Consider the following 56,899-nt stretch of genomic DNA (forward strand, 5'->3'; position numbering starts at 1 on the left):
CCTCGGCCAACGACCGCAGCGCGGGCAGCGCGGCTTCCCGTACCAGCGGATGCACCTGCCGCCCGAGCCGCAGCACCCCGAGCCCCACCCGAGCCCGCCCCCCGAGATCCCGCCGCACCAACGCGTGCTGCTCCAGCGTGGCCAGCAACCGGTACACCACGGTCCGGTTGACGCCCAGCTTGTTGGACAGCTCCGTCACGGTCAGTCCATGATCCGTGTCGGCCAGCAACTTCAGAACCCTGAGTCCCCGATCGAGCGTCTGGGAGGTCTCCGCGGTCACGACGCCCACTCCTTACGGTGATGACGCGCGACCCCCACACGGCGACCGCGTCATCGAGTCCCGTCGCTGACGCGCCGCAGAGGCCGCGATCGGCAGCCGGACCCGGCGTTCCGGGCCCGTTCGCTACACGGCTGCGCTCTGCGGCGCCACTGCCACAGGGCGTGTGCGTAGCGGGACAGTAACGGGGAGGGTTCGCTGAGCGGAAGACTCCGTCCAGAATCCGGTCAATGACCGGTATGGACTACTTGTAAATGTCCGGATACGCGGGCCCCCTTCCACAGGGACCCCACAGTCCCCGCCACCCGCGCCGCGCCCAGGCCCCGTCACTTCATGCGCGTGGCCCACTCCTGGACCTTCGCGATGCGCTGCCGCAGCTGCCCCCCGGTCGCCTCGGCGCTGGGCGGCCCCCCGCACACGCGCCGCAGCTCCGTGTGGATCACGCCATGCGGCTTGCCGCTCTGATGGACGTACGCGCTGACCATCGTATTGAGCTGTTTCCGCAGCTCCATCATCTCTTTGTGGGATACGACGGGCCGCCGCTCGGCGGGCAGTTCGAGGAGGTCGGCCTCGGAGTCGGGCCGCTTCTTGCTGTGCGCGATCTGCTTGGCCTGGCGTTTCTGGAGCAGGAGTTGCACCTGGTCGGGTTCGAGGAGCCCGGGGATGCCGAGATAATCCTGCTCCTCCTCGCTGCCCGGGTGCGCCTGCATGCCGAACTCGGCGCCGTTGTACATGACCCGGTCGAAGACGGCCTCCGACTCCAGCGCCTCGAACTTGAACTCCTCCTGCTCGCCGGTGTCCTCGTCCTGCTGCTTCTCCGCCTCCGCGAGGAGCTTGTCCTCCTCGGCGTACGGGTCCTCCTCGCCGCCCTTCTTGGGCTTGTCGAGGGCGTGGTCGCGCTCGACCTCCATCTCGTTGGCGAAGGTCAGCAGGTCGGGAACCGTCGGCAGGAACACGGACGCGGTCTCGCCGCGCCGCCGGGACCGTACGAAGCGGCCGACGGCCTGCGCGAAGAACAGCGGCGTCGAGATGGTCGTCGCGTACACGCCGACCGCGAGGCGCGGGACGTCGACGCCCTCGGACACCATCCGGACGGCGACCATCCAGCGGTCGGTGCTCGCGGCGAAGTCGTCGATGCGCTTGGACGCGCCGGTGTCGTCGGAGAGGACGACCGTCGCCTTCGTACCGGTCAGCTCGCGGATCAGCTTCGCGTACGCGCGCGCGGAGTCCTGGTCCGTGGCGATGACCAGGGCGCCGGCGTCGGGGATCGCCTTGCGGACCTCCGTCAGCCGCTGGTCCGCCGCGCGCAGCACGCTCGGCATCCACTCGCCGCGCGGGTCGAGCGCCGTACGCCACGCCTGGCTGACCGCGTCCTTCGTCATCGGCTCGCCGAGGCGCGCCGCGATCTCGTCGCCCGCCTTCGTGCGCCAGCGCATGTTGCCGCTGTACGACAGGAAGATCACCGGGCGCACGACGTGGTCGGCGAGCGCCGAGCCGTAGCCGTACGTGTAGTCCGCCGAGGAGCGGCGGATGCCGTCCGTGCCCTCCTCGTACGTCACGAAGGGGATCGGGTTCGTGTCCGAGCGGAACGGCGTACCCGTCAGCGCGAGCCGCCTCGTCGCCGGTTCGAACGCCTCCAGGCACGCCTCGCCCCACGACTTCGAGTCGCCGGCGTGGTGAATCTCGTCCAGGATCACCAGCGTCTTGCGCTGCTCGCTGCGGTTGCGGTGCAGCATCGGGCGTACGCCGACACCCGCGTACGTGACGGCGACCCCGTCGTACTCCTTGCTGAGCGGGCCCGCGCTGTACTCCGGGTCCAGCTTGATCCCGACGCGCGCCGCCGCGTCCGCCCACTGCTTCTTCAGGTGCTCCGTCGGTGCGACGACCGTCACCTGCTGGACGACGTGGTGGTGCAGCAGCCACGACGCCAGCGTCAGCGCGAACGTCGTCTTGCCGGCGCCGGGTGTCGCGACGGCGAGGAAGTCCCTGGGCTGGTCCTGGATGTACTTCTCCATCGCCCCCTGCTGCCAGGCGCGCAGCTTGCTCGCGGTACCCCATGGCGCGCGGCCGGGGAAGGCGGGAGAGAGGTGGTGGGACGAGGCAGAGGCGGCGGTGGTAGTCACGGTCTCCGGTTCGGGGGGTGGGTCTCGGGTCCCGGGCTCTCAGGTACGAGGCTCCCGGGTCCTTGGCTTCTCGGCTACGTATGACAACCGGGCCACCCTACCGGCGCGGGGTGCGCGGAGCCGCCCGGACAAGCCCACCCGCACCCCTGTTGGGACCCACGTCACAACGCCCTCAGCCGTTCCGCGATCACCTCGACATCCGCCTCCTCCCCGGCCGCCACGGCCACGACCAGCGCATACGCCGCGTCCTGATCACACGCGTCCAGCCGGACCCCGTTCACCCCGAGAAACGTCACGGCCGCGAGCCAGGCGGTGCGCTTGTTCCCGTCGACGAGGGGGTGGTTCACGGCGAGGGCGTGCAGCAGCGCGGCGGCCTGCCGGTACGTGTCCGTGTACGCCGGGGTCCCGAACATCCTCGCGCGCGGGCGGTGCACGGCGGAGGCGAGCAGGCCGGGGTCCCTGGCGTCGGGGGCGCTCCCGCCGAAGGCGACGCGGGCGACGTGCTCGACCTCGGCGACGGTGAGAAACCTGGTCACTCCCCCAGCCTCCTCAGCAGGTCCGCGTGCGCCTGCCCGAGCCGCTGGGCGACCTTGAGCACACCGCACTCCTCGTCCACAACATCCTCCACCGTCCGCCCGGTGGCATCGGCAAGGTCTTCGAGGGGTTGGTGGAGGTCGGGGGGCAGGGTGAGCTGGTCCATGGAGGCCGAGGGTAGAGGTACGGGCCGAACGAGGCACCCGACTTGATCCGGCCCCCTTCATGAACGCCGTGTGGCAGTCCCGTTGCGGCGCCCCCGATTCCCTTGATCCCCTCGACCATCTCGCCATACGGTTTTCTCACGAAGTCCGGGGGAAACCCCGAAATCTTGGCCGCGAGTGGTTCAGGGGCTCGCCTGCGCTGTATCCCATAGCGAGCTCCGCTCGCGGAGAGTCACGCGGGTCCAATTCCCGCCACAACCACACACAACAGAACAGCAACACCCCGGCCGTGTGCCCGAGTGGTTTAGGGGCTCGCCTGCAAAGCGAGTTACGTGGGTTCGATTCCCGCCACGGCCTCTGGATGCCTGAACAGGCAAAAAGGGGAGGGCAGCGCCTCGTAAGGGTGCTGCCCTCCCCTTCTTCCGTCTCAGTTGGCCTCTCAGCCGCACGCCTGACCGGCGGGCCGCAGAGCGAGCCATATCTCAGAGGGTGTGCACCACCCCCGCTGCGGCAGTGGTGACCGCGCACCCGTACGCATCAGCCCGCGAAGGAGACGGCCCAAGGATCGCCGAACTTCCCGGCAACGATCCGAAGGTGGAAGGCACCGGGAGTGCGCGCGATCGTCTTCGTCTTTCGGAGCGTCCGTCCGGGGTAGTCGACTCCAGTCAGCTCGCCACCCTCGGCGTACCACTCGTGGGATTCACCATCCCGGTGGATTGATCCCGGTGACGCAACCCAGACTGCGCGCACCTCAGGATCGATTATCGGAATGCCTTGGCCGTAACGGTTGGCAACCCACAGCATCTTGTCTGGCACACGCACTTCATGGTCCGGCTCCGCGTACATGAGTGCTGCGGCGCGATGGCTGGTGAACAGCCAGGCTGTGGCGTGATATCCAATTCGCTTGTCTGCTGCGACACGGGCCTTCATCGTGTCGACCTGAATGGCAGAATCTTGAACTTCTACGGCTATGTAGCGAATTCCGCGAGGATGGGGAACCTTCACGCCGACGTCCACCCGGCGACCGGCCGCCGGGTGCGGAATCTCCATTCGAGCTTCCCAACCCAGCGCCGTGAACTCGTCCATCAGGACACGCTTCGCCAACAGGTGCCGCCAACTCTCTGACTCCGCTCCAGGACAGTCGGAGTTGGGGGCGTGGGCAAAATGAGCTGCAACTTTTCGCCCTCGCTTGAGAATCACTGTCGATTCACACATGGGGCATATATAGGCGTCCTGGTCCAGGTCTCGTGATGCTTCAACACGTGAACCATCGCGCCGCTCCGCTATCAGCAACTTCCCTCCGGGGCACAAGATAGATCGGCTGCTGGCGTCACACATACCCAGGCCAGCGAGCCGCACGTGCCTTCTTCATCCCCTTCGCCACGCCAAGCTAACAAAACGCGTCTTGTTGGGGGTGCTTCGCGCGGGGCGGTCGCCACCGCTCTCTGAACGGCCTCAAGAAGGGCCATCGAAGCGGCCTCACGAGGTACGTTCAGGCAGGACGCGCCGAGCCCGCCCAGCACGCCGGAGAGGAACCGAAAGCCAGATGGAATCCGCCACCGCCGCCCAGGAACGGCTTCGAGCCCGCCAGCAGGAACTACAGGACGAACTGGCACAGGTCCAGCAGCATCTGAAGCAACTGGAGACAACGGTGGTCGCCTCGCAGTGGCGGCATGCCCCCAGTGGCCCGAAGGGACGCGGCACTATCTACCACACGACGGCAAACCGGCGTTGCCGCCTGACAAACGGGCCGGAAGAAATCACCCTGTATGAGGCCTTGCAGACAGGACTGGTCCCGTGCTCCAAGTGCAGGCCGAAGGGGGCCTAGCACCAGACGCGTCCCTCTCCTTCATCGCCGTATACGGCCCGATGTTCGCGCGACGCGGTAAGCGTGGCCGTTCGTACAGGGCTGAACAACGACGGACGCACCCGGATAGCGCTCCGAGCAGCGCCGACAAACTCGCAAAGCGAGTTATACCGGTTCAATTCCGATCACGGCCTCAACTGCCTCACCAGGTAAAGGGAAAGGGTGGTAGCCGAGACGGGTGCCGCCCTCTTGCCCCTCCGTCTCAGGTCAGGGCGTGGGACGGCGTCGTTGCCCTGCAATGACTCGCTCACAGCATCAATCAGGTCGCTGTGCGCCTGTGCCAGCGTGTGCCTCGCCTGCTCCTCGCGGGCTCGCCACTCCGCCCCGGTTCGGTCCGTCGACGTCATGATGCGTCGGCCCACTCCTCCTGTCGTCCCGCAACCAGTGACCGTGTTGAGCGCGCTCCTGAGTCCGTGCCTGTTCGACCGCCGCACGTGCCGTGGTCTCCGCTCCTGTACGCGCCCCACGGACTGCGGACAGTCCGCCCGCAGCCGCGCCCGCCCAGCCCTCGTATCGAGAAACGTGCAACCCGCCGTCCCCGGCCGTCCACCGCCTTCCCGGCCTTCGCTCGCTCCCGCCGCGACACTGCTACGGTCACGCGTATGACGCTCTCGGTACCCACAGGGCAGGCTGTTGATCTACGGGTGCAGCCGGTCGATGAGGTTCTTGATCGTGTCGAGCGGTCCCTGCGAGTGCGCTTGCTCCTGGACACGCTGGTGCGTAAACGTCGTTCGCTCGGGGCGAGGACGGATCACGACACGTGGGTACGGATCGAGCGGCGCTTGCTCAAGAAGATCCCTGATCAAGGGTGGAACGGCACGGAAACCGCCGCACGTCTGAGAGGCGTTGCCCAGCCTGCATGGCACGGATGTGTGGTCTGGCAGGACTCGGACGGGCAGGTGATGTGGCGGGCCGACGAGACCGACCTCCTGCCGGGGGCTCCCGTCGGGAGTGCCATCTTGAGTGAGGCACCGGAACTGCCGGACAGTTGGTGGACGGCGTTGAACACCTCGCTGGACACGCTGGCCTCCCAGAGCACGAGACGTGTCGCCACGCCGGACACCGACACCATCACCCAGGCCCTCGTCACCGAGTCCATCCTCAGTGTCTTCCCCAGCGACTTCGACACGACCGTGGAGCGGTGGGTGCCGGCCCACGCGGACCTGAACTGGGCGAACATGACCGCGCCGACGTTCAGCCTCTTCGACTGGGAGGACTGGGGTAATGCGCCGCTGGGGCTGGACTCGGCCTCGTTGTGGGCGAGTTCCCTCGCCGTCCCGGCTCTGGCCGAGCGGGTGAGGCGCGAGCGCCGGTCGGACTTCGAGAGCCGGGACGGCAAGGTGATGACGCTGTTCGTCTGCTCGAAGATCCTCGGGCCGTACGCGCACCCGGAGGACCCTCGGCTGGCACCCGCCCAGCGGATGGCCGAGCGGGTTATCGAGGAGCTTCAGGCGGGCTGACGGCAGGAGTGGCCGCGAAGGAGACCGCGGTACTCCTGGACCGTCCGCTCGTCGACCTCGACCGCCAAGGCGCCGACGAGTTCCCACAGATGGACGGGTTCATCGGTACCCACGGCGACCGCGCCGACCCTGGGAAGGTGACAGGCAACCCTGAACGCCTCCTGCACGCAGGAAAGTTGGCCTCCGGCACGGAGGAAGACACGTGGGTCGATCTTGTCCCACACCTCAGTAAGAGCGTCTGCGGCAGCCGCCGTCCCAGATCCGACCAGTAGACCGGCACGGACCATGAGGACCGTCGGCTAATGCCCCCGGCACCTGCGGTCATTGTGCCGGGGTCGCTTGGCGTTGACCGGAGTGCGCTGGGAAACAGCGACCCCGCCCATCCGCCTCGGGGGCTGGCAGATGGGCGGGGCGCCCTTCCTCAAAGGCGCGCGCTCAGTGGCCGCCTGAGAGGGCCTTGCACCCCTACCGGTCGCCCCCTCCGCCTCAAGGCGGGAGGAAGTGGACCAGAAGGGGCGTCTACGCTCGGCCGGTGGAGCTAGGCTCCCGTTCATGGCCGAGGCTTTCGTCAGTGGCGACGTGCTGCACCTTGCTTGCGGTATCTGTCCGTCGCGCCGCTTCCCTGTCGGGGGTTTCGACGTTGTCGAGGGGCCCAGCAAGGAGTGCCCGTTCAACCCGGCGGACGGGCATCGGTATGCGGCTGATGGAACGCCCGTGTGCGTTCACCCGGACAAGGTGGGTTTGCCTGCTGGTCGGTACAAGAGCCAGGGCGAACAGGTGATGGTGCGGGTCGTTCTCCCTGCCGATGAAGCGGAGTTGGTTCCGTACCTTCGCGAGCTGCTGTACGGCGCAGCGCCGATGCTGCTTGAGGATCTGATCGAGCAAGCCTCCGCCGGGATTCGTCACAGGTTTCCCGGCGTCGACGTGCTCGCGACGCTGCGCCGTGCTCTCAGCTAGGCGCTACGCGGCGGCGAAGTCGATCGTGTGCTCCTTGCCGGACCGGTGGAATCCCGCAGCCGCGTACATCTGGTCGAGGATGCGCAGTCGACGCGCGGCCTCGTTGTGGTCGAGCCAGTAACGGGGGTTCGGCTCGCCCCACGCGAGGGTGTACGCGGTGTGCGTGTAATCGCCGGACGCGTAGTCGTGGTGCTCCTTGTCCGTCTGGTGGATCACGGAGATGCCGACGCGGTCCGCGATCCTCGCGAGAAGCTGGGGCTGCGCGATCATGGCGTGCATCATCTCGTCGACGGGCACGGCGACGGGGATCTCGGTCATGTCCTCGTCCTGCCCGCCGAGTTCGTACACGGCGGCCTTGAGGGCGAGGGTCCGCAGTCCCTCGGTGAGCAAGGGGCGCTTGTCGGTGTCGAGGTTCCACTCGCTGATGACGGGGAAGCCGGTGAAGCAGGTCCACGCCTCGTCGTACTTCAGGGCGGCGGCGGTGAAGTCGTCGAACTCCGGGTCGGCCTCGATCGCCGACATGATCTCTCGGGCGCGCTTCGCCACCTGCTCGGGGGCGGGGCGGGAAACGGTTGCGCTCACTCTGCACTCTCCTTGTTGGTTGCGTGCACGTGCTGACCTTGCCGACCGCCCCATCTGCTTTCGGACTTCCTGTTCCTGGACAGGCAGGGCGGAATCTTTGACCCGTTACGCTCGAACCTCAGCGGGTCGGCCCGGGGTCTATCTCACCTCGGGACGGCCCGTCTGCCGTGGTTGACCAGGTTGATCAGAACCGGCGACGGGCGTAGGTGGTTCCCCACCTGACCAGACCGAAGGCGACACTTTCGCGTAGGTGCGCGTCGGTCTCTTCCTGGTCGGCGTCCAGCGGAAGGGGCGGGAACACCACGCAGATACGGCAGAACGCGCCGTGTTCGACCAAGGTCAACCAGTTCTGTGACGGTGCGGGGATCGTCATCACGTACTCGTCATGGCCGTAGTCCAGTGCGGCCAGCGTGCGCCGGACCAGGAGACGTCCACCGATCATGGGGGGATCGGCGTCGCAAGGGCCGAGGTGCAGCGCGATAGCGAGACGCCGCATACCGTCCTCGACGGTCTCAGACGTCTCGTTCGCCCGGCGGGGCCCTGGGTGTGTGATGAGCAACTGGGCGAGGTCGTATCCGCCGGCCTGGTGAATGGCGGTGACGGCAGCCACTGTGGCAACGAATCCAGGCCCCGGTGGCACTTCAAGGGGCGTCATGATGCTTTGACCTCCGCCCACACGATTTTCCCGAACTCGCGGCTGGACACGCCCCACTCGGCGATGGCGTCGACGATGAACAGCCCACGGCCCCGCTGGCGGTCCTCGGACTCAGGCTTGAAGCGCGGGGAGCGTCGGCGGGTGTCATGTACCTCAACACGGAGCAGTTCGGCCGAGAAGTCGAAGACGACGCGCAGCGAGTCCCCCGGTTCCGTGCCGTACCGGACCGAGTTGGTGACCAGTTCCGAGACGACGAGGACGAAGTCGCCGGCCGCTTCAGGGGGGACGTGGTCGGGGAGAGCTGACTTGGCAAAGTCCCGGGCAGCGCTGGGGGCCCTTTCGTTGGCCAGCAAGATGCGTTCCCAGACAGGGTCCGTCGATGCAAGGGTCGTCATGTCGCCTTCCCCTTCAGCTACTTGTGGTGCAGTGACTGAACCTCGCACCATGCTTGGTGAGCCAGGAATGACCCGTGATGCGCATACACGTATGCGCGGGCTGCATAGCAGGTCGTTACCGGGTAGAAGTGGAGCGTACGAACGGCGTTGGGGGACTCAATGAGTTGGACATCGGGCGCTCTTCGGGATGCGGCCCGTGTAGGTGACTACGGGCGGGTGATCCAACTCGCAAGACGTGATGCACGGCTGTCTCAGAAGGAGATAGGTGAAGCCTGCGGGGTAAGCCAGTCGGCTATCTCGCGACTTGAACAAAAAGGCGTCGACGGTGTGTACGACGCAAAAATTCTGGCGCGGACCGCATCCCACTTGCAGATTCCTCCGCATTTGGTCGGCCTCGCCGATCATGCGGCGGCGTTAGCTGCGAATGCGGATACAGGTGGACCAGTGGAACGGCGTAACTTCTTCGGCGGAGTTGCCGCGGTCGCTGTTGCTCCCATGGTTGCGGCTTTCCCCGCGACTTCGGCGGAGCCTACTGCGAGCGACGGCGGATCGGCAGCCACGCTGCGCATGGTGACGGGTGGTTATCGACGGCTCGACGGAACAACTCCGTCACGTCAGTTGGTTAAGCCTGTGCTTGAACATCTTCAACTGACGCAGACGCTCGCTCAATCCGTGGAAGAGCACGATCAGCGGAACAGACTTGCCGCCGTCGGCAGCGAAGTGGCGAGTTTGGCCGGTTGGCTCTCCTGGGACATGGGGGATTACGGGTCTGCCCGCACCTGGTACGGCTCGGCGATCAAGTCGGCGCGCAGAGCAGGCAATCCCTTGTTGGCTGCTTATCAGTTGGGAAGCCTTGCCCAGTTCGAGGCTCACGCTGGTAATGCCTCGGAAGGCATGTTGTTGGTGCGGGCGGCTCGTAAAGCGCTGGGGAAACGACCGCCCGTGATCGCTGAAGCCTGGTTGACGTCGATCGAGGCGCTGTGCCATGCGGCGGCAGGTGACGCACCGGGGACTGATGTTTCACTGAAGGAGGCTGCTCGACTCGCCGGTCGGGTAGTTGGCGAATCGACGCCGTGGCCGTGGGTGTTCACCTTCAACGAGTCCAAGGTCGCCGCAACGCGTGTCGCATGTGGGGCGAAGCTCGGCCGTGCCGATTGGATCAGCGGCGCTCAGGACTCTGTGGCAGCGGTTCTGTCCTCCGGGCACGAGAAGCAGCGAGCCTTGCTGATCCTTGACGTGGCATCCGGGCATCTTGCCTCAGGTCGTATTGACGGGGCGTTCGCCCTGGCCACGGGAGCACTGGAAGCCGGGGTCAAGTACCGGTCAGGGCGCATCGTGGAACGGGCGCGAAGTCTGCGGAGGTCCTACTCGCCGCGCTTGCTGCCACGTGTGGTGAGGGAGTTCGATGACCGGTTGTATGAAGTTTTCCTGTAGAGAGGTCTTGACATGCGAGTGGGAATCACAGGGCACCGAGGGCTCGGTAAGCAGACGGAACAGATGGTGAAATCGGCTCTACGTCGAGAACTTGACGCCTTCGAACCGACGGAACTCTGTCTCGTCTCGTGCATTGCGGACGGTCCTGACGCTTGGGCGGCCGAGACGGCGCTCGAATACGGAGGACGTATCGAGGTGGTGATTCCCGCCGTACGGTATCGCCAGGGGCTTCCCGAAGAACATCACGCGACCTACGACCGACTGCTCACTTCGGCAGCGGAAGTACATGAAACAGGCATAGTCGAGTCCACTGAGCAAGCTCACATGGCGGGCAGTGAAATCCTTGTCGGCTTGGTCGATCGGCTCATCGCGGTATGGGACGGCCAGCCTGCCCGAGGGTACGGAGGAAGCGGTGACGTCGTCGCATACGCCCGAAGCATGGGCGTTCCCGTAACGGTGGTGTGGCCGGACGGCGCGTCGCGCGACTGAGCCTGAACCGTGCCGTCCGGAACAACTCCCCTGCGCGGCCCTCCGGTACGGGCGAGCCTCAGGACAGCCCTCCCCCCGCCTCGTCCCCGAACACCTCCGGCCAATACCGCCAGTCGTCGCCCTCGTCCAGGAGGACCGCCGTCGGGTCGACCGCCGCCAGCGTGTGGTTCATCGCTTCCGTGAGCTGGTCGTATGTGTGGGTGAGGTCGTGGAGGGCGTCGAGGGTGCGTTCTCGGTGGATCAGCCAGAAGGTGAAGGCGAGCGTGGAGATGTCCGCGTTGAGGGGGCGGAGGGTCTTGTCCGGGAACGTGTAGGAGAGGACCGCGCCCGTGGTGCCGTCCAGCACGAGGCTCGTGTCTTCCAGGAGGGCGCCCAGGCGGATCAAGGACGAGGCATGGGGCGGGAGTTCGTGGGTGTGGCCCTCGTCCGCGCAGTAGTCGGAGAGCGTGCGCAGCGGCGCGTCCGTGTCGAGGGTGAACCAGACCGCCTCCTCCGGGAGGCCCACGCGCGCGAGAAAGTGGCGGGTCGGGGTGTGCGTGAGCGCGGGCGGGAAGTCCATCTCCTCGAAGCGGACGATCTCGCCCTGGCCGTACTCGTCGTCCAGGAGGCGCGGGGGGAGGTCCAGGGCCAGGCCCGACGTCGTACCGGGGCCGGCGATCAGCGCGAGGGGGCGGATCACCGCGATCGTCTTCCAGTACGGCGCGACCTCGCCGTCCGTCTCGCCCTCGTACAGCGACAGCAGATGCTTCGTCGCCTCCGTCACCGCCTGCGCGCCGAAGCGGCCCGCGTAGGAGGCGAACTGTCCGCGCAGGGCGGCGAGTTCGTCGGCGGCCGTGGCGAAGCGGACCAGCTTCTCCAGGGAGGGGGCGAGGGGGCGCAGGTCCATGAGGTCGGGGCGGTCGTGGAGGAAGTACGTCGTCGAGACGGCGCCGGTCACGCCGTCGAGGACGACGGACTCGGTCTCCTCGCCGCGCGCGCCGAGGAGGCCGCCGATGACGAGCTGGTCACGGACGTCGGCGGCGAGCGCGCCCGCGGGGTCGCCGGTGGAGTCCCCCACCGTCCGCAGCCCGTCCCTCCGCAGCGCCTCGAACGTCACCAACCCACCCACGCCGGGGAGTCCGGGGCCGGTCAGCCAGCGCCGGGTCGGCGCGTGCGTGACGTACGGATCGAGCGCGTCCTCGGTGAAGGTGATCGTCGTCGCCGTGCTGCCCATTGCTCCCCCGTGCCTGAACAAGTCGTCCACCAGGCAGAACGCCCCGCCCGAACCCCGAGCCGCCCCACTGCTCAGAACACTACGCGGCCCCACTGACAACGCCCCGCCACCAGCGAAGACGTCACTCGACCCCGGCCCGTTGCCTCTCGGCAAGAATTTTCTCGACGGTCTCATCGGGCGTCATGCCGGACGTATCCAGCCACAGCCCGATCCGGGGCGTCCGCTCCCGCAGCCACCGGTCCAGCTCCTCGACGGACCAGGCCCCGTACCCGCGCTTGGCCCGCCCGGCCTCCCGCGCGGCGACGGCCCGGACATCCGGCGCGAGCACGACGACGTACAGCGGGCGCGTACGGACCATCCCCGCCCACCCGGCGAGATCCTCCCCGAGCACCACGTCCTGCACGACCGCGGTGAACCCGGCGTCGGCGTACGCGTCGGCGGTCGCGGCGGACAACCGGTAGCGCAGCAGGAGCTGTTCGCGAGCCTCGACGGAGACGGCGGGCGCACCGCCAAAACCGCCGGACGCACCCCCAGCCACACCCCCAGCGCCCCCAGCGCCCCCAGCGCCCCCAGCGCCCCCAGCCACACCCTCAGCCCCCTCCGGCAGGTAATCAACCCGCCCCGACACCACCATCCGCCGGAACACATCCCCGCGCACATGCGCCGCACGCGGCAACCGAGACGCCAGCCCCCGCGCGACAGTCGACTTCCCCGACGCCATCACGCCGGTGATCAGCACGACCCCCCGCAACTACTGCGTCACCACAGCCGCCTGAGGCCGGATCGGCAACCGGTTCACCGGCCGCCCCGTAGCCGCGCGCACGGCCGACGCGATCGCCGCCGGTGACGTCACCACCGGCACCGCGCTGGCCGCCTTCGCCCCGAACGGTGCGACGACGTCCCGTTCCTCGACGAGCTTGACGATGGTGATCTCCGGCGCGTCCAGGGACGTCGGCAGGGAGTACCCCGTCAGGTCGGGGTGGCGGATCAGCCCGCGCGGGGTGCGCAGGTTCTCGGTGAGGGCGATGCCGACGCCCTGGGTGACGCCGGCCTCGATGCGGGCCGTCAGCTGGGCCGGGTTCAGGACCCGGCCGACGTCCTGCGCGACCGCGAGTTCGACGACCCGCACGGACCCCAGCTCGATGTCGACGTCGACCACCGCGCGCACGGCGCAGAACGCGAGCCCCACGAAGGCGTCGCCCTGTCCGGCCTCGTCGAGCGGCTCGGTGGGATGCGGGCGGCACTGCGCGGTGGCCCACAGCTCCTTGCCGTGGAGCTCCTCGGCGACGGTGGTGGACAGCACGCCGTCGTACGAGGTGATCTTGCCGTCGGTGATCTGGAGCAGCTCGTGGGACATCCCGAACTTGTGCGCCAGCGGCTGGAGGAGCTGCGTACGGACCATCTTCGCGGCGCGCTCGACGGCGCCCCCGGAGACCCAGGTGTGGCGCCCCCGGCAGCCGGGCCCGGCGGGAGGCTGGTCGGTGTCGACGGGGGCGACGTGCACCTCGTCGATGCCGAGGGTCTCCTGGACGATCTGGCGCGCGAGCGTGGTGAAGCCCTGCCCGGTCTCGACGGCCGCGCACAGGACCGTCGCGACCCCGCCCTGGACCTTCACGGTGGCCGTGGAGACCTCGTCCGCGCCCTCCGCGCCGAGCATGTGCACCATCCCGAGGCCGTAGCCGACGCCCCGGCGTACGGCGCCGGGCTCGCCCGCGCCCTCAAGCCCGCCCGGGAGGAGCCACTCGTCCTCGGGGGTGTCCTTGGGGAGCGCCGGGAGGGGGTGTTCCTGGACGGCCTGGAGGAGCTCGGCGACGGGCGCGGGACAGGTGACGGTCTGGCCGGTCGGCAGGACGTCACCGGTCGCCATGGCATTGCGCAGGCGCAGTTCGGCGGGGTCGACGCCGAGCTTCTTGGCGAGCTTGTCCATCTGCGCCTCGTAGGCGGCGCAGACCTGCATCGCGCCCTCCCCGCGCACGTGCCCGGAGGGCGGGTTGTTCGTGCGGACGGCCCACCCCTCGATGAACGCGTTCGGGACGACGTACGGCCCGCACGCGAAGGAGACGGCGGCGGCGAGCGCCTCGGACGACGTGTCCGCGTACGCGCCCGCGTCGAGCAGGATCTGTGCCTCGACCTTGACGAGCCGGCCCTCCGCGTCCGCGTGGTGGCGGTAGCGCAGGAGCGTCGGGTGGCGGTGCGCGTGGCCGAGGAACGACTCCTCGCGCGTGGCGGTGAGTTTCACCGGGCAGCCGGTCTTCAGCGCGAGCAGCCCGAGGGGCAGCTGGAAGCCCTGGTCCTCGCGGTCGGCGGTCGCGCCGGGCACGCCGGTGACGACGATCTTGACGCGGTCGGACGGCAGCCCGTAGACGGCGGCGGCGGTGTCGCGGTCGGTGTGCGGGTCGGTGGAGGCGAGGTACAGCTCCACGCCGCCGTCGGGGCGCGGTACGGCGAGTCCCGCCTCCGCGCCGATCGGGGCGGGGTCGGCGCGGCCGATGCGGTACTGGCCCTCGACGACGACCTCGCCGACCGCGTCCGGGTCGCCGTGGCGCAGCGGGATGTGCCGGATCAGGTTGCCGTCGGGGTGCAGCGGCTCGGCCTCGAACGCCTGCTCGGGGTCGGTGACCGGGTCGAGGACCTCGTACTCGACGATGACGGCGGCGGCGGCCATCCGCGCGGTGTCGGGGTGGTCGGCGGCGACGGCCGCGAGGGGCTCGCCGTGGTGGCGCACGACCTCGGAGGCGAACACCGGCCGGTCGACGACCCCCCGGCCGTGCCGGGGGGTGCCGGGGACGTCCTCATGGGTGATGACGGCGCGGACGCCGGGCATCTCGCGCGCGTGGGAGGTGTCGATCGACACCACGCGTGCGCGGGGGTGCGGCGAGCGCAGGACGGCGGCCCACAGGAGGCCCTCCGCCCACAGGTCGGCGGCGTACGGGAAGGTCCCCTCGGTCTTCGCGCGCGCGTCGGCGGGGTGCAGCGAGGACCCCAGCCCGTGCGGGATCGCCTCGGGCACGGGTACGGCCTCCGCCGCGATCGGCGGCGGCACGGAGACGGCGTCCTGCGTCACACCCGGCCTCCGATCCGCCGGGACACGCCCGGCACGCCGTACGGGACCGTTGTCCCGCGCGCGCTCACCTCACCGTACGGAACCGGCTCGTTCACGCCTGGCCTCCGTCCTGGCCGAACACCTGGCCCTGACCTCCCAAGGTCCCCGTGTCGAAGACCGACGGGTGTGCCCCGCCGGACCCCGGGCCCGCCTGATGCGGAATACGTGCCCCGTCGCCGTCCGACTCAGCCTCGGCGATGGCCTCACGTTCCTGGACGACCTCCTGGACGGCGTCCAGGACGCCCCGGTAGCCGGAGCAGCGGCACAGGTTGCCGCACAGGGCCTGGCGCGCCTCCAGTTCGGTGGGCGCCGGGTTGCCCTCCAGCAGGTCGTGCACGGTCATCGCCATGCCGGGGACGCAGAACCCGCACTGCACGGCCCCGCACCGCGCGAGCGCGCGCTGGACGTCGGAGGGCCGGCCGTCCTCGGCGAGCCCCTCGACCGTACGGACCTCGCTGCCGGCGCTCGTCACGGCGGGTACGAGGCAGGAGGCGACGAGCCGGCCGTCCACCTGGACGTTGCAGGCCCCGCACTCCCCTTGCGAGCAGCCGTCCTTGGCGCCCGCGAGGCCGAGGCGCTCGCGCAGCACGTACAGCAGGGACTCGCCGATCCACGCGTCGGTGACGGGCCGGTCGGTGCCGTTGACGGACAACACGTACGACGCGAGCGGGTGTTCCTCGCCGGGCGGCGGGAGAACCTCGACCTCGTCGACCTCCGCGACCTCCGCGGCCTCCTGAGCCTCACCGGGAGCCTCCGAGGCCCCCTGGGGCCCCGGAACACCCTCCTCGCCCTCCGAGGCGCTCTCAGCGGCCTCCACGGGCTCGGACGGGGCTTCGTACGACGGTTCGACGATCCCCTCGACGGACGCGGCCCCCTCGACGGACGCGGCCTCCGGGGTCTCGGCCCCCTTCTCGTCCTCCTGAACCGCCTCGTCCTCCGGCGCCAGCCGCTGCCCCGCCCCCAGCGTCAGCCGGTTGATGGCAGCGGCGGCGGCACCGGACTCGGCGAGGGTGTGCCCACTGTCGGACTCGACAGGGGCATGACCAACGACCTCACCGGATCCGCCGACCTCACCGGACCCGCGCCCCTCGGAGTGCTCCCGCACCTCCGGATACCCGACCCCGGCGAAATCGGTGCCACGCCCGTCCGAGTACCCGGAAAGACCCGGCAGTTCGACCCCGCGTCCGTCGGAATGCCCGGCGCCGCCCTGCCCGTGCTGCTCCCACCCGGCATCGGCCCAGCCCCCGGGCTCCTGCGGCGCGCCGCCCCACTGCTCGACCAGCGCGGACGCCGTGAACTCCCCGGACTCGTCCGGGAGATCGCCCCCGGCGACGGGGATCGACCACTGCCCGGTCACGTCGTGCGCGGGCGCGGCCGGCGGCGGCTCCTCGTAGGTCCACTGCCCGGTGTGCTGCTGGGCGGGGTAGGTGAACCGGTCGTCGCCGGAGCCGGAGACCGTGGGCGCGGGCCACTCCGTGCCGTCGGCCGGGGCCGCCCAGGGCTCGGGCGCTATCGGCGGGGGGACGTACCCGTGACCCGGCGCGGCGAGGGGGCTGTCGCCCGCGAGGAGCGCCTCCACGCCGCCCTCGGGCAGCTTGACGAACGCGGTCGCACCGTCGTCGTAGTCGCCCTGGGGCAGCGGGTCCCAGCGGCTGACGCCCTGCGGCGTGCCGTGGTCCTGGCTGTGCTGCTCGTCGGTCACGACAGCGCCCTCCCCAGTGCTCGTCGGGCCAGCGCGGCGACGGTGCGCCGCAGGTGCAGTACGGCGGGCGGCAGCGGGGTGACGCTGCCGTCGACCTCGGGGACCGGGTCGGGGATGCAGGCGGCGGCGACGTACTCGCCGAAGGCGGCGAGCGCCTCGGGGACGAGCCGCCGGCTGTTGTCCCAGTCGATGAGCCGCGCGACCCACGCCTCCGCGTCCAGCGGGCGCAGCGGCATCGGGGCGATGGCGCCGACCGCGCAGCGCACGCCGCGCCGGGCGGGGTCGAGGACGAGGGCGACGGAGGCGACGGCGCGGCCGGGGCCGGTGCGGCCGGTCGCCTTGAGGAAGACCTGGGGGGCGTGCAGCAGGGGCACGCGCACGAAGCCGATGAGTTCGCCGCCGCGCAGCATCTCCATGCCGGCCAGCAGGTGCGAGACGGGGATCTCGCGGCGCGCGCCGTTCGGCCCCGCGATGACGAGGGTGGCCTCCAGGGCGGCCAGCACCGGGAGCGCGTCACCGGTCGGAGCGGCGGTGGCGATGTTGCCGCCCAGCGTGCCCGCGTTGCGGATCTGCGGGGGGCCCGCCGCGCGCGCGGAGGCGGCGAGGGCGGGGATGAGGGCGGCGAAGTCGGGGCGTCCCATGCGCGCGTGCGTGAGACCGGCGCCGAGGAGGGCGTGGCCGTCCTGGTACTGCCAGCCGCGGATCTCGCTGATGCGGCCGAGGCCGACCAGCGCGGCGGGCCTGAGCTGGCCGGAGTTGACGGCGGCCATCAGGTCGGTGCCGCCCGCGACGGGGACGGCCGTGGGCATCGCCGCGAGCGCGGCGACGGCCTCGTCCAGGGTCGTGGGCAGCGTCACGGACTGCGCCGCCTGCGGTGCGTGCGTGGTCAAAACCGGCTGCCCCTTCCCGCGTCCACCTGGTCCCGCCTGTTGGCCGTACGGTACGTGCTGACAGGGCGGACGTGGCAACTCTGGCACATGTTGGCAACACCCGAGGACAGGGGTCCACTTGGGGACGTTCGCCCACCTCAGAACCGTTTTTCCCGACCGTCACCGCTCTGCTCGAATTGCCCCTCTTCGGTGACCCTGAGGGGGTTTCCCTACATACCTACTCCCCCGACATACCGACAAGGTGCGTATCGGGGTCCGCCGCAGCGCACGGAAGCCTCCGGCACACACTCGCGCGCGTGTGCCGGAGGCTTCCCGTAGTACCTGAGAGCTACTTCTTGCCGCCGTCCCCGCCCTTGTCGTCCCCGGAGCCCATCGACTCGTAGATCTCCTTGCACATGGGACACACCGGGTACTTCTTGGGGTCGCGGCCGGGCACCCACACCTTGCCGCAGAGCGCGACGACGGGCGTCCCGTCGAGGGCGCTCGCCATGATCTTGTCCTTCTGGACGTAATGCGCGAACCGCTCGTGGTCGCCGTCGCCGTGCGACACCTGCGGCGTCGGCTCGACCAGGGTCCCCGTACCGGTTCCGCGCTCGGGTTCGAGAGTGCTCATGGGCCCCAGAGTACTGAAGGTCACACCCGTCAGTTGAGCGAAGGGTCGTCCGGGTACGTGGCCACTATCGCGAGCTCGCTGCGCTGGCGTCTGAGCACCGCGCGCCAGAGCCGCTCGGGCGCCGGCGAGGAGACGTCGCCGGGCTCCGACTCGACGACGTACCAGGCGCCGTCCCCCAGCTCGTCCTCCAGCTGCCCGGGCCCCCAGCCGGCGTACCCGGCGAAGATGCGCAGCGAGCCGAGGGCCTCGGCGAGGAGTTCGGGGGGCGCCTCCAGGTCGACGAGGCCGATCGCCCCGTGCACCCGCCGCCAGCCGAGCGGCGCGCGCTCGCCGGAGGCGCCGCCGGGGATCACCGCGACGCCGAGCGCCGAGTCGAGGGAGACCGGGCCGCCCCGGAAGACGACACCGGGCTCGCCCGCGAGGTCGGCCCAGCCCTCCAGGATGTCGCCCACGCCGACGGGCGTCGGGCGGTTGAGGACGACACCGAGGGAGCCCTCCTCGTCGTGGTCGAGGAGAAGCACCACCGCACGCTCGAAGTTCGGGTCCGCCAGGGCGGGCGTTGCCACGAGCAGCCGCCCTGTGAGCGAGGACACCTCGGTCATGCCAGACATGATCCCGCATCCGCCCGCCGCGTGGGGAGGCAATCCCGCGCACGGGGATCGGCCGAGAGCGTAAGGGCAGGCCCGGGGTGCGAAACGCGCCGTACACGCGCGCGGGACGCCGGAAACCGACCGGTAACCACAAGTACCCGGCACCCCACCGATCGTGTTGTGACACAGCCATGACGGTCCTGAGCGTCTCCGGGGCTTACGGCAGGAGGGTGAACGGCGATTACCCTTTCCTTTCTGGCCCCTGCCCCACCTCACACTCCACGGAACGCGAGATACATGACCGTCAACGGCTCTGACGACGTACTGATAGTCCACGGCGGTACCCCGCTGGAGGGCGAGATCCGGGTCCGCGGTGCGAAGAACCTCGTACCGAAGGCCATGGTGGCCGCCCTGCTGGGGAGTGAGCCGAGTCGGCTGCGCAACGTTCCGGACATCCGTGACGTCCGCGTCGTACGCGGCCTGCTGCAACTGCACGGGGTGACGGTCCGTCCGGGAGAGGAGCCGGGCGAGCTGGTGATGGACCCGACGTACGTGGAGAGCGCGAACGTCGCCGACATCGACGCGCACGCGGGCTCCAGCCGGATCCCGATCCTGTTCTGCGGTCCGCTGCTGCACCGGCTCGGGCACGCGTTCATCCCCGGGCTCGGCGGCTGCGACATCGGCGGGCGGCCGATCGACTTCCACTTCGACGTGCTGCGGCAGTTCGGCGCGACGATCGAGAAGCGCGCGGACGGGCAGTACCTGGAGGCGCCGCAGCGGCTGCGCGGTACGAAGATCCGGCTGCCGTACCCGTCGGTCGGCGCGACCGAGCAGGTGCTGCTGACGGCGGTGCTCGCCGAGGGCGTCACCGAGCTGTCCAACGCGGCGGTCGAGCCCGAGATCGAGGACCTCATCTGCGTCTTGCAGAAGATGGGCGCGATCATCGCGATGGACACGGACCGCACGATCCGCGTCACCGGCGTCGACAAGCTCGGCGGCTACACCCACGCGGCCCTCTCGGACCGCCTGGAGGCCGCCTCCTGGGCTTCCGCGGCCCTCGCGACCAACGGCGACGTCTACGTCCGGGGCGCGCAGCAGCGGTCGATGATGACGTTCCTCAACACCTACCGCAAGGTCGGCGGCGCCTTCCAGATCGACGACGGCGGCATCCGCTTCTGGCACCCCGGCGGGCAGCTCAAGTCCATCGCGCTGGAGACGGACGTGCACCCCGGCTTCCAGACGGACTGGCAGCAGCCCCTGGTGGTCGCCCTCACGCAGGCGACGGGCCTGTCGATCATCCACGAGACGGTCTACGAGTCCCGCCTGGGCTTCACCTCCGCCCTCAACCAGATGGGCGCGCACATCCAGCTCTACCGCGAGTGCCTCGGCGGCTCCGACTGCCGCTTCGGCCAGCGCAACTTCCTCCACTCGGCGGTGGTCTCCGGACCCACCAAACTCCAGGGCGCCGACCTGGTCATCCCTGACCTCCGGGGCGGCTTCTCGTACCTCATCGCGGCATTGGCCGCGGAAGGCACCTCCAGGGTCCACGGCATCGACCTGATCAACCGGGGATACGAGAACTTCATGGAGAAGCTCGTGGAACTCGGCGCGAAGGTCGAACTCCCCGGCAAGGCACTCGGCTAAAAGGGTTTCGGATACGACGACGGGCGGCCCTCCTTTTCAGGAGGACCGCCCGTCGTTTGTTCAGCGAGGCGAGGCCGCTAGGCCTTACTTGCCCTTCGCCGCTTCCTTCAGCTTGCTGCCCGCGGAGACCTTGACGGAGTAGCCCGCCGGGATCTGGATGGGGTCGCCGGTCTGCGGGTTGCGCGCGGTGCGAGCGGCGCGGTGCGTGCGCTCGAAGGTCAGGAAGCCGGGGATGGTGACCTTCTCGTCGCCCTTGGCGACGATGTCGCCGACGACCTCGGCGAACGCGGCCAGCACGGCGTCGGCGTCCTTACGGGTCACCTCGGCTCGGTCGGCCAGCGCGGCCACCAGCTCACTGCGGTTCATGTTGTTACTCCCGTGTTCTTCTTGCTGTTGGGGCGTGCCCTGCGGCAGAGCCTCGGGCACAGCGAAGCCGATACGCTCGCGCCCAGGGTCGCATCCTGCCCCTACCTGCGGCGCGAAAGCCAATCCGGCACCCGTAGGGGTCGTGAGAACCCCCTGGGAGGCACACGAAAGGCGCCTGTTCGGCCGCAACCCTAGAGTCACCGCCGACCAGGCCGGTTCCGCGACGCGCCGAGCATCGACCGTGGGAAGTCTCACAACCACAAGGCGGTCACGAAGGCGACCGCCGCTGGGCATCGATAAGGTTACGACGCCGAAGCGCCCGCCGCTTTCGCCGCCTCCCGCACCGCCCCGGCCACGGCGCCCGCGACCTTGTCGTTGAAGACGCTGGGGATGATGTAGTTCGGGTTCAGCTCGCCCTCGGTCACGACGTCCGCCAGCGCCTTCGCGGCAGCAAGCATCATCTCCGTGTTGACCGTCCGGGACTGCGCGTCGAGGAGACCGCGGAAGACACCCGGGAAGACCAGCACGTTGTTGATCTGGTTGGGGAAGTCGGAGCGTCCGGTGGCGACCACGGCGGCGGTCTGCCGGGCGACACCCGGGTCGACCTCGGGGTCGGGGTTCGCGAGCGCGAAGACGATCGCGCCCTCGGCCATCGCGGCGACGTCGTCCCCGTCGAGGACGTTCGGCGCGGAGACCCCGATGAAGACGTCCGCCCCGCGCACGGCCTCCTTCAGCGTCCCGGTGAGGCCCTCGTGGTTGGTGTTGTCGGCGATCCAGCGCAGCGGCGAGTCCGCGGGCGCGTCCACGAGGTCCGTACGGGCCGCGTGCACGACGCCGTGGATGTCGGCGACGACGGCGTGCTTGACGCCCGCCGCGAGGAGCAGCTTCAGGATCGCCGTACCCGCCGCGCCCGCGCCGGACATGACCACCCTCACATCGGAGGCGTCCTTGCCGACGACCCGCAGCGCGTTCGTGAGCGCCGCGAGGACGACGATCGCCGTGCCGTGCTGGTCGTCGTGGAAGACGGGGATGTCGAGGGCCTCACGCAGCCGCGCCTCGATCTCGAAGCAGCGCGGCGCGGAGATGTCCTCCAGGTTGATGCCGGCGAACCCGGGGGCGATGGCCTTGACGATGGCGACGATCTCGTCCGTGTCCTGGGTGTCCAGGCACAGCGGCCACGCGTCGATGCCGGCGAACCGCTTGAAGAGGGCCGCCTTGCCCTCCATGACCGGCAGGGCGGCCTTGGGGCCGATGTTGCCGAGGCCGAGGACCGCGGAGCCGTCCGTGACGACCGCGACGGAGTTGCGCTTGATGGTGAGGCGGCGGGCGTCCTCGGGGTTCTCGGCGATCGCCATGCACACGCGGGCGACACCCGGGGTGTAGATCATCGAGAGGTCGTCGCGGTTGCGGATGGGGTGCTTGGACTGCATCTCGATCTTGCCGCCGAGGTGCATCAGGAACGTACGGTCGGAGACCTTGCCGAGGGTGACGCCCTCGACGCCGCGGAGCTTCTCGACGATCTCCTCGGCGTGCACGGTCGAGGTGGCCGCGATCGTGACGTCGATGCGGAGCCGTTCGTGGCCCGAGGCGGTGACGTCGAGGCCGGTGACGGAGCCTCCGGAGGATTCCACGACGGAGGTGAGGGCCGATACAGCGGTCCCACCGGCGGGCACCTCCAGCCGGATCGTCATCGAGTAGGAGACGCTGGGCGCCGTTGCCATGGCCGACTTCCTCTTTCACCGTAAGGCTGAATCTTGCTGTCCGATGGTCGCACCTACCGCCGGGTAGGCGTTAGCCGGGCCGGAATTGCGATCCTTTTGTTCACGACGAAGAGAGAGGCCCACGTCACTTATGGACGTGGGCCTCTCTCTTCGTCTGCGACACCGGCCCGCCATGCTCGCCTCGCGGCAAGTGGTCGCTCGAAGCGACTAAGGTTGGGCCCGGGGGCTTGGATCGAGCCGGTGTCACAGCAAGGCTAACAAACACCCGCCACCGAACCATTCCCGTCCGGGCAGTTCGCGGCGATCTAGTCCCGCAGCAGGTCCGGTACGCCGTTCCCGTCCGGATCGTCCCTCTCCGCCGATACGACCGTGAGCTGCTGTGTCGCACGGGTCAGGGCGACGTACAGGACGCGCAGGCCCGCCGGGGACTCGTCCGCGATCTCCGCCGGGGAGACGACCACCGTCGCGTCGTACTCCAGGCCCTTCGCCTCCAGGCTGCCGAGGGCCACCGCGCGGTCGCCGAGGCCGTCGAGCCAGCGGCGGGCCTCCTCGCGGCGGTTCATCGCCACGACGACGCCCACGGTGCCGTCGACCTGGTCCAGGAGACGCGCGGTCTCCTCACGGACCGTTTCGGCGAGGGTGCGCCGTACGACAGTGAAGCGGGGGACGATCCCCGTCGACCGCACCGCCCTCGGCGACTGGGCTCCCGGCATCGCCAGGGCCAGGACCTTCGCCGCGAGGTCGGCGATCTCGGCGGGGTTGCGGTAGTTGACGGTGAGGGTGAAGCGGCGGCGGGGGCGGGAGCCCAGGGCCTCGTCGCGGGCCTCGGCGGCCTCGTCGGGGTCGGACCAGGAGGACTGGGCGGGGTCGCCCACGACCGTCCATGTGGCGTGACGGCCTCGCCTGCCGACCATCCGCCACTGCATCGGCGTGAGGTCCTGCGCCTCGTCCACGATGACGTGCGCGTACTCCACCCGCTCCTGCGCGAGCCGCTCGGCGCGCTCGCGCTGCGACTCCTCGCGCACCGGCATCAGCTCGTCGAGGCCGGTCAGCTGGTCCAGGGGATCGAGGTCGCGCCGCTTCTTCGGCCTGGCCAAAGCGCCCAGGATCGCCTGGAGCTCGTCCAGCATCGCGATGTCGTGCACGGAGTGGCCGTCCCGCTTGAGGGACCGCGCGACGCGCCGTACCTCGCCGGGGTTCAGGATGCGCCGCGCCCAGCGTCCGAGCCGCCGCTCGTCGGCCATCGCCGCGAGGACGCCCTTCGGGGTCAGCTCCGGCCACCAGGCGTCCAGGAACGCGATGAACGCGTCCTCCGTCGACACGTCCTCGTCGAAGGAGAGCCGCAGTTCGGCGGCGAGTTCCGGGTCGGTGTGCCGGGTCGCCGCGCCGGACCGCTCCCAGAGCGCGTCCAGCAGGAGCTTGCGCGCGCGCGGGCGCAGGAGGTTGACGGGCGCGGTGCCGCTGAGCGCGGTGGCGCGTACGCGCTCCAGCTCGCCGGCCTCCAGTTCCAGGCGCCGGTTGAAGGCGACGACACGCAGGCGGGTGGGCGGACCGGCGTCGTACGGTTCCGGTTCTTCGCCGAAGGCGAGCTGTGCGGGGCGGCCGTTCTGGTTGCTCCGGTGCCGGGTGGCCGCGTAGGCGCCGCCGGGGCCCAGTTCCAGCGCGCCTCGCGCGGCCTTCCGCAGGACCTTCAGCATGCGGTACGAGCCCTTGGCGCGGGCGACGGCCGGGGAGTCGTACAGCGTGGCCTCCGCGCCGTCGACCAGGGAGCCGATCGCGCGGATCGCGACCTGGCCCTCCTCGCCGAGGGAGGGGAGGACGCCCTCCGTGTAGGCGACCAGCAGGGGGGTCGGGGAGACGATCAGGATGCCTCCCGCGTACCTGCGCCGGTCCTGGTAGAGGAGGTAGGCCGCGCGGTGGAGGGCCACGGCCGTCTTGCCGGTGCCGGGTCCGCCCTCCACGTACGCCACCGACGCGGCGGGCGCGCGGATGACCAGGTCCTGTTCGGCCTGGATGGAGGAGACGATGTCCCGCATCGAGTGCGTACGCGCCTGGCCGAGCGCGGCCATCAGCGCGCCGTCGCCGATCGCGGGGAGTTCCCCGCCGTCCAGGTACGCCGTCAGCTCCGGGCGCATGAGGTCGTCCTCGACGCCGAGGACGCGGCGTCCCTTGGAGCGGATGACCCGGCGGCGTACGACCCGTCCGGGGTCGACCGGCGTGGAGCGGTAGAACGGCGCGGCGGCGGGTGCGCGCCAGTCGATGACGAGGGGTGCGTACTCCTCGTCGAGGACGCCGATACGGCCGATGTGGAGCGTCTCGGCGATGTCGGCGGTGTTGTCGTCCCTGACCACGCCCTCGGCGGGTTCCACGGCGGTGTAGGCGCCGTCGGGCCCCTTCTTGCCGTCCTTGCCGAGGAGCAGGTCGATACGGCCGAAGAGGAAGTCCTCGAACTCGTTGTTCAGCCGGTTGAGATGGATCCCGGCGCGGAAGACCTGGGCGTCCCGCTCGGCGAGTGCGCCGGGCGTGCCGACCTGGCCGCGCTGGGACGCGTCGCGCAGCAGGAACTCCGCCTGGTGGATCTTCTCCTCCAAGCGCCGGTAGACCCGGTCGAGGTGTTCCTGTTCGACGCGGATCTCGCGGTCCCGTACGGAATCCCGCTCCGTGTCGGCCGCTGATCCGAGCGCGGTCTCCTGTTGAGCCTGAGCGGCCACCGGGCCCCCTTCTGACGTGCTGGGCAGCCGTCAACCGTACGCGAAGGGGGCCCCGTGGTGGAAGTCACGCGCGCATGTGCGCTCGGGCTGTGCGCTCAGGCGTCGATCTGGACGAGCTTCTTGCCGTCCAGGGTGACGACCTCGAAGTGGTCGATCTGGTCGGGCGTCATGGACGTACCGCCCATGACGTACAGCGGGTTGCGGGCCTGCTCGGTCTTGGCGTCCGGGAGGCCGTAGCCCCAGTCCGGGACGGCCCAGGTGGAGACGGTCTCCTTCTCGCCGTTCTTGCCGACGGCGATCAGGGCGCACTTCTGCGGACCGGTCACGTTCTTCAGTTCGATCACGGCCTCGGTGCCCCACGCCTTCTTGGCGGTGGCGACGGTGCCGGTGACCTTCGTGGACGCGTCGGTCGCGGTCGTCTTCGCGGAGAGCGTGCCGAAGACGTCCTTCGCGGGGTTCGCGGAGGCGACCACGCCCGTCTTGGTGCCGCCGTCGTCGTTGCCGCCGGTCGCGGCCATCACGCCGAGCGGGCCGCCGATGATGAGCGCGGCAGCGGCTGCGACCAGGAAGAACGAGCGGCGGCGTTTGACCGCGCGCCGGTCGGCGACCTCGTCGACCAGCCGCTCGACCAGGCGCGGGCTGGGCTTGGCGGAGAGCGACTCGCCGATGGCGGGGGTGCCGGTGCCCGGGAGGTCCGCGAGCGCGGCGAGCATCGGTTCCATGCCGGCCAGCTCGTCGAGCTGCTGGGCGCACCATTCGCAGCCCGCGAGGTGGGCCTCGAAGGCGGTCGCCTCGGCGTCGTCGAGGATGCCTAGGGCGTAGGCGCCGACGGTCTCGTGCTCGTTGGGAGCGGGGGCTCCCTGCCTGGGGCTCATGGGTCCAGACATACCCGGACCACCTGTGCCGAATCCGCCGCCCTGTCCCCCGTACACACTCATCACGCCGTCACCCCCCGCTCCTCCAGAGCCAGCTTCATCGAGCGCAGGGCGTAGAACACCCTGGAACGGACGGTGCCGCTGGGAATGCCCAGGGTCTCCGCCGCCTCGTTGACGGTACGCCCCTTGAAGTACGTCTCGACGAGCACCTCCCGGTGGGCCGGGGTCAGGTCGTCCAGCGCGTCCGACAGGGTCATCAGCCACAGCGCCTTGTCGATCTCGTCCTCCGCGGGGATGACCTCCAGCGGTGACGGGTCGACCTCCTGCGGCCGGGCCTGCCGGCTGCGGTGTCCGTCGATGACGATGCGCCGGGCGACCGTCACCAGCCAGGGGCGTACCGATCCGGTGGCTCGATTGAGCTGTCCGGCGTTCTTCCAGGCACGGATGAGTGTCTCTTGTACGACGTCCTCGGCGCGTTGGCGGTCTCCGGCGACCAGGCGCAGGACATAGGCGAGTAGAGGTCCGGCGTGTTCCCTATAGAGGGCACGCATCAGCTCCTCATCAGGTTCCGAGGGCTGGGACATGCGATGTCGGGCCCTCGATCCACGTTCATTGGCCACGACGGAATCCTTGCGCACGCCCACCTCCGATGTCCGGGGGTTCCCCCAGTCGGTCGCTCCGCCACGAGTACGGGCGGGGGTGCGGGAGTGTTCAAGGGGCTCGACATTTTTCCTCGCGGTGCCGTGACGAGGTGGACATGGACGCACATTCCCACCCTCGGTTCTTCACATTTCCGCCACATCGACAAGATCGCGCCACGTGCCCTCGCGTCGCACAAGTGAAACGGAGTGTTGTCGAAATCACTTCGACCGGCTCGTGGGATCGATGCGGCGTTTCGCGGCGAAAGGTTCATGCGGGACAGGTCGAGGGGTGCTTGACGGTACGTCAGGGGTCGCGCCCATGCCTTGTCCGTGCGAACCGGCGTCCACGGAGCGGGATTTCACGGGCTGTCCGCTGGGTTACCGGGTGGCGAACGTGAGTTGGCGTGGCCTTATGCGATGGCGGTGGACTTGCAAGCACCCTTGTGGCCGGGTCGGGGGTGTCAGCCCGTCAGGCCGGCCCACCCGCCGGCGGGTCGGGGTGGCGAAATCCCGCCGCTGAAGGTGAGCTTCCGGGCGGGGATCAGCGGACTGGGGCGGGGCGGAAGGGCTCGGATTTCATCGCCGGGCGACAGAAGTCGTCACGTACGGGGGGAGGTTCACGCCCTCGCCAGTGCCGTTCTGCGGCGGTGGCGGGCCACCCTCTCGCGGTTGCCGCAGGTTTCGCTGGAGCACCAGCGGCGGCGACGGCCTCGGGAGGTGTCCAGGTAGACGATGGGGCAGTTGTCGCCCTCGCACTGGCGGAGCGCCGAGCGGGAGGCGGGGTCGGTGAGGAGGTCCAGGGCGTCGCGGGCGATGGTGGCGAGGAGGGCGGGGCAGGTCGGGGGGTCGAGGAGCTGTTTCGTGAGGGTGCCGTCGAGGAGGACAGCGCGGGGGGCCGGTGGGGCGGGGCGGGCGGCTTCGTTGAGGTGGGCGAGGGGGCGGTCGTACGGCGTCCCGCCGGGCTGGAGGCTTGCCTGGACCAACCTCCCCACGGCGCCCCTGAGTTCACGGAACGCCACCAGCCAGGTCGTGTCGACGCGCACCAGTGGCGTCCCGGCGGGGACCAGTCCGACTCCGGAGATCCATCCGGCCAACGCGCCCACGTCGTCGAGGCGTTCATGAGGGTGACTGGTCGCCAGAAGGTCCAGACACACGCGTCCCGCGTCGAACCGGGGCGCGTAACTCCCCACACGCAGTGCCATAAAGCCTGTCACCACCCAGAGACGGACAGAGAACACCCGCCGGGCCCCGCCAGATCCCGGCACCCTCCACAGTGCCTGCCCTCCCTTCCTCCCGAAACCCCTCCCACCTCGTTTCCGCCGCGGAGCCCGCTCCACCGGAAGCCGGACGGCGGAAAGCCGCCCGGGGCCCCTCATCGGCGTACCCCGCACCCGCACGGCGCGGACCTCTCAAACCATCCCCCCGCGCGGTGAGACCAACGTTCCCTTCCGGTCACCGGCTGGCACAGCCTGGAAATGCGTGATCCCTACCTTCGGGGACAGCAGCGGAGCCCAGGACCCACCGTGGAGGCGTGATGACATCCCCCGGCATTGAGAAGACAGCGACCCGAAGGGGGCGCTGGATCGAGGAGTGGGACCCGGAGGACGAGGCGTTCTGGGAGGCCGGCGGGGAGAAGACCGCCCGCCGGAACCTGCTGTTCTCCGTGCTGTCGGAGCACATCGGGTTCTCGATCTGGACGCTGTGGTCGGTGCTGGTGCTGTTCATGGGCCCGGAGTACGGCCTCACCCCGGCGGACAAGTTCCTGCTGACGTCGATGGTGACGCTGGTCGGCGCGGTGGTCCGCGTCCCGTACACCTTCGCGGTGGCGGTCTTCGGCGGCCGGAACTGGACGATCGTCTCGGCGGCGCTGCTGCTGATCCCGACGGTCGCGGCGTTCACGGTGATGGAGCCGGGCACGTCGTTCGGCACGTTCCTGCTGGTCGGCCTCCTCGCGGGGATCGGCGGCGGAAACTTCGCCTCGTCGATGACGAACATCAACGCGTTCTTCCCGCTCCGCAAGAAGGGCTGGGCCCTCGGCCTGAACGCGGGCGGCGGCAACATCGGCGTACCGGTCATCCAGCTGATCGCGCTCGCGGTGATCGGCGCGAGCGGCGGTCCGAGGGTCCTGCTGGGCATCTACATCCCGCTGATCGTGATCGCCGCGACGCTGGCCGCGCTGTACATGGACAACCTGACGTCCGTGAAGAACGACACCGGCGCGGCGGTCGACGCGGCGAAGGACGGTCACACCTGGATCATGTCGTTCCTGTACGTCGGCACGTTCGGCTCGTTCATCGGCTACTCGTTCGCCTTCGGCCAGGTCCTGACGAACCAGTTCGGCCGTACGCCTCTCCAGGCGGCGTACCTGACGTTCATCGGCCCCCTGCTGGGCTCGCTGATCCGCCCGGTGGGCGGCTGGCTGGCGGACCGGTACGGCGGTGCGCGCATCACCCTGTACAACTACATCGGCATGGCGGCGGCGACGGCGGCGCTGATCGTGGCGAGCATCCAGAAGTCGCTGCCGTTCTTCGTCGCCGTGTTCGTGGTCCTGTTCGTCCTGACGGGCCTCGGCAACGGTTCGACGTACAAGATGATCCCCGGCATCTTCCAGACGAAGGCGCTGGCCAAGGGCCTGGAGGGCGAGGAGGCTGCGGCGTACGGCCGGCGGCTGTCGGGCGCGTCGATGGGCCTGATCGGGGCGGTCGGAGCGCTGGGCGGCGTGGGCATCAACATGGCGTTCCGCCAGTCGTTCCTGTCGTACGGCTCCGGCACGGGCGCGTTCGTCGCGTTCCTCGCGTTCTACGCGGTGTGCTTCCTGGTGACGTGGGCCGTATACCTTCGCCGGCCGGCGGGGCGGATCACCGCCCCGGATTCGGCTTCGGAGACGAAGCCGCAGCTCAGCTACGCGAAGGTGTGACGTAACACGGGCGACACCGACCGGAACCGAGCCTGTCACGCGGCGTTGACAGGCTCGTCGGTCTACGGGTGCCGGCGCTTCATGGGCGGCGTCCCGCGAGGCTTCGCCGCTTCGCGGGATTCGTGAGATTTTCATCGCGGGGACACCCGGGGCTCCGAGCGGGACGAGAGTGACTATGTACGACGAACAGCGACCGGAACACGGTCCCCTCGCCGGCTTCACCGTCGGCGTGACCGCCGCGCGCCGCGCCGAGGAGCTGGGCACGCTGCTCCAGCGCCGGGGCGCGGCCGTCGTCCACGCGCCCGCGCTGCGGATCGTGCCGCTGGCGGACGACAGCGATCTGCTGGCCGCGACGAAGGACCTCCTCGGCCAGGCGCCGGACATCGTCGTCGCGACGACGGCGATCGGCTTCCGGGGCTGGATCGAGGCGGCGGACGGCTGGGGTCTGGGCGAGCCGCTGCTGGCCCGGCTGTCCACGGTGGAGCTGCTGGCGCGCGGCCCCAAGGTGAAGGGCGCGATTCGCGCCGCGGGGCTCACGGAGGAGTGGTCGCCGTCCAGCGAGTCGATGGCGGAGGTGCTGGACCGGCTGCTCGAACAGGGGGTGGAGGGGCTGCGGATCGCCGTCCAGCTGCACGGGGAGCCGTTGCCGGGGTTCGTGGAGGCGCTGCGGGTCGCGGGGGCGGAGGTCGTGGGGGTGCCGGTATACCGCTGGATGCCGCCGGAGGATCTCGCGCCGCTGGACCGGCTGCTGGACGCGGTGATCTCGCGGGGGCTCGACGCGGTGACGTTCACGAGCGCTCCGGCCGCGGCTTCGCTGCTGTCGCGTGCCGAGCGGCGGGGGCTGCTCGGCGAGCTTCTGGCGGCCCTTCACCACGACGTCCTTCCCGCGTGCGTGGGGCCGGTGACCGCGCTTCCCCTTCAGGCGGCGGGAGTCGACACCGTCCAGCCCGAGCGGTTCCGGTTGGGGCCGCTGGTCCAACTGCTGTGCCAGGAGCTGCCGGGGCGGGCCCGGGCCCTGCCCATCGCCGGGCACCGGGTCGAGATCCGGGGGCATGCGGTGCTGGTGGACGGGGAGTTGAAGCCGGTGCCGCCGGCCGGGATGTCGCTGCTGCGGGCGTTGTCGCGGCGGCCGGGGTGGGTGGTGGCCCGGGCGGATCTGCTGCGGGCGTTGCCGGGGGCGGGGCGGGATGAACATGCCGTCGAGACGGCTATGGCTCGGTTGCGTACGGCGCTTGGGGCGCCGAAGTTGATTCAGACGGTGGTTAAGCGGGGGTATCGGTTGGCTGTGGATCCGGCGGCTGATGCGAAGTATTCGGACGCGTGAGGGGGGTGGGGCGGCGGGGGGTCAAGGGGGGCGGCGTGGGGGGAGTTGAGGGGGTAGTGGGTCGGGGGGTGTCGGCGCTGGGGCTGGGAGGTGTTCGAGGGCGCCGGCGGGTCGGGGGTGCGGGTTCGGGGCGCCGACGGGTCGGGGGTGCCGACGCCGGGGCCGGGAGGTGTTCGAGGGCGCCGGCGGGCCGGGAGTGCAGGTTCGGGGCGCCGGAGGGTCGGGGGTGCCGACGCCGGGGCCGGGATGTGTTCGAGGGGAGCGGCGGGCCGGAAGGTGCGGGTTCTGGGCAGCGGCGGGTCGGAGGGGGCGGCAGGGGTGAGGGCCCTGGCGGGGTGGGGGCAGCGGCGGTTCGAGCAACGGCGGTCCGGGCGCTGGCATCGGCGGGCCGGGCGGTCCGGGCGTCGAGTTCGGGGCAGCGGCGGGCCGGAGGCAGGGGTGAGGGCCTTGCCGGGGTCGGGGGCAACGGCGGGCCCGGCGCTGGCATCGGCATCGGCATCGGCATCGGCATCGGCATCGGCATCGGCATCGGCATCGGCGGAATGTCGAGGGGGACGAACGTCTGCGGGGCTTCCGGCGTCTCAGTCTCGACCGAGGCACTGGAGGCCCCCTATGCGCCGCTCTCTTGTTCTGGCCCTCGTGGCCCTGACGATGCTGACGGGCGCCTGCGGCACCGAGCATCCGTCGCAGTCCGCCCGCCCCTCCGAGAACCCGGCGGAACGCGCCGCGCGGGCCCGGCAGGTGGCCGCCGCGTGGAACGGCTCGCGGGCGGCGGCGAGTTGGCGTGCCGGGTACCACCCGCTGGGTGACTGGACGGCGCTGCCCAAGGGGCTCACGGACCCGCTGGTCACCCTTCGGACGACGCTCCCCGCGCTCCCCCGCCCCGACGCCGAGGTCAGGTGGCCGGACGGTTCGACGCTGCGGGCTCCGCTCATTCCGGCGAGCACCGCGTACGAGGCGCTGGGCCGGTACGAGGGCCCGCTCGCACAACTTCCGGTCACCGCCGTGACGTTGGGGACGATGCCCCTCCAGACGAGCCGGGGCCCCGCAACCGTCCCGGCGTGGCTGTTCACGGTGGAGGGGTACGCCGAGCCGATCAGGAGGGCCGCGGCACGCCCCTCGGCTCGCCCCAAGTCGCCGATAGGGGAGGCGAGTTCAGCGGGGCTCGGGAATCAGGTGGAGAGCGTCCGGGGCTCGGCCCTGACCATCGTCGCACCGCACGGCTCCTGCGACGACGGCATCAAGGTGGAGGCGCTGGAGACGCCGGGGAGTGTGGTCCTGACGTCGTACACGGTGAACCCCAAAGAGGGCGCGTGCACAGCCGATTTGAAGATGGAGCGGGTGAAGGTGACCCTGGACGGGCCCCTGTCCGACCGGGTCCTGCTGGACGCGGCCACGGGCGCACCGATGCCGTACGACACGAACGGCCTGTCCCCGACCTGGAGTTGACGCCCTGCCCCGGGGAGGGGTGACCCGAACCGAAGGCCACCCCTTCCCACGTCACTGCCTCACAGCTCAGATGATCCGCCGAGGCGCGTCGAACTGGTCCACCGGCGCCACGGGGCAAGCCGCCGACGGCCCACCGAGGACGTTCCCGCCCACGCCCTCCGCGTTCGGCACCGCACACCGCAGATCGACGTTGACCAGCGGAGCCCCGTACGTGTTGAGGATGCCGCTGGCGTCCCCGCCGATCGCCGTGTCCCCGTTACGCGTGGCGAAGTCGGACGCGGTGCCGCTCCCACTGGCCGTGTCCCCATAGGCGACACGAGCCGCGTGGTTCATCTCCCCGGCGTTGGTGGCGGTCATGTTCTCCGCCCCCACCCCCGCGGAGGTGGTCGCCGAGGCAACCCCCGTGGCCGCCATCGTCGCAGCGGACGCCAACGCCGCCCCAGCCAGAACCTTCTTGATCACAACTCTCTCTTGTCCGGCGAATCCGAAAAAATAACGATCGCTATTGATCAGCGAACGTCACCGACCAAAAGATTCCGATCACCAGGGGTCACGCGCCATCACCGCAACGGGCTACCCCGATACGGCCATCTGGCCACCTCGGACGAAAACCCCCAGCTCACCCGCTCCCACCCCCTGCGGCTTACGCCCCCAGGACTACCGCCTCCGCCCCCGGCTGCCCTTCGCCCGCCCGTCCGGCCACAGGGTCGGTCTGCGGCCCGCCGCGAGATCCTCCGCCCACCCGAAGGCCAGCACGCACAGGGCCGTGAGGAGCCAGGTCAACGGGAGGACGGGCCATGGGGAGTTGAGGAGCCAGACGGCGTGGGATTCGAGGTAGGGGATGTTCCAGGCGTGGTCCCAGAGGGGTTCGGCGATGGCGATGCAGAGGTTGTGCCAGAGGTAGATCGTGACGGCGCGGGAGTTGAGGAGGGTGATCAGGCCGTCCCAGCGGCGCAGGGCGGGGGGCCAGGTCCGCCAGCTCGGGCTCAGGTGGAGGAGGAGCAGGACCGTCGCGAAGGACCAGAGGGACTGGGCGAAGGGCATGTCGTCGAGGTCGTGGTCCTGGTGGAGATCGTGCGCGAGGGCATACCAGAGAGCTACGGCGGCGACGGCCGGGGCGAGGGAGGGGACGGTGTAGCGGGGGAGCTTCTGGAGGACGCCCTGGTGGTGGGCCATACCCAGGAGCCAGCAGGAGCCGAAGGTCGCGAAGTCGGTGAGGGTGGAGTCGAGGCGCCAGCTCGTGGTGGTGGCCGAGGTGAACTCCAGGCCCGCCGAAAGGACGAGGGGCGCCAGGATCGTGGGCCAGGGAGCCGCGCGCAGGGCCCGGCGCAGGAGCGGGGAGAGGAGGACGAACCAGAGGTAGGCCCTGATGTACCAGAGGGGTACGCCCAGAGCGGTGGGCCAGTCGTCCGCCACGAGGCCCTGGATGCCGTGGGAGACCTCGGCGTACGGGGGGTCGCTGAGCGGGAGGACCCAGTACCCGAGATGCAGCCACCACCAGGCCGGGTGCCCCTCCTCCCCGGGACCCCAGCCCGCGAGGACCATGCCGGTCACCCCGATCACTCCCAGGAGCCACAGGGGCGGGAGCAGCCGTCGCAGGCGGCCCCGGATCACCTCGGGTCCGGAGCGTTTACCGAGGGAGCGGGACATCAGGTTGCCGGCGAGGGCGAACATCACGCCCATGGAGGGGAAGACGATGGGGAGCCAGGCCCAGCCCATGAGGTGGTAGAGGACGACACGGAAGAGGGCGACGGCCCGGAGGAGGTCGAAGTACCGGTCCCGGCCGCCTTTTTGGGGCGCCGGTGAGTCCGGCTCCTGCTCGACGACCGGCATCTTCTCGGTGTCCCGGCCCCCCAGTTCGGGCCTGTCCGACGTACTCGTCATGCCCGGCCTCCGCTCTCCGCCGCCAACTTCCCCGGGGGCGCGGCGACTTGGCCCTTGCGGCGCAGTTTCTGCCAGCGCAGCCGGCCGCCCGTGAGCGCCGTGATCCAGGACTGGAGCAGGACGATGTACATCAGCTGCCGGTAGAGGATCTGCTGGAGCGGCAGGGAGATCAGCGGGGTGAGGCGTTCGCGGTCGAGGGCGAACGCGTAGGCCGCGCAGGCCCCTTGGACCGCGAGAACGCCGAACCAGGCCGCGATCGTCCTGCCGGTCGGGCCGAAGACGAGGCCGTAGACGAGGAACAGGTCGATCAGCGGGGCCAGGAGCGGCGCGACGACCATGAACAGCGAGACCAGCGGCAGGCCGACCCGTCCGAAGCGGCCCGAAGGACCCCGTTCGACGACGGCCCGGCGGTGCTTCCAGATCGCCTGCATCGTGCCGTAGCACCAGCGGTACCGCTGCGACCAGAGCTGCTGCACCGACTCCGGCGCCTCGGTCCACGCGCGCGCGTTCTCCGCGTAGACGACCCGCCAGCCGTCGCGGTGCATGGCCATGGTGATGTCGGTGTCCTCGGCGAGCGTGTCGTCGCTCATCCCGCCGACCCGCTCCAGCGCGGTACGCCGAAATGCCCCTACGGCGCCGGGAATCGTGGGCATGCAGCGCAGTACGTCGTACATCCGGCGGTCCAGGTTGAAGCCCATCACGTACTCGATGTGCTGCCAGGCCCCGATGAGGGTGTCCTTGTTGCCGACCTTGGCGTTCCCGGCGACGGCTCCGACGCGCGGATCGGCGAAGGGCTGGACCAACTCCCGTACGGTGGACGGCTCGAAGACCGTGTCGCCGTCCATCATCACGATGATGTCGTGCGAGGCGTTGGCGAGCCCCCGGTTGAGCGCGGCCGGTTTGCCCGCGTTGAGCTGACGGACCACCCGTACGCCGGGCAGGGCGAGTTCCTCGACGATGCGGGCGGTGCCGTCGGTGGAGCCGTCGTCGACGACCAGGATTTCTATGGGGTGTTCGCTCCCGATCAGGGAACGCACCGTGTTCTCGATGCACTTGGCCTCGTTGTACGCCGGGACCAGCACCGTCACGGGTTCGGTGACCGGCGCGTCCGGGCCCCAGCTGAAGCCGCGGCGCCGGGTGCGGCGGGTGTGCGCGGCGGAGAGCAGCAGCATCAGGCCGAAGCGCGCGAAGACCAGGAAGCCGATGACCGCGAGGCCGACGACGAGGACGCCGGTGAGGCTGTCGGAGGCGGTGACGAGGGCCGTCCACGCCTTGCCCTTCCACAACTCGGCGCCGGTGACCGGGATATGGGCGCTCGGGGCGTTCAGAGCCTCGGTGAGGTTCTGGAACTTGTAGCCCTGGCCCTGGAGTTGAGGCAGGTAGCGGTCGAGCGCCTGGACCGTCTCGTGCCGGTCGCCGCCCGAGTCGTGCATCAGGACGATGCCGCCTTTCCCTTTGCGCGGCGTGGAGTTGGCGATGATCCTGGCGACTCCGGGCTTCTGCCAGTCCTCGCTGTCGACGCTCGTGAGGACGGTGAGGTAGCCCCGGCTCCCCACGTAACGCACGACCGGCCACGAGTTGTCGTCCAGCGCATCGGCCGTGGAGGAGTACGGCGGCCGGAAGAGCGAGGTGCGGATGCCGGCCGCGCCCGCCAACGCCAGCTGGTTCTGGGTGAGTTCCCAGTCGATGCGGGACCTGGACTGGTAGGAGAGGTCGGGGTGGTTGAAGGTGTGCAGGCCGATCTCGTGGCCCTCCTCGGCCATCCGCCGGACCAGGTCGGGGTAGCGGGACGCCATGGTGCCGGTGATGAAGAAGACGGCGTGGGCGCGGTGCGCCTTCAGGACGTCCAGGACCTCGGGCGTCCAGCGCGGGTCGGGGCCGTCGTCGAAGGTGAGGACGATCCGCCGGTCCGGGATGTCCATGCTGGTCGTCCGGCCGCCCCGGGTGTCCACGACCGGGCCGCCCGCCAGGATCTTCTCCGGCACCGTGTCGGCCGTCGCCTCGGGGCGTACCCGGTAGTCCGCGAGGATCTCGCTGTGCACGTAGCCGCGCAGCATCAGCATCGCCATCACCGCGCAGAGCAGGAGGAGCGGGAGCAGGTGGCGCATGGGGAGGAAACGGCGGCGGGACGGGGAGGGGGGTGGAGCCGACGGGGGTATGGGAGGGGGTCCCTGGTATGACGCCGTCGGTGGTAGTCCGTCGGCGACGGCCGGAGTGGCCGGGGCAGCCGTAGTACCCGTAGCACTCGTACTGCCCGTCATACCCGTAGTACCTGAGGCCCCCCGCTTCCGACGTGTCATCCCCCTACGGCCTGAGGAGGACCCCGACGAGCGGTGCGAGGGTAGGGCTGAGGAACCGGTCGACCCCTGTGCGAATCGCCGGTTTGCACGTGAACCCATCAGGAGACGCCCTCCACGGAACCGGCGGGAGCCGCCGCGGCCAGCGCCTTGCGCGCCACGAACACCCCGGCCCCGGACCCCGGCGCGCTCTGCGGCGCGTCGATGTTCGCGGCCAGGGCGGCCCCGGGGTCACCGGAGACACCGGACGCCGAACCACCGGAGCCGGTACCGCCCGAGCCGACGCCGCCTGAACCGGCACCGCTCGAACCGCTGTCGCCCGCCCCGGCACCGCCGGGCCCGCTGCCCCCGGACACGGACGCCGGTGTCACCCGGCCCGACGACGCGGGCGACGACACCGGCGAGGCCCCCGCAACCGACGGCCCCGCGCCCGTGCCCCCGCCGCCCGAGGCCCCGCCCGAGGTCCCGCCCGAGGTCCCCGCCCCGGACGCCTGCCGCTTCTCGCTGACCCCCTGCGACGCCGAAGCGTCCGGCGACGGATCCGGCGAGGGCGCCGCCGAGGAGGGCGGCGGGGACGACACCGCCGGGCTGCTGCCGCCCGGCGAAGGGCTGCCGCTGCCGACCCCGGGCCCCGGCCCGGTCCCCGGCCCGGTCGCGCCGGCGCTCGGCGAGGCCGCCACCGAGGAGGACGGCCGGGGCGTAGGACCCGTAGTACCCGAGGCGGACGGCCCCGGCGTCGCGCCGGGGGCCCTGGTCGTCGTACCGGAGGCGGTCGCCGACGAGGTACCGCCGGGGGTGGAGACGTCGTCCGGCGCGCCTGGCTCCGACGTACTGGGGGTACGGGTCGCCTCGACCTGGCTCGCGGGCTTGTTGTCGTCGCCGGGTCCGGGGAGCGGCAGCCAGGGGGCGCCCGCGTTGCCGGAGAGGAGGGTGCCGACGATGACGGCCGCGTAGGCGCCGCACGCCAGGCCGACGGCGAGTCCGAGGCGCCGGAAGGTACGGCTGCGGCGGCCCGACTCGTCGACGAACACGGGGCGTTCGGACGCCTCGCCGTCGGGCTTGGCACCGCCGCGCAGGGGGTCTAGCTGGACAGTCACCTCGCCGGGGTCGTGGCCCTCGGCAGCAGCGTCGGCCTTGCCGTCCGCGCCTCGGCCGTCCCGTGCACCCCGTCCCTCCGGAGAGCCACCCCCACGGTGAAGCTCCCCATCGGCCCCCGTCCGACGCCCCGCGCCGTCCCCGGCACGCCGGCTCCGGGGAGCCACCGGCCAGCCGCCCGCGTCCGCGTCCCCGGTCGCGCCCTCGTTCCCGGCGCCGCCCGGCGTCGTACCCGTACGACGTCCGGGGGACACCCCATGAGACCCGTACCCCCCAGGTACCCCCGCGGGCTTCTCCCCCCACGGGTCCCGCCCCACCGGCGCGGCTCCGAAAGCCGATTCCACCAGCCCGGCGGAGTCCGGTACCCGCGTCGAGGGGTCCGGTGCCCGTCGGCCGCTGCCGAGGATCTCGTCCGGGAACCCCTCCCATCCGGTACCGGCCGACAAGGCCGGCGAGGGCGACTCGCCCGACTGCCCGGATATCTCACGCCGTTCACCGGCGGACGCCCCCGCCTCGGGCAAGCGCGGGGACACCGCCCTGTCCGGGAACTTCTGGGTCCCACCTCCGACCGCCGCGACCCCTTGGGTCGGCGGTGCCGGGTCGGGCCATTCCGGTTGGGCTTCTTCTGGCCATTTCTTCACGTGCGTACTTCCCCCCACGGGAGCACCCCGGAATCGCTCCGGGTCCGTCCCTGGAACAGTTGTGGGCGTGTGTTCGACTGCCGAGCACACGTCGCACAACCAGGCCCCCACCCGGTTCACACGCCCCCGATGTCTCTCCGTGCTCGGGGCGCCGAATCTAGCGCAGCGGATGCGCGCCGCGTGCGCGATGTGTCATTTGTATGTGGATGCCATGCCCATGTCGATGGCTGAAATCCATCCATCGGCCGGGACCTCCAACCATGATTCCTCGACCGCGAGTTCGAGCACGGATTGACGCAGTGCAGCCAAGATCGGATGGACCAGCCCCTTTCGCCACACGAGTGACACCGGGGACAAAGGGACGGGCTCGACGAGCGGTCGCCGGACCGTCCCCGGCATGGCCGGAAACCCCTCCACGGCGAGCACCGGCCAGCCGGACCGGGCCATGACACGCCGGAACTCCTCCTCCCCCACGGCCATCGGAACCGGCGGCGCGACCCGGACTCCCCGCCCCTCGAACAACTGCCGGGCCAGGTCGGTCCATTCGGGGGTACGGGGATTTCCGGCGCCCGCGTAGACCTCCTCCCCCGCCAACTCCCGTACGGGCACGGCGTCCCACGAGGCCAGCCGGTGTTCCTCGGGGAGGAGGACGGCCATGGGCTCGTACCGGACGAGCTGGTGGTCGAGCCGGGCCCGCAGCGCGGGGGCGAGTCCCGCGTACCTTCCGAACGAGGCGTCCAGGCGTCCCGCGATCATCTCGGCGGCGGCCCAGGTCAGCCCGCTCTCGAAGCGGGCCATCAGCTCATGGTCCGGGGCGAGTCGGCGCGCTCGCTCCAGGACCAGCGAACCGGTGCGCAGGCCGGGCGAGTTGAGGTCGACCAGCAGGGGGCGGGGCCGGCCGAAGGCGGCGCGCAGTTCCTCCTGCGCGTCCAACACCCGCTGGGCGTACGGGAGAAGGCGTTCACCGTCCGGCGTCAGGGTCACCTGGCGTGTCGTACGGACGAACAGGTCGGCCCCCAACTCCCGTTCCAGTCGCCGTACATCGCGGCTCAGCGCCTGCTGGGCGACGAACAGGCGTGCGGCGGCCCGGGTGAAGTGCAGTTCCCCGGCCACGGCGAGGAAGACGCGGAGCAGGCGGGGGTCGAGATCCTGGGGCATCCGGCGAACGTAACAAGGACTCACAACACAGGCGCGTGAATAAGCGCGGGACAGGTGTTGGACCGGATGATCATCGCCGTACGACCGTTGACGGCATGCCCCACGTCCACCAAAAACCACCACGAACCCCCCGCACCGCCCACCGCACCCCCGGCCCCTACCGCCGCCTCCTCTCCCACCCCGGCGCCCGCGCCTTCACCGCCGGGAACCTCGTCGCCCGCCTCCCCTCGGGGATGTTCGGCGTCAGCGCGGTGATGATGATCGCCGACGCGCACGGGTCGTACGCGCTCGCGGGCGCCGTCAGTGCGACGGGCCTCGCGGCGACGGCAGTTGCCGCCCCGTGGGTCGCCCGGCTCGTCGACCGGCGCGGTCAGGCCCAAGTCGCCGTACCCGCCGCGCTGTTCGCCGCACTCGGGTCCATCGCCCTTGTGCTGTGCGTCCGTTACGACGCCCCGGTGTGGACGTTGTTCGCCGCGTACGCCGCGACGGCGAGCACCCCCAACACGGGCGGCATGTCCCGCGCCCGCTGGGCCCACCTGCTCGCCGGGGACGAGGAAGCCCTGCACACCGCGAACTCCTTCGAGCAGGCGGCGGACGAACTCTGCTTTCTGCTGGGCCCGTTGACCGCGGCGCTGCTGTGCGCGAACGTCTTCCCCGAGGCCGGCACGCTCACCGCAGCCGTCCTGCTCGTCACCGGCATCCTCCTGTTCGCCGCCCAGCGCGAGACCGAGCCCCCACCGCACGCCCGCCCCTCGGCCAAATCCCCGCTCACCGCCCCCGGCATGCCACCCCTCCTCGCCGCCTGCCTCTGCCTGGGCGCGGTCTTCGGCGCGACCGAGGTCGTGACGGTCGCCTTCGCGGACGAAGCGGGCCACCGAGCCGCCGCAGGGCTGGTGTTGGGCCTCCAGGCGGGCGGATCGGCGCTGGCGGGGCTGGTGTTCGGCGCGATGACGGGCCACGGCGAAGGAGCCTCCGGCAAGGGCCGACGGATGTCCAGGACCGGGGCGGCCTCCGGCAAGGGCCGACGGACGTCCAGGACCGGAGCAGCCTCCGGCAAGGGCCGACGAACACCCAAGACCGGGGCAGCCTCCGGCGAGGGACATCCGACCCTCCGGACCGAACCGACGCCCGGCAAGGAACACCCCGTCGAACCGAGGCCCGGCAAGGGACACCCCGTCGCGGACAGGCAGACCTCCGAGACCGCCCCGACCCCCAACTCCACCCCAGCCGCCCGCCGTTACCCCTGGTGCATCGCCGCCATGGCCACCCTCCTCACCCTCCCCCTCCTCGCCGCAACCCTCACCGGCTCCCTCGCCCTCCTGGCCCTCGCCCTCCTCGTCTCCGGTGCCGCGACCGCCCCCACGATGATCACCGGCATGACCCTGGTCCAGCAGCACACCCCCGAAGGCCGCCTCAACGAGGGCATGACCCTCGCGGTCACCGGCCTCCTCGGCGGAATCGCCGCGGGCAGCGCGCTCGGCGGCTGGGTGGCGGACCACACCTCCCCCACGACCGGCTACGGCCTACCGGTCGCCGCGGCGTGCGCGGCACTGCTGGTCACGCTGACGCGGCGAGCCAGGAACACCGGACGCGCCACGCCGACCACGACCCCGTAACCAACACCCCCGGCGACAAGGCACAACAACAGCCCACCCACCCCCAACCCCTCCCCGATGCCCCCGTCATAATCGAAACGCTTCCCTCATTCCCTGCCACCCCCATTGACGCACCCGCACCCACCCAATAACTTCCTCCGTCGAAGCGCTTCGACGTCACGCATCGAATCGATTCGACGAACACCCGCGTGACGCCGGCCAGGCCCAGCCCGAAGACCCATCCGACTCCCTTGGAGAACCTGGATGTTGACGGCACGACGGCGGACACTGACGACAGCGGCGGCACTGAGCACGGCTCTTCTCCTCGCGTCCTGCGGAGGCTCGGGAGGGGGTGGATCGGACGGGAACACCCTGCGCCTGTGGCACTACGAGGCCCCCAACAGCGCGATGGGGGCGGCGTGGACGGAGGCGATCAAGGAGTTCGAGGTCCAACACCCCGGCGTCAAGGTGAAATTCGAGGAGAAGAGCTTCGAGCAGATCCAGAAGACGGCCCCGATGGTCCTCAACTCCTCGGACGCACCGGACCTGATGGAGTACAACAAGGGCAACGCGACGGCGGGCCTCCTCTCGAAGCAGGGCCTGCTGACCGACCTCACCCCGGAGGTGACGAAGCGGGGCTGGGACAAGCTGCTGGGCCCGGGCGTCCGCACGACCAGCCAGTACGACACCAACGGCGTGATGGGTTCGGGCAGTTGGTACGGCATCCCGAACTACGCCGAGTACACGATGGTCTACCTCAACAAGGACCTCTTCAGGAAGTACTCCGTCCAGGTGCCGACAACGTTGGCTCAACTCACGTCGGCCTTGCAGAAGTTCAAGGACAAGGGCGTCACCCCGCTGGCCAACTCGGGCGCGGAGTACCTCGCCCACCAGTACCTCTACCAGCTGGCCCTGTCGAAGGCGGACCGCTCCTGGGTCGACGCCTACGAGCTGTACAAGGGCAAGCCCGACTTCCACGACGCGGCCTGGACGTACGGCGCCGAGACGTTCGCGGACTGGGTCGAGAAGGGCTACATAGCCAAGAGTTCGAGCGGTACGACGGCCGAGCAGGCGGGCGTCTCCTTCCTCCAGGGCAAGGCACCGATCCTGTTCTCGGGGAGCTGGTGGTACGGCCGCTTCCAGTCGGAGGCGACGTTCGACTGGGGCACGACCCTGTGGCCGGAGTCGAAACTCACGCTCGGCTCGGGCGGGAACCTCTGGGTCGTGCCGAAGAGCGCGAAGAACAAGCAACTCGCCTACGACTTCATCGACATCACCCTGTCGAAGAAGATCCAGAACCTGCTCGGCAACAAGGGCGGCGTACCCGTCGCGGCGGACCCGAACGCGATCACCGACCCCAAGTCGAAGCAACTCATCACGGATTTCACCACGTTGAGCGCCCGTGACGGCCTCGCCTTCTACCCCGACTGGCCGGTACCCGGCTTCTACGACGTCCTGGTCTCGGAGACGCAGAAACTGATCACCGGCAGCGAGAAGCCCGAGGAGTACCTCGACGCGGTGAAGAAGGCGTACGACAAGGGTGTCCCGTCCTCATGACGGCTCCGCGCCGCTCGGCGCCGTACGCGCTCTTCCTGGTCCCCGGCGTCCTCGCGTTCCTCGCGGTCGTCATCGTGCCGTTCCTGATGAACACCGGTGTGAGCTTCACGAGTTGGCAGGGCGTCGGCACCCCGGAGTGGTCCGGTCTCGCCAACTACCGGGAGCTGCTGGACGATTCGGCGTTCTGGGAGTCGTTCCGGCACAGCCTGTTCATGGTCGTGGCGATGGCGGCGCTGCCCACGGCCGCCGGACTCGTCCTGGCCGCCGCCCTGTTCGACTACGTCGGCAAGCACTTCGGCAGCAGGGTCACGACGATTCTGCGGGCCTGCTTCTACCTGCCGCAGGTGCTGCCGATCGCGGTCGCGGGCATCGTGTGGAGCTGGATCCTCGCCCCGGACAACGGCTCGCTCAACGAACTCCTCGGCGCCATCGGCCTGTCGAGCTGGGAGCAGGACTGGCTGGGCGACCCGGACCTCGCGCTCTACAGCGTCATGGGCGTCATGGTCTGGGTCCAACTCGGCTTCCCGCTCGTGGTGTTCATGGCCGGGCTCGAACGCGTCGATCCCCAGCTGCACGAGGCGGCCGAGCTGGACGGCGCGGGCTGGTGGCGCCGCTTCTGGCACATCACGCTGCCGCAGATCCGCCCCGAGATCTCCGTCGTGCTGACCTGGTGCACGATCGCCGCGCTCAAGGTGTTCGGCGCGGTGTACGTCCTGACGAAGGGCGGGCCGGGCGGGGCGACGGACGTGCCGTCGTACTTCTCGTTCACCACGTTCTTCGAGAAGACGCAGGTCGGGTACGGGGCCGCGATCTCGACGGTGCTGACGGTACTGATCCTCGCGCTCTCGCTGATCGCGCTGAGACTCCAGAACAGGCAGGAAGAGGCGCCGAGTTGAAAGCACTGAAGCGTTATCCCGTCCTCCTCGCCCTCTGTGTCGCCGCCCTCTTCATGATCACCCCCTTCCTCATCGTCACCCTCAACGCCTTCAAGTCCCCCGCGGAGTACGCCCAGAACGGCCCTCTCAGCCTCCCCGACGGCCTCTACCTCGACGGCCTCAAAAGCTTCTGGACCCGCGTCGACTACACCCAGAAGCTCGTCAACTCCACCCTGATCAGCGGCTCGGTGGCGATCCTCGCGACCCTCCTCTCCCTCCTCAACGCCTACGCGATCGGCATCGGCCGCATCAAGGGCCGCCCCTGGATCCTCGCCTTCTTCGTCCTGGCGAACGTCGTCCCGCAGGAGGCGCTGGTCTACCCCGTCTACTACCTGAGCAAGCAACTCGGCCTGTACGACACGAGGGTGAGCGTCATCATCGTGTTCACGGTGATCCAGGCGGCGTTCGGCACGTACCTCCTGTCGGCCGTCCTCGGCAGGTTCCCGCGCGAGGTGGTCGAGGCGGCGCACGTGGACGGCGCGAACAAGTGGCAGGTGCTGTGGCGGATCGTCGTACCGATGAGCCGCCCCACCCTCGGCGTCCTGCTGGTCTTCTTCTTCGTGTGGACGTGGAACGAGTTCCTGCTCCCGCTGGTGATGCTGATCTCGAACGACAACCAGACGGTGTCGGTCGCGCTCGGCGTCCTCCAGGGCCAGCGCCTGATGGACGCCACGATGACCAACGCGGCTGCCCTGCTGGGTGTGTTGCCGGCGCTCGTCTTCTTCCTTGTCTTCCAGCGCACGCTCACCCGCGGGATAGCCGTGGGTGCCGTCAAGTAAGGACCACTCCGTCAAGTAAGGGGCCTCCACGTGAAGTTCACCGATGGTTACTGGCTGCTGCGCGACGGGATCACCGCGGCCCACCCCGCCGAGGTGCTCGACGTCGCCGCGTCGGACGGCACGCTGGAGATCCACGCGCCGACCCAGCCCATCCGCCACCGCGGCGACCTGCTGAAGGGACCGGTCGTGACGATCAGCGCGCACACCCCGATGCCCGACGTCATCGGCGTCACCTTCGCCCACTTCCGGGGCGACCGCCCGCCCTCACCGCAATTCGACCTGACCGCCGAGGAGTTCACCCCTCAGCTGTCCTACGAGGAGGACCACGCGACCCTCACCTCCGGCGCCCTGTCCCTGAAGGTCACCCGCAGCGGCCCCTGGCACCTGGACTTCCGCGCCGACGGCCGCTCGCTCACCTCCAGCGGCCCCAAGGGCATGGGCATCATGCGCGACACCCGCACCGAGGCCCACTATCTGCGCGAGCAACTCGCCCTGGGTGTAGGGACATCGGTGTACGGACTCGGCGAACGGTTCGGCCCGGTCGTCAAGAACGGCCAGGTGGTGGACATCTGGAACGCCGACGGCGGCACGGCCACCGAACAGGCGTACAAGAACACGCCGTTCTACCTCACCGACGCCGGGTACGGCGTCTTCGTCGACCACCCGGGCAAGGTGTCCTTCGAGGTCGGCTCCGAGGCGGTCTCCCGGGTCCAGTTCAGCGTCGAGGCCCAGGAGTTGACGTACTACGTCATCCACGGCCCCACCCCGAAGGACATCCTGCGCAAGTACACCGCCCTCACCGGCCGCCCCGCGCTCCCGCCGGCCTGGTCGTTCGGGCTGTGGCTGTCGACCTCGTTCACCACCTCGTACGACGAGGAGACCGTCACCTCGTTCATCGAGGGCATGCGGGCACGCGAACTCCCCCTGTCCGTCTTCCACTTCGACTGCTTCTGGATGCGCGAGCTGAACTGGTGCGACTTCGAGTGGGACCCGCGCGTCTTCCCCGACCCGGAGGGCATGCTGGCCCGGCTGAAGGCGAAGGGGCTGCACGTCTGCGTATGGATCAACCCCTACATCGCCCAGCGCTCCCCGCTGTTCGCGGAGGGCAAGGAGCTGGGCCACCTCCTGAAGCGGCCGGACGGCAGCGTCTGGCAGTGGGACCTGTGGCAACCCGGCATGGCCCTGGTCGACTTCACCGATCCGGCCGCCCGCGACTGGTACGCGTCGAAGCTGGAGAAACTCCTCGACCAGGGCGTCGACTGCTTCAAGACCGACTTCGGCGAGCGCGTCCCGACGGACGTGGCCTGGTCCGACGGCTCCGACCCGGAGCGCATGCACAACTACTACACGTACCTCTACAACCGCACCGTCTTCGACGTCCTGCGCAAGCACCGCGGCGAGGGCGAGGCGGTCCTCTTCGCCCGCTCGGCCACAACAGGCAGCCAGAAGTACCCCGTTCACTGGGGCGGCGACTGCGAGTCGACGTACGAGGCGATGGCCGAGTCGCTGCGCGGCGGCCTGTCGCTCGGCCTGTCCGGGTTCGGCTACTGGAGCCACGACATCGGCGGCTTCGAGGGCACCCCGACCCCGGCCCTGTTCAAACGCTGGCTCGCCTTCGGCCTGTTGTCGTCCCACAGCCGCCTGCACGGCAGCTCCTCGTACCGGGTGCCGTGGCTCTTCGACGACGAATCCGTCGACGTACTACGGCTGTTCACGCGGCTGAAGCTGCGGCTCATGCCGTACCTGTACGAGGCGGCGCGCACCGCGCACGAGGAAGGGGTGCCGGTGATGCGCGCGATGGTCCTGGAGTTCCCGGACGACCCCGGGTGCGCGCATCTGGAGCGCCAGTACATGCTGGGCGGCGACCTGTTGGTGGCGCCGGTCTTCAACGACGAGGGAGACGTGCGGTACTACGTCCCCGAGGGCGACTGGACCGACTTCTTCACCGGCCGCACCGTCACCGGCCCGCGCTGGGTGCGCGAGACGCACGGGTTCCTGAGCGTCCCGCTGCTGGTGCGCCCCGGCGCGGTGATCCCGGTGGGCGCGCACGCCGACCGGCCCGACTATCCGTACGCCGACGGGGTCACCCTGCGGACGTACGGCCTGGAGCGGGGAGCCCAGGTGACCGTGCGCGCCGGGGAGGTGAGCTTCACCGTCGTCCGGGAGGGGAACACGCTGCGGGCCTCCTCCAGCGATCCGGTGGCGCCCTGGTCGCTCGCCGCCGGGGACCGGGTGGCGCGGGCGGAGGCCGGATGCGGCTTCCTGACGGTGGAGCTGGGCTGATGGTCAAGATCACCGATGTGGCGCGGCTGGCCGGGGTCTCCCCGAGCACGGTGTCGTACGCGCTGAGCGGCAAGCGGCCGATCTCCGAGCAGACCCGGCGCCGGGTCCAGGACGCCATCCGCGACCTCGGCTACCGGCCGCACGCCGGTGCCCGCGCGCTGGCCAGCAGCCGCTCCAACGTGCTCGCCCTCGTCGTCCCCCTGCGCGCCGGGATGCACGTACCCGTCGTCATGCAGTTCGTGGGGTCGGTGGTGACGGCCGCGCGGCGGTACGACCACGACGTGCTGCTCCTGACGCAGGAGGAGGGCGAGGAGGGGCTGCGGCGCGTCGCGGACACCGCGCAGGTGGACGCGCTGATCCTCATGGACGTACAACTCCACGACCCCCGGCTGCCGTTGCTGCGTTCGCTGGAGCGGCCGACGGTGATGATCGGGTTTCCGCTCAGCCCGCAGGGGCTCACGTGTATCGACCTGGACTTCCGGGCGGCGGGCGAGGCGTGCGTCGAGCATCTCGCCCGGCTCGGGCACCGGACCGTCGCGCTGGTGGGGTCGCCGCCCGAAGTGTACGTCCGGCAGACCGCGTTCGCGCAGCGCGTCGTCCAGGGGTTCACCGCCGCCGCCGACCGCGCCGGGCTCCAGTCCGCCGTGCACCCCTGCGAGGCGAGCCCCGCCGCCGCCCGCCGGGTCGCCGAGCGACTGCTGCGCGAGCAACCGGCGTTGACCGGGGTCGTCGTCCACAACGAGGCGGTGCTCGAACCGCTCATCGAGGCGTTCCGCCGGCTCGGGCTGAGCGTCCCCGGCGACCTCTCCGTCATCGCGATCTGCCCCGCCGACCTCGCGGAGCACCTCCAGGTCACCGCCGTCGCCCTGCCGTCCGGCCAGGTCGGCACGCGGGCGGTGGAGTTGCTGATGGACAAGCTCGCGGGGGAGCCGGTGTCGGAGGCGACGCTGCTGCCGGCGGCGCTCACGCCGAGGGCGAGTACGGCGCCCCGGCACGCGTGAGGAGAAAAGCCACAGGCCCCGCCGCTCGAAAGCGACGGGGCCTGTGGCCACATGGGATGTGGAGATGGCGGGAATCGAACCCGCGTCCAACGGTGCGGAATCAGGACTTCTCCGTGTGCAGTTCGCTGTGATTTTCTCGGCCCCGGTGATCACGCGAACAAGTCGCCGACGGGCCCAGTCACTGTTTGATTTCCCGTCGAACCCCGTGACCGGGTTCGACGGTTTAGTCCCCTAGATTATGCCAGGGTCCGGGTCGGGAACACTCCCGGGCTGACACCCGTTAAGGGCCTTCGCTCACTGCTTATTAGGCAGCGAGGGCGAAGGCGCGGGAATCGCTCTTGTTAGTGGCGATTATTTTTTGCGACATATGGTTAACGAGATCATTGCCGCTTCCTCGACACGCTTCTCCTGCTTCGACAACCGCTGTCGAAACCGATCATCCCCATGTTGATTTTTCAAACCCCCGAGGGGGTGCTCGCCGACCGGAGTCGGCGTTGATGCCATCGTACGTGACCGACGCGCACGGATGCCACCGTATTCCCGCTCGTCAGCCTTCCCGCTGGCGCCGCTTCGCCGCCGCGATCGCGCGGTCGGTGTCGCGCCGGTCCTGCTTCTCGCGCAGGGTCTGCCGCTTGTCGTACTCCTTCTTGCCGCGCGCGAGCGCGATCTCGGCCTTCGCGCGGCCGTCCCTGAAGTACAGGGCGAGCGGCACGATCGTGTGGCCGGTCTCCTCCGCCTTGGCCGCGAGCTTGTCGATCTCCTCGCGGTGCAGGAGCAGCTTGCGCTTGCGGCGCGCGGAGTGGTTGGTCCAGCTGCCCTGGTGGTACTCCGGGATGTGCGCGTTGTGCAGCCACGCCTCGCCCCGGTCGATCTGCACGAACCCGTCGGCCAGCGAGGTGCGCCCCTCGCGCAGCGACTTGACCTCGGTCCCCATGAGGACGAGCCCCGCCTCGAAGGTGTCGACGATCGCGTAGTCGTGCCGGGCCTTCTTGTTCTGCGCGACGATCTTCTTCTTCCCCCCCTTCTCGCCGTCCCGCGCCTTGCCGCCCCCGCCGCCCTGCTTGGGCTGGGACTCCTTCGGTACGTACATTCCCTTGCTCATAGTCCCGCCATTTTCGCACCCGCCGGGCCCCGAAGGGAAAGCCGTTTCCCCTACCGCGTCCGCCCCGACCCGCTCAGCACCCGCTCCGCCCGCTCCAGCACCCCCGCCTCCACCTCCAGGTCCGGTGTGATCCCCACCCCGTCCACCGCGTGCCCGGACGGCGTCCGGTAGTGCCCCACCGTCAGCTCCGCGACCGACCCGTCCGGCAGCCGCGTCGGCATCTGGACCGAGCCCTTCCCGAACGTACGGCTGCCGACGACGACCGCGCGCCCCCGGTCCTGGAGCGCCCCGGTCAGCAGCTCGGCCGCGCTCATCGTGCCGCCGTCGACGAGTACGACCAGGGGTCTGGTGGTGTCGCCCCCCGCGTCCGCGTGCAGGGCGTGCTCGGTGCCGTCCGTGTCGTACGTCGCGACCAGGCCGCCGTCCAGGAAGACCGAGGCGACGCCGACCGCCTCGGTGACCAGCCCGCCCGAGTTCCCCCGCAGATCCAGCACCACGCCTCCCGACGCCTCCCGCACGGCGGCCCGTACCGCCTCGCCCACTCCCTTGGTGAACGCGGAGACTCGAACAAGAGTTCCTCCACCGGCGATCTTCTGCACGGTCACCGGTTCGGTGGAGAGCGTCGCGCGCCGGACCGTCTCGCCCCACGCGCGCGCGCCGCGCGACAGCCCCAGCCGTACGGCCGTACCCGCGGGCGCGTCGGTCGCGTCGCCGCGCAGCAGGGACAGGACGTCGGTGACCGGCAGCCCCTCCACGGCGCGTCCGTCGACGCTCGTGAGGCGGTCGCCCGCGCGGATGCCGGCCGCCTGCGCGGGCGAGCCGCCGCTGACCTTGCTGACGGCGATCCTGCCGTCGGACTCGCGGCGCGCCCACAGCCCGACGCCGGTGTACTCGCCGTCGAGGGACTGCTCGAACTCCTCGTACTCACCCTCCGAGTAGACGGCCGCCCAGCGGTCCCCGCTGCGGCTCACCGCGCGCTCGGCGGCCTCCGTGGGGGACTTGCCCTCGGCCATCGCGTCGGCCGCCGCCCGCGCCACCTGCCCGCGCGCGTCGGGGCCGACCGACCGGGCCACCCCCGCCTCCTCGCCCCCCTGGGGCAGCGATCCCGTCGCGGCCCCCGCCACCAGCACGCTCGCGAACACCAAGGTCAGGGCGGCCCCGCGGCCGAAGCGGCGGGGCTGCGAGAACAGGTCGGGGCCTGACATGGCCGTGAGTCTAGGGGAAGCGAAAGGGCCGTACGGGCAGTTGTCCGTACGGCCCTCTTGGCATGTGTCACACCTTCAGGTACTTGCGCAACGCGAAGAAGGCGGCAAGGGCGGGCATCAGCAGGCTCGCCGCGAGGATCAGCGGAAGCTTGGTCAACAGGGCGTCCCAGCCGATGAAGTTGATGAGGCTGAGCTTCTGCGACAGGGCCATCCCGTGGTCGATCGTGAAGTACCGGCCGAGCGTCAGACCGACGCACGCGAGCACCCCGCCGATGAACCCGGCGACCGCCGCCTCCGCGATGAACGGCGCCTGGATGTAGAACCCGGAGGCGCCGACGAGCCGCATGATCCCCGTCTCACGCCGACGACTGAACGCCGACACCCGTACCGTGTTGACGATCAGCATCAGTGCCACGACGAGCATCAACGCCATCACGCCGAGGGCCGCGCGGTTCAACAGGTTGAGCAGTTCGAAGAGGTTGTCCAGAATCCCCTTCTGGTCCTGTACGGACTGCACGCCGTCGCGCCCGTTGAACGCCGTCGCGATGACCTGGTACTTCTCCGGGTCCTTCAGCTTGATCCGGTACGACTCCTGCATCTGGTCCGGCGTGAGGGACGCGGCCAGCGGCGAGTCGCCGAACTGCTCCTTGTAGTGCTTGTACGCCTCGTCCTGCGATTCGTACGTCACCGTCTGGACGACCGACATCTTCTCCAGGTCGGTCTTGATCTGCTGCTTCTGGTCCGTGGTCACCGCGCCCTTGGCGCAGTTGGGGTCGGACTCGGCGTCGCTCTTGTTGCAGAGGAAGATCGAGACGTTGACCTTGTCGTACCAGTAGCCCTTCATCGTGCTGACCTGGTCGCTCATCAGCAGCGAGCCGCCGAAGAGACCCAGCGAGAGGGCCACGGAGACGATGACCGCGAAGGTCATCGTCAGGTTGCGGCGGAGACCGACACCGATCTCCGAGAGGACGAACTGGGCGCGCATGGCGCTTCAAGCCTTTCCGTGGGACCTGGGGACGGTCAGTGCTGGTAGCCGTAGACGCCGCGGGCCTGGTCGCGGACGAGGCGGCCCTTCTCCAGCTCGATGACGCGCTTGCGCATCTGGTCGACGATGTTCTGGTCGTGCGTCGCCATGATGACCGTCGTACCCGTCCGGTTGATGCGGTCGAGCAGTTTCATGATGCCGACGGAGGTCTGCGGGTCGAGGTTGCCGGTCGGCTCGTCCGCGATCAGCAGCTTGGGGCGGTTGACGAACGCGCGCGCGATGGCGACGCGCTGCTGCTCACCGCCGGACAGCTCGCCGGGACGCCGGTCCTCCTTGCCGCCGAGCCCGACCAGGTCGAGGACCTGGGGCACCGACTTGCGGATCTCGCCCTTCGACTTGCCGATGACCTCCTGCGCGAAGGCGACGTTCTCGGCGACCGTCTTGTTCGGCAGCAGCCGGAAGTCCTGGAAGACCGTCCCGAGCTGGCGGCGCATCTGCGGCACCTTCCAGTTGGACAGCCGGGCGAGGTCCTTGCCGAGGACGTGCACCTGGCCGTGGCTGCATCGCTCCTCGCGCAGGATCAGCCGCAGGAAGGTCGACTTGCCGGAGCCGGAGGAGCCGACGAGGAAGACGAACTCGCCCTTCTCCACCTCCAGGGACACCTCCCTGAGAGCGGGGTGGGTCTGCTTGGGGTAGACCTTGGAGACGTTGTCGAATCGGATCACGGTGCACCACGGGTCGCCGGGGGTAGATGAGCGTGACCATACGCGAAGCGGGTGAGGCGGCGCAGGCGGCCGTCACTGTTGGGTGTGGCTTGTGTGTATTTGCGCGCGGGCGGGGAAGGGGCGCCCGCCCTCGTCCTGGGCGATCCGGCGCGGGTCCCGGGGGAACCTGGCACAGTAGAAGGCGGGAACGTATCCGTTTCCCGGAGCGTTGTGGAGAGCAGAACCGGTGCGAAGGAGGGCGAGCGCATGACGTACGACCGGCTGGTGTGCGCTAACTGCGCGGCGCCCGTGAGCGAGGGCCGGTGCCCGGTGTGCCGGGCGAACCGCGAGCGGCTTCAGCAGGAGAACTGGCTGGGCTCGCTGAGCCCCGCGGCCCTGATCGCCGCGCTCGTCGTCCTCGTCGCGGCGGTGGCCCTGCTGGCCCACCAGACCGCCTAGCGGGCCCCAGGACACAACAGGACGCGGAAGAGGCCCGGAGCATCGGCTCCGGGCCTCTTTCTTCAGCTACGGGACGTACGGCCGCCCGGTTCAGGCAGCCGCGCCGCCACGGCCCTCGACGAGGCGCGGCAGGACGCGGAAGCCGACACCGCCGACGATCATCGTCGCGGCGCCGATGACCAGGAACGTGGTCTGACCGGCGCCGGTCTCGGCGAGTTCCTCGTTGCCGCCCTGGGCGGTGGCCTCGGAGGAGGACGAGGCGGAGGAGGAGGTGTCGGTCAGCGCGGAGCTGCCCTCTTCCTGGGTGGAGGGGCCGCTGGTGCCGCCGGAGGAGTCGGGAGTCGTACCGCCGGAGGTGGACCCGCTGGTGCCGGTGGAACCGCTCGTACCGGTCGAACCCGAACCGCCCGTGGTGGAGGACCCACCCGTGGAGGACGAGCCACCGGTCGTCGTGGTGGAGCCACCGGTCGACGACGAGCCGCCCGTGGAGGAGGAACCGCCGGTCGAGGACGAGCCGCCCGTGGTGGTCGAGCCGCCCGTCGTGGAGGGGTCGCCCGTCGTGGACGAACCACCGGTCGAGGACGAACCGCCGTTGGAGGACGTGCCGCCGATCGAGATCAGGCCACCGGCCGTGGTGGTGGAGCCACCGGTCGTGGAGGGGTCACCCGTGGTCGAACCACTGGTCGTGGTCGAACCGCCCGTGGACGTGGTCTCACCCGTCGTGCTCGACCCGCCCGTGGACGTCGTCTCACCGGTCGTGCTGGACCCGCCCGTCGAAGTGGTCTCGCCCGTGGTGCTGGAGCCACCCGTGGACGTCGTCTCACCCGTCGTACCGGACGACGTACCGCCGGTCGTCGGGTCCGGGCAGATCACGATCGTGCAGTCGTCGCCCGGCGGCGGCGGGTCGACCGGGTCGGCGGAGGCGATGCCGGCCACCGTCAGGGACGCACCGGCGGCCATGATCGAGCCGGCGGCTATACGCGCGATACGGACGCGCGTCTTCTTGGTCATATGGCTGCTACCCCCAGTAGCTGTTCGTCAGGGAGGGGCAGCGTCGTCGAAGCGGTGATCGACGGGGGACGGAGTCGATCCACGTCCCCCGGTTCACATACGCCTCGCAGACAACGCGTGCCAGCTTGCACCCTCCCGATTTTTCACAGCACCGTCAAGGCCGTTGCGCGCGCAATGTCCACCTGCGCACGCTATGCCGGGTGAAGGAATCTGTGAGTGTGACGTAAAACCCAGACACCACGGCACACGAAAGGCAACCGCCCCCATTCCGGGGACGATTGCCTTGTCGACAAACCTACAGCTCTACTTCTCCTGCTGCTTGCGCCAGCGAACTCCGGCCTCAAGGAACCCGTCGATCTCACCGTTGAACACGGCCTCGGGGTTGCCGACCTCGAACTCGGTGCGCAGATCCTTGACCATCTGGTACGGGTGCAGGACGTACGAACGCATCTGGTTGCCCCAGGAGTTGCCGCCGTCCCCCTTGAGCGCGTCCATCTTGGCCTGCTCCTCCTGCCGGCGCCGCTCAAGGAGCTTCGCCTGGAGGACGTTCATCGCGGTCGCCTTGTTCTGGATCTGCGAGCGCTCGTTCTGGCAGGAGACGACGATGCCGGTGGGGAGGTGGGTGAGCCGCACCGCGGAGTCCGTCGTGTTGACGCCCTGGCCACCGGGCCCGGACGACCGGTAGACGTCGACCCGCAGCTCGGACTCGTCGATCTCGACGTGGTCGGTCTGCTCGACGACCGGCAGCACCTCGACACCCGCGAACGACGTCTGCCGCCGCCCCTGGTTGTCGAAGGGCGAGATCCGTACGAGCCGGTGCGTGCCCTGCTCGACGGAGAGCTGTCCGTACGCGTACGGCACGTGCACCGCGAACGTCGTCGACTTGATGCCGGCCTCTTCGGCGTACGACGTCTCGATCAGCTCGGTCTTGTAGCCCTTCTGCTCCGCCCACCGCAGGTACATCCGCTGGAGCTTCTCCGCGAAGTCGGCGGCGTCCACGCCACCGGCCTCCGCGCGGATGTTGACGAGCGCCTCGCGGGAGTCGTACTCGCCGCTGAGCAGCGTACGGACCTCCATCTCGGCCAGCGCCTTGCGGACGGCCGTGAGCTCGGACTCGGCCTCCGCGCGGGTGTCCGGATCGTCCTCCTCGTCGGCCATCTCGAAGAGGACGGAGAGGTCGTCGATCCGACCGCGCAGGGTGTCCGCCTTCCTGACCTCGGCCTGGAGGTGGGACAGCTTGCTGGTGATCTTCTGCGCCTCGTCCGGGTTGTCCCACAGGGACGGCGCCGCCGCCTGCTCCTCGAGCACGGCGATGTCTGCCCTCAGTTTGTCGAGGTCCAGGACGGCCTCGATCGACTCCATGGTCGAGGAGAGGGACTTCAGCTCTTCGGATACATCGACGACTGCCACACCCCCAGCCTAACGGCAACGACTGACAACGCCGCCGCTGCCGCCGTACGGAGGGGGGTCAGGGCGAGGAGGGCGACGAGTTTCCCGTCTCCCGCGCGGGCGCCTCGCCGTCCGACGTCGCGAACCAGGCGCCCACGCCCACAGCTGCGGCGACGGCGACTCCGGTGACGCTGATGAGCACCCTGCGCCTGCGCGTGGAGGCACGGTTGCGGGCGGAGCCGGGCCGGGGTGCGCCGGAGGCGCGCGGGACGCGGGCGGTGCCGTGCGCGCCCCCCGCCAGCTCGTCGGCGGCCGGCACCCTCATCGACGTATGCGTGTCCCGGTTGGAGTCCGGCTTGGCGCCCGGCACGAGCGGCACCGCGCCACGGCGTACGGCGCGGCCGGAGGCGGCGGTGTCGGGCTCGGGCTCGTCGGCGGTCTCGTCGGCCTCCGTCCCGGGCTCGTCGACGTCCAGCGGCGGCATCCCCGCGAGGGACGGCAGCAGCTCGCGCAGGCGCGCGGCGAGTTCGGACGCGCGCAGGCGCGAGGCGGGCGCCTTGGCGAGGCACTGGACGAGAAGCTGCCACAGTTCGTCGGGGATGCCCGGCAGGGGCGCGACGGACTCGGTGACGTGCCGCCGCAGGACGGCCCCGGGGTGGCCGCCGCCGAACGGCGTGAACCCGGCGAGCAGTTCGTAGAGGACCGTCGCGAGCGCGTAGATGTCGACCGACGCGCGCGGGGGGAGCCCTTCGACTATCTCGGGGGCCAGGTAGTCGGGTGTTCCGATGATCTTCGTGGCCCTGGTGCGCTTCGGCGTGTCGATCAGCTTCGCGACGCCGAAGTCCGTCAGGAGCGCCTGGTGGGACCCGCCGGGCCCGAGGGGCCCCTGCATGTCCAGGAGGACGTTCTCGGGCTTCACGTCGCGGTGTACGACCCCTGCGGCGTGCGCGGCGGCGAGCCCCTCGGCGACGTCCGCGACGATCGCGACGGCCGCCTCGGGCGCGAGCCGCCGGTCGCGGTCCAGGCGCGTACGCAGGTCCGTGCCCCGGACGAGGTCCATGACGAGCGCGAGGTCGTTGCCGTCGACCACCAGGTCCCGTACGGAGACCACGTTCGGGTGGGAGAGCCCGAGCAGCGCCGTGCGCTCCTGGACGAACCGCCCGACCAGTTCCTCGTCCGAGGAGAGGTCCTCGCGCAGGAGCTTGATCGCGACGGGCCCTTCGGGGCCCTCGCCGAGCCACACCGTGCCGGCGCTGCCCCGCCCCAGGATCTGGTGGGCGGTGTACCGGCTGCCGATCTTCCGTGCCAAGACTGCTCCTACCGACGCGTGTTGCGGCTAAACGTACGCGTCCGAAGGGCCGACCTTCACAGCGGAGGCGGAAATCACCCGCCGGATATCGACAAATCCCCAAACTCGCCGATCAGTTGCCCAGCCTGCCGAACCACTCGCTGACCGAGTCGAACCAGTCGGTGAGCTGCTCCCAGTAACCCTTGCCGCTCCCGATCCAGTCCTGGAGGGGCGAGAACTCCCAGATCAGCCAGCTCGCGACGAACAGGATGAGGATCGTGAACAGGCAGCCCTTGAGGCAGCCGAGCCCGGGAACGCGCATCGGGTTGGCGCTGCGCCGGCGCGGCTCCCGGGGTTCGCGCTCGCGCGGTTCGGGGGCGGGCCGCTGGGGCTGACGGCGCTCCGGCGCGGGCGCGGGGGCGTACCGCTGCGGCTGGGGTGGCGGCTGCGGGGGCGCGTACTGCTGTTGCTGGGGCGGCTGTTGCTGGTAGCCATACGCCTGCGCGGACGGGCCGCGCTGCTGACGGCCTTGCGGGGGGCCCTGGGGAGGCCCCTGCGGGGGTTGCTGGGGCTGGTGCTGGGGGTGCGCGACCTGTCGCTGGGGGCGGCGGCGCAGCGGGTCCTCACCGGGGTCCAGGTACTGGACCTGCGTCTGCTCGTTGCGGTCGCGCGCGGCGCGCATCTGGTTCTGCCAGGGGTGCGGCTCCTGCTGGCCGGGGCCCTGCTGTCCCGGGGGGACCGGCGGGAGGACGGCGGTGGGGTCCGCCGCGCCCGCGTGCGGGAGGACGGCGGTGGGGTCGGCGGCGCCCGTGTGCGGGAGCACGCTGGTGGCCGC

At 70.2% G+C, this 56,899-nt stretch carries 51 protein-coding genes, 1 tRNA gene and 1 other RNA gene (2 of these 53 running past the window's edge); 18 read left to right on the forward strand and 35 right to left on the reverse strand.

All coding sequences use genetic code 11. The features are described 5' to 3' along the window. From ACQCO7_RS16090 to ACQCO7_RS16105, 4 genes are all read right to left on the reverse strand, one after another. Positions 1-280, reverse strand: partial view of an IclR family transcriptional regulator gene (locus ACQCO7_RS16090; RefSeq protein WP_075825375.1) — the beginning only. The gene continues 362 nt to the left of window position 1, outside the view; only the first 280 of its 642 coding nucleotides appear in the window; it begins with the start codon at positions 278-280; the stop codon falls past the left edge of the window. A 323-nt stretch (positions 281-603) separates the two neighbouring features. Beyond that, complete coding sequence (locus tag ACQCO7_RS16095) at positions 604-2,400, reverse strand: DEAD/DEAH box helicase (RefSeq protein WP_464072483.1); 1,797 nt, start codon at positions 2,398-2,400, stop codon at positions 604-606. A gap of 161 nt (positions 2,401-2,561) precedes the next feature. Then, the gene (locus ACQCO7_RS16100) at positions 2,562-2,936 is read right to left on the reverse strand and encodes a type II toxin-antitoxin system death-on-curing family toxin (RefSeq protein ID WP_464072484.1); all 375 of its coding nucleotides are present in this window, start codon (positions 2,934-2,936) and stop codon (positions 2,562-2,564) included. Beyond that, complete coding sequence (locus ACQCO7_RS16105) at positions 2,933-3,100, reverse strand: hypothetical protein (protein WP_464072485.1); 168 nt, start codon at positions 3,098-3,100, stop codon at positions 2,933-2,935. The genes ACQCO7_RS16100 and ACQCO7_RS16105 overlap by 4 nt, the downstream gene beginning before the upstream one ends. A 283-nt stretch (positions 3,101-3,383) precedes the next feature. Between ACQCO7_RS16105 and ACQCO7_RS16110 the strand changes: the two genes are divergently transcribed. Beyond that, a tRNA-Cys gene (locus ACQCO7_RS16110) sits at positions 3,384-3,455 on the forward strand. Between the two features lie 180 nt (positions 3,456-3,635). On the opposite strand, the gene ACQCO7_RS16115 is transcribed toward ACQCO7_RS16110, so the two are convergent. Then, positions 3,636-4,436, reverse strand: coding sequence for a competence protein CoiA (locus ACQCO7_RS16115; RefSeq protein ID WP_464077214.1), 801 nt, complete (start codon positions 4,434-4,436; stop codon positions 3,636-3,638). A 208-nt stretch (positions 4,437-4,644) separates the two neighbouring features. On the opposite strand from ACQCO7_RS16115, the gene ACQCO7_RS16120 reads away from it, so the two are divergent. From ACQCO7_RS16120 to ACQCO7_RS16135, 4 genes are all read left to right on the forward strand, one after another. Further along, positions 4,645-4,926 (forward strand): hypothetical protein, encoded by a 282-nt coding sequence (locus ACQCO7_RS16120; protein WP_464072486.1) that lies wholly within the window; start codon positions 4,645-4,647, stop codon positions 4,924-4,926. 641 nt (positions 4,927-5,567) lie between these two features. Further along, complete coding sequence (locus tag ACQCO7_RS16125) at positions 5,568-6,425, forward strand: hypothetical protein (RefSeq protein ID WP_464072487.1); 858 nt, start codon at positions 5,568-5,570, stop codon at positions 6,423-6,425. 8 nt (positions 6,426-6,433) lie between these two features. Beyond that, positions 6,434-6,697 carry a hypothetical protein gene (locus tag ACQCO7_RS16130; protein ID WP_464072488.1) on the forward strand — a complete coding sequence of 88 codons (264 nt, stop codon included), beginning with the start codon at positions 6,434-6,436 and terminating at the stop codon, positions 6,695-6,697. A gap of 280 nt (positions 6,698-6,977) precedes the next feature. Beyond that, complete coding sequence (locus tag ACQCO7_RS16135) at positions 6,978-7,382, forward strand: hypothetical protein (protein ID WP_464072489.1); 405 nt, start codon at positions 6,978-6,980, stop codon at positions 7,380-7,382. A gap of 3 nt (positions 7,383-7,385) precedes the next feature. Here ACQCO7_RS16135 and ACQCO7_RS16140 read toward each other — a convergent pair whose 3' ends face one another. The 3 genes from ACQCO7_RS16140 to ACQCO7_RS16150 all read right to left on the reverse strand — a co-directional run bounded on the left by ACQCO7_RS16140 (position 7,386) and on the right by ACQCO7_RS16150 (position 9,014). After that, positions 7,386-7,964, reverse strand: a complete 579-nt coding sequence (locus ACQCO7_RS16140) for a hypothetical protein (protein ID WP_464072490.1) — start codon at positions 7,962-7,964, stop codon at positions 7,386-7,388. Positions 7,965-8,148: 184 nt separating this feature from the next. Continuing rightward, the gene (locus ACQCO7_RS16145; RefSeq protein ID WP_464072491.1) at positions 8,149-8,574 is read right to left on the reverse strand and encodes a hypothetical protein; all 426 of its coding nucleotides are present in this window, start codon (positions 8,572-8,574) and stop codon (positions 8,149-8,151) included. A gap of 41 nt (positions 8,575-8,615) precedes the next feature. Continuing rightward, positions 8,616-9,014, reverse strand: a complete 399-nt coding sequence (locus tag ACQCO7_RS16150) for an ATP-binding protein (RefSeq protein WP_464072492.1) — start codon at positions 9,012-9,014, stop codon at positions 8,616-8,618. 216 nt (positions 9,015-9,230) lie between these two features. Between ACQCO7_RS16150 and ACQCO7_RS16155 the strand changes: the two genes are divergently transcribed. Beyond that, entirely contained in the window at positions 9,231-10,448 is a 1,218-nt protein-coding gene (locus ACQCO7_RS16155; protein WP_464072493.1) for a helix-turn-helix domain-containing protein, read from the forward strand. Positions 10,449-10,460: 12 nt separating this feature from the next. Beyond that, complete coding sequence (locus ACQCO7_RS16160; protein WP_464072494.1) at positions 10,461-10,937, forward strand: hypothetical protein; 477 nt, start codon at positions 10,461-10,463, stop codon at positions 10,935-10,937. A 58-nt stretch (positions 10,938-10,995) separates the two neighbouring features. Here ACQCO7_RS16160 and ACQCO7_RS16165 read toward each other — a convergent pair whose 3' ends face one another. The 7 genes from ACQCO7_RS16165 to ACQCO7_RS16195 form a co-directional block, all read right to left on the reverse strand. Continuing rightward, positions 10,996-12,150 (reverse strand): SUKH-4 family immunity protein, encoded by a 1,155-nt coding sequence (locus ACQCO7_RS16165; RefSeq protein ID WP_464072495.1) that lies wholly within the window; start codon positions 12,148-12,150, stop codon positions 10,996-10,998. A gap of 121 nt (positions 12,151-12,271) precedes the next feature. After that, positions 12,272-12,901 carry an AAA family ATPase gene (locus ACQCO7_RS16170; protein WP_464072496.1) on the reverse strand — a complete coding sequence of 210 codons (630 nt, stop codon included), beginning with the start codon at positions 12,899-12,901 and terminating at the stop codon, positions 12,272-12,274. Further along, entirely contained in the window at positions 12,902-15,214 is a 2,313-nt protein-coding gene (locus ACQCO7_RS16175) for a xanthine dehydrogenase family protein molybdopterin-binding subunit (RefSeq protein WP_464072497.1), read from the reverse strand. 91 nt (positions 15,215-15,305) lie between these two features. Next, positions 15,306-16,955: a (2Fe-2S)-binding protein gene (locus ACQCO7_RS16180; RefSeq protein ID WP_464072498.1), complete on the reverse strand. Its 1,650-nt coding sequence runs from the start codon at positions 16,953-16,955 to the stop codon at positions 15,306-15,308. Then, positions 16,952-17,845 (reverse strand): FAD binding domain-containing protein, encoded by an 894-nt coding sequence (locus ACQCO7_RS16185; RefSeq protein WP_010356238.1) that lies wholly within the window; start codon positions 17,843-17,845, stop codon positions 16,952-16,954. Before ACQCO7_RS16185 ends, ACQCO7_RS16180 begins: the two co-directional genes overlap by 4 nt. Before the next feature lie 328 nt (positions 17,846-18,173). Continuing rightward, positions 18,174-18,458, reverse strand: a complete 285-nt coding sequence (locus tag ACQCO7_RS16190) for a DUF3039 domain-containing protein (protein WP_010356236.1) — start codon at positions 18,456-18,458, stop codon at positions 18,174-18,176. 29 nt (positions 18,459-18,487) lie between these two features. After that, positions 18,488-19,060 carry a YqgE/AlgH family protein gene (locus ACQCO7_RS16195; protein ID WP_464072499.1) on the reverse strand — a complete coding sequence of 191 codons (573 nt, stop codon included), beginning with the start codon at positions 19,058-19,060 and terminating at the stop codon, positions 18,488-18,490. 285 nt (positions 19,061-19,345) lie between these two features. Between ACQCO7_RS16195 and murA the strand changes: the two genes are divergently transcribed. Then, positions 19,346-20,692, forward strand: coding sequence for a UDP-N-acetylglucosamine 1-carboxyvinyltransferase (murA, locus tag ACQCO7_RS16200; protein ID WP_464072500.1), 1,347 nt, complete (start codon positions 19,346-19,348; stop codon positions 20,690-20,692). 84 nt (positions 20,693-20,776) lie between these two features. On the opposite strand, the gene ACQCO7_RS16205 is transcribed toward murA, so the two are convergent. From ACQCO7_RS16205 to ACQCO7_RS16230, 6 genes are all read right to left on the reverse strand, one after another. Next, positions 20,777-21,058, reverse strand: a complete 282-nt coding sequence (locus ACQCO7_RS16205) for an HU family DNA-binding protein (protein ID WP_005486790.1) — start codon at positions 21,056-21,058, stop codon at positions 20,777-20,779. Positions 21,059-21,360: 302 nt separating this feature from the next. Continuing rightward, positions 21,361-22,779, reverse strand: coding sequence for an NAD-dependent malic enzyme (locus ACQCO7_RS16210; RefSeq protein ID WP_464072501.1), 1,419 nt, complete (start codon positions 22,777-22,779; stop codon positions 21,361-21,363). Between the two features lie 305 nt (positions 22,780-23,084). Further along, on the reverse strand, positions 23,085-25,490 hold the full coding sequence (locus tag ACQCO7_RS16215; RefSeq protein WP_464072502.1) for a HelD family protein: 2,406 nt from the start codon (positions 25,488-25,490) through the stop codon (positions 23,085-23,087). 95 nt (positions 25,491-25,585) lie between these two features. Further along, on the reverse strand, positions 25,586-26,365 hold the full coding sequence (locus ACQCO7_RS16220) for an anti-sigma factor family protein (protein ID WP_464072503.1): 780 nt from the start codon (positions 26,363-26,365) through the stop codon (positions 25,586-25,588). A gap of 62 nt (positions 26,366-26,427) precedes the next feature. After that, the gene (locus ACQCO7_RS16225) at positions 26,428-26,949 is read right to left on the reverse strand and encodes a sigma-70 family RNA polymerase sigma factor (protein WP_010039908.1); all 522 of its coding nucleotides are present in this window, start codon (positions 26,947-26,949) and stop codon (positions 26,428-26,430) included. Positions 26,950-27,623: 674 nt separating this feature from the next. Next, positions 27,624-28,208, reverse strand: a complete 585-nt coding sequence (locus tag ACQCO7_RS16230; protein WP_464072504.1) for a CGNR zinc finger domain-containing protein — start codon at positions 28,206-28,208, stop codon at positions 27,624-27,626. A gap of 332 nt (positions 28,209-28,540) precedes the next feature. On the opposite strand from ACQCO7_RS16230, the gene ACQCO7_RS16235 reads away from it, so the two are divergent. The 3 genes from ACQCO7_RS16235 (at position 28,541) to ACQCO7_RS16245 (ending at position 32,696) form a co-directional block, all read left to right on the forward strand. Continuing rightward, positions 28,541-29,923 carry a nitrate/nitrite transporter gene (locus tag ACQCO7_RS16235; protein ID WP_464072505.1) on the forward strand — a complete coding sequence of 461 codons (1,383 nt, stop codon included), beginning with the start codon at positions 28,541-28,543 and terminating at the stop codon, positions 29,921-29,923. 175 nt (positions 29,924-30,098) lie between these two features. Next, positions 30,099-31,247 (forward strand): uroporphyrinogen-III synthase, encoded by a 1,149-nt coding sequence (locus ACQCO7_RS16240; RefSeq protein ID WP_464072506.1) that lies wholly within the window; start codon positions 30,099-30,101, stop codon positions 31,245-31,247. Between the two features lie 612 nt (positions 31,248-31,859). Beyond that, positions 31,860-32,696: a hypothetical protein gene (locus tag ACQCO7_RS16245; protein ID WP_464072507.1), complete on the forward strand. Its 837-nt coding sequence runs from the start codon at positions 31,860-31,862 to the stop codon at positions 32,694-32,696. Between the two features lie 66 nt (positions 32,697-32,762). Here the strand turns inward: ACQCO7_RS16245 and ACQCO7_RS16250 are convergent, their stop codons facing one another. The 5 genes from ACQCO7_RS16250 to ACQCO7_RS16270 all read right to left on the reverse strand — a co-directional run bounded on the left by ACQCO7_RS16250 (position 32,763) and on the right by ACQCO7_RS16270 (position 39,771). Then, positions 32,763-33,158, reverse strand: coding sequence for a hypothetical protein (locus tag ACQCO7_RS16250; RefSeq protein ID WP_464072508.1), 396 nt, complete (start codon positions 33,156-33,158; stop codon positions 32,763-32,765). Positions 33,159-33,353: 195 nt separating this feature from the next. Next, positions 33,354-34,580 carry an acyltransferase family protein gene (locus ACQCO7_RS16255; protein ID WP_464072509.1) on the reverse strand — a complete coding sequence of 409 codons (1,227 nt, stop codon included), beginning with the start codon at positions 34,578-34,580 and terminating at the stop codon, positions 33,354-33,356. Further along, entirely contained in the window at positions 34,577-36,688 is a 2,112-nt protein-coding gene (locus tag ACQCO7_RS16260) for a bifunctional polysaccharide deacetylase/glycosyltransferase family 2 protein (protein ID WP_464072510.1), read from the reverse strand. Before ACQCO7_RS16260 ends, ACQCO7_RS16255 begins: the two co-directional genes overlap by 4 nt. 290 nt (positions 36,689-36,978) lie before the next feature. Beyond that, positions 36,979-38,226 (reverse strand): hypothetical protein, encoded by a 1,248-nt coding sequence (locus ACQCO7_RS16265; RefSeq protein WP_464072511.1) that lies wholly within the window; start codon positions 38,224-38,226, stop codon positions 36,979-36,981. 579 nt (positions 38,227-38,805) lie between these two features. Next, on the reverse strand, positions 38,806-39,771 hold the full coding sequence (locus tag ACQCO7_RS16270; RefSeq protein ID WP_464072512.1) for a LysR family transcriptional regulator: 966 nt from the start codon (positions 39,769-39,771) through the stop codon (positions 38,806-38,808). A gap of 95 nt (positions 39,772-39,866) precedes the next feature. Between ACQCO7_RS16270 and ACQCO7_RS16275 the strand changes: the two genes are divergently transcribed. The 6 genes from ACQCO7_RS16275 to ACQCO7_RS16300 all read left to right on the forward strand — a co-directional run bounded on the left by ACQCO7_RS16275 (position 39,867) and on the right by ACQCO7_RS16300 (position 47,921). After that, positions 39,867-41,387, forward strand: a complete 1,521-nt coding sequence (locus tag ACQCO7_RS16275; protein WP_464072513.1) for an MFS transporter — start codon at positions 39,867-39,869, stop codon at positions 41,385-41,387. A gap of 243 nt (positions 41,388-41,630) precedes the next feature. Beyond that, entirely contained in the window at positions 41,631-42,923 is a 1,293-nt protein-coding gene (locus tag ACQCO7_RS16280) for an ABC transporter substrate-binding protein (protein ID WP_464072514.1), read from the forward strand. Continuing rightward, positions 42,920-43,819 carry a carbohydrate ABC transporter permease gene (locus ACQCO7_RS16285; RefSeq protein ID WP_464072515.1) on the forward strand — a complete coding sequence of 300 codons (900 nt, stop codon included), beginning with the start codon at positions 42,920-42,922 and terminating at the stop codon, positions 43,817-43,819. The genes ACQCO7_RS16280 and ACQCO7_RS16285 overlap by 4 nt, the downstream gene beginning before the upstream one ends. 53 nt (positions 43,820-43,872) lie before the next feature. Beyond that, positions 43,873-44,637: a carbohydrate ABC transporter permease gene (locus ACQCO7_RS16290; RefSeq protein WP_464077215.1), complete on the forward strand. Its 765-nt coding sequence runs from the start codon at positions 43,873-43,875 to the stop codon at positions 44,635-44,637. Between the two features lie 30 nt (positions 44,638-44,667). Then, a complete protein-coding gene (gene yicI / locus ACQCO7_RS16295; protein ID WP_050369681.1) occupies positions 44,668-46,920 on the forward strand; it encodes an alpha-xylosidase in 2,253 nt (750 codons plus the stop codon). After that, positions 46,920-47,921: a LacI family DNA-binding transcriptional regulator gene (locus tag ACQCO7_RS16300; RefSeq protein WP_464072516.1), complete on the forward strand. Its 1,002-nt coding sequence runs from the start codon at positions 46,920-46,922 to the stop codon at positions 47,919-47,921. The genes yicI and ACQCO7_RS16300 overlap by 1 nt, the downstream gene beginning before the upstream one ends. A 56-nt stretch (positions 47,922-47,977) precedes the next feature. Here the strand turns inward: ACQCO7_RS16300 and ssrA are convergent. From ssrA to ftsE, 5 genes are all read right to left on the reverse strand, one after another. After that, positions 47,978-48,365, reverse strand: a transfer-messenger RNA (tmRNA) gene (gene ssrA / locus ACQCO7_RS16305). Positions 48,366-48,468: 103 nt separating this feature from the next. Beyond that, the gene (smpB, locus tag ACQCO7_RS16310; RefSeq protein WP_409117983.1) at positions 48,469-49,011 is read right to left on the reverse strand and encodes an SsrA-binding protein SmpB; all 543 of its coding nucleotides are present in this window, start codon (positions 49,009-49,011) and stop codon (positions 48,469-48,471) included. Between the two features lie 62 nt (positions 49,012-49,073). Next, entirely contained in the window at positions 49,074-50,228 is a 1,155-nt protein-coding gene (locus ACQCO7_RS16315; protein WP_464072517.1) for a S41 family peptidase, read from the reverse strand. A 67-nt stretch (positions 50,229-50,295) separates the two neighbouring features. Beyond that, the gene (gene ftsX, locus ACQCO7_RS16320) at positions 50,296-51,213 is read right to left on the reverse strand and encodes a permease-like cell division protein FtsX (protein WP_050369684.1); all 918 of its coding nucleotides are present in this window, start codon (positions 51,211-51,213) and stop codon (positions 50,296-50,298) included. 35 nt (positions 51,214-51,248) lie between these two features. Beyond that, entirely contained in the window at positions 51,249-51,938 is a 690-nt protein-coding gene (gene ftsE, locus ACQCO7_RS16325) for a cell division ATP-binding protein FtsE (protein WP_055723621.1), read from the reverse strand. 246 nt (positions 51,939-52,184) lie between these two features. Here ftsE and ACQCO7_RS16330 point away from each other — a divergent pair, with 246 nt between their 5' ends. Next, positions 52,185-52,376: a hypothetical protein gene (locus ACQCO7_RS16330; protein WP_409117980.1), complete on the forward strand. Its 192-nt coding sequence runs from the start codon at positions 52,185-52,187 to the stop codon at positions 52,374-52,376. 90 nt (positions 52,377-52,466) lie between these two features. On the opposite strand, the gene ACQCO7_RS16335 is transcribed toward ACQCO7_RS16330, so the two are convergent. The 4 genes from ACQCO7_RS16335 to ACQCO7_RS16350 all read right to left on the reverse strand — a co-directional run. Further along, positions 52,467-53,387: a hypothetical protein gene (locus ACQCO7_RS16335; protein ID WP_464072518.1), complete on the reverse strand. Its 921-nt coding sequence runs from the start codon at positions 53,385-53,387 to the stop codon at positions 52,467-52,469. Positions 53,388-53,690: 303 nt separating this feature from the next. Next, positions 53,691-54,797, reverse strand: coding sequence for a peptide chain release factor 2 (gene prfB / locus ACQCO7_RS16340; RefSeq protein ID WP_409117978.1), 1,107 nt, complete (start codon positions 54,795-54,797; stop codon positions 53,691-53,693). A 58-nt stretch (positions 54,798-54,855) separates the two neighbouring features. Continuing rightward, a complete protein-coding gene (locus ACQCO7_RS16345) occupies positions 54,856-56,085 on the reverse strand; it encodes a serine/threonine-protein kinase (protein WP_464072519.1) in 1,230 nt (409 codons plus the stop codon). Positions 56,086-56,197: 112 nt separating this feature from the next. Beyond that, positions 56,198-56,899 carry the 3' portion of a serine/threonine-protein kinase gene (locus ACQCO7_RS16350; protein ID WP_464072520.1) on the reverse strand. 999 nt of this gene lie beyond the right edge of the window, so the window shows 702 of its 1,701 coding nt (coding positions 1,000-1,701); the start codon falls outside the window, past its right edge; its stop codon occupies positions 56,198-56,200.

The sequence above is a fragment of the Streptomyces saintjeani genome, from assembly GCF_055409605.1.

Coding starts and splice junctions, on each gene's coding strand:
- ACQCO7_RS16300 (WP_464072516.1), top strand. CDS start 46,920: ATGGTCAAGATCACCGATGTGGCGCGGCTGGCCGGGGTCTCCCCGAGC.
- ACQCO7_RS16125 (WP_464072487.1), top strand. CDS start 5,568: ATGACGCTCTCGGTACCCACAGGGCAGGCTGTTGATCTACGGGTGCAG.
- ACQCO7_RS16195 (WP_464072499.1), bottom strand. CDS start 19,060: ATGACCGAGGTGTCCTCGCTCACAGGGCGGCTGCTCGTGGCAACGCCC.
- ACQCO7_RS16150 (WP_464072492.1), bottom strand. CDS start 9,014: ATGACGACCCTTGCATCGACGGACCCTGTCTGGGAACGCATCTTGCTG.
- ACQCO7_RS16220 (WP_464072503.1), bottom strand. CDS start 26,365: ATGAGCCCCAGGCAGGGAGCCCCCGCTCCCAACGAGCACGAGACCGTC.
- ACQCO7_RS16275 (WP_464072513.1), top strand. CDS start 39,867: ATGCCCCACGTCCACCAAAAACCACCACGAACCCCCCGCACCGCCCAC.
- ACQCO7_RS16205 (WP_005486790.1), bottom strand. CDS start 21,058: ATGAACCGCAGTGAGCTGGTGGCCGCGCTGGCCGACCGAGCCGAGGTG.
- ACQCO7_RS16290 (WP_464077215.1), top strand. CDS start 43,873: ATGATCACCCCCTTCCTCATCGTCACCCTCAACGCCTTCAAGTCCCCC.
- ACQCO7_RS16165 (WP_464072495.1), bottom strand. CDS start 12,150: ATGGGCAGCACGGCGACGACGATCACCTTCACCGAGGACGCGCTCGAT.
- ACQCO7_RS16210 (WP_464072501.1), bottom strand. CDS start 22,779: ATGGCAACGGCGCCCAGCGTCTCCTACTCGATGACGATCCGGCTGGAG.
- ACQCO7_RS16335 (WP_464072518.1), bottom strand. CDS start 53,387: ATGACCAAGAAGACGCGCGTCCGTATCGCGCGTATAGCCGCCGGCTCG.
- ACQCO7_RS16260 (WP_464072510.1), bottom strand. CDS start 36,688: ATGCGCCACCTGCTCCCGCTCCTCCTGCTCTGCGCGGTGATGGCGATG.
- ACQCO7_RS16280 (WP_464072514.1), top strand. CDS start 41,631: ATGTTGACGGCACGACGGCGGACACTGACGACAGCGGCGGCACTGAGC.
- ACQCO7_RS16105 (WP_464072485.1), bottom strand. CDS start 3,100: ATGGACCAGCTCACCCTGCCCCCCGACCTCCACCAACCCCTCGAAGAC.
- murA (WP_464072500.1), top strand. CDS start 19,346: ATGACCGTCAACGGCTCTGACGACGTACTGATAGTCCACGGCGGTACC.
- ACQCO7_RS16225 (WP_010039908.1), bottom strand. CDS start 26,949: ATGTCCCAGCCCTCGGAACCTGATGAGGAGCTGATGCGTGCCCTCTAT.
- ACQCO7_RS16330 (WP_409117980.1), top strand. CDS start 52,185: ATGACGTACGACCGGCTGGTGTGCGCTAACTGCGCGGCGCCCGTGAGC.
- ACQCO7_RS16285 (WP_464072515.1), top strand. CDS start 42,920: ATGACGGCTCCGCGCCGCTCGGCGCCGTACGCGCTCTTCCTGGTCCCC.
- ACQCO7_RS16135 (WP_464072489.1), top strand. CDS start 6,978: ATGGCCGAGGCTTTCGTCAGTGGCGACGTGCTGCACCTTGCTTGCGGT.
- ACQCO7_RS16190 (WP_010356236.1), bottom strand. CDS start 18,458: ATGAGCACTCTCGAACCCGAGCGCGGAACCGGTACGGGGACCCTGGTC.
- ACQCO7_RS16160 (WP_464072494.1), top strand. CDS start 10,461: ATGCGAGTGGGAATCACAGGGCACCGAGGGCTCGGTAAGCAGACGGAA.
- ACQCO7_RS16255 (WP_464072509.1), bottom strand. CDS start 34,580: ATGACGAGTACGTCGGACAGGCCCGAACTGGGGGGCCGGGACACCGAG.
- ftsX (WP_050369684.1), bottom strand. CDS start 51,213: ATGCGCGCCCAGTTCGTCCTCTCGGAGATCGGTGTCGGTCTCCGCCGC.
- ACQCO7_RS16270 (WP_464072512.1), bottom strand. CDS start 39,771: ATGCCCCAGGATCTCGACCCCCGCCTGCTCCGCGTCTTCCTCGCCGTG.
- ACQCO7_RS16245 (WP_464072507.1), top strand. CDS start 31,860: ATGCGCCGCTCTCTTGTTCTGGCCCTCGTGGCCCTGACGATGCTGACG.
- ACQCO7_RS16230 (WP_464072504.1), bottom strand. CDS start 28,208: ATGGCACTGCGTGTGGGGAGTTACGCGCCCCGGTTCGACGCGGGACGC.
- ACQCO7_RS16315 (WP_464072517.1), bottom strand. CDS start 50,228: ATGTCAGGCCCCGACCTGTTCTCGCAGCCCCGCCGCTTCGGCCGCGGG.
- ACQCO7_RS16115 (WP_464077214.1), bottom strand. CDS start 4,436: ATGTGTGACGCCAGCAGCCGATCTATCTTGTGCCCCGGAGGGAAGTTG.
- ACQCO7_RS16235 (WP_464072505.1), top strand. CDS start 28,541: ATGACATCCCCCGGCATTGAGAAGACAGCGACCCGAAGGGGGCGCTGG.
- ACQCO7_RS16240 (WP_464072506.1), top strand. CDS start 30,099: ATGTACGACGAACAGCGACCGGAACACGGTCCCCTCGCCGGCTTCACC.
- ACQCO7_RS16120 (WP_464072486.1), top strand. CDS start 4,645: ATGGAATCCGCCACCGCCGCCCAGGAACGGCTTCGAGCCCGCCAGCAG.
- smpB (WP_409117983.1), bottom strand. CDS start 49,011: ATGTACGTACCGAAGGAGTCCCAGCCCAAGCAGGGCGGCGGGGGCGGC.